A 56,607-nucleotide genomic window follows, 5' to 3' on the forward strand; every position below is an offset into this window, starting at 1 on the left:
AGGACAGGGACATGGAACCGGAGAAGTCCTCGATCGGCGAGAGCTCCTCGAGCACCTCCTCCAGCCCACCGACCGGGCTGGCGTCGCCCCGGGCGATGGCCCGCTCACGCCAATCGGGGGCACCGACCAGCCACGCGAACGATTCGGTTTGTAGATCGAGAAGGTCCGGAACCTCCAAGGGCTCACGAATCTTCGCGAAAGACACCCGCTTCGGGGCTCCGGGAATACCGGCCTTGGTCTGGGTGGAGACTGCCAAGATGCGTCCTTCCAGCACCTCACGCGCGTCGCCCGGTGCCTGTACGTACGAGACACCAAGCGACCGTCGCTTGTCTGCTACGAGTTCTGCTGGTTACAACCCGGACAAAACCCGAACAGCAAACAACGGAAGTAACACCTCAACGGTGGAACTTTCGTGATGCGATCAAGGAATGGACAGGAGGCAGCCAGCGCAAAGTCCAAACCTACACCCACGAAGAAGGGGTGTCAAAGTACCATCCGAACCGAGTTCCGGATGTTCGGCGCGCCGGACCCGCTTCCGCTGGCTGCGTTCGAGTCTCCGGCGGCGCCTCGACCTGGGTACTCGACCCTGTCACAGCTGCCGCTGTTGTGAATAGCGTGACGGTTCGGACGTAAGTCGTCAAGTGGCGAGACCACCTCGATAACCGCGAGATCCCCTGTGGCGCTGGCGAATCACACCGTCAGGCGGGCAAATATCCGCCGCTGAGCTGGGAAGATTCCGCAGGTGACGGGCTCGAACATACTTCCGAACCCGTCTGGGCCACTCAACGGTCGGCGATCTCGCTCGCCAGCCAGTGACCGTCCACCTTCTGCATGTGCAAGACGATCGGACCCGACGCGCTCTCCTGCGGAGCACCGTTCTTGGTCGCGCTCACGGTCAGATTCACCAGCAACTCCGCCCGGTCGTCAGTGAGCAAAGTCACACCGATGGGGTCGGGAGTGGCCTGCGCGGTCGACTGCGCCTGCTGGATCGCGGACACCGTGGTGTCGGCGAACTTGTCGAAATCACCGCGCATCTTGCCGGTGACGACCTTGTGCACGGCATCCTTGTAACCGCCGACGGTCTTCACGTCGTAGGAATAGACCGTTTTCAGCGCGTTGTCGGCCGCCGCGGTCACCTCCTGGGTGGCCTTGGTGTCCACGAAGGCCTTGTTGCCGTTGTCCACCCCCGGCTCGAGCGCCGCGACCACCGCGAACGCGGTCAACAGCACACTCGCCACGATCAGACCGGCGGCCAGACCCCAGCCGGCCGGCGCGGGCCGCGTCAGGCGGCCGGGACGCGGCAGCCTCCGGGACGGACGCGCTGCCACCGACGGCGCCGGACGCGTGGTCGCCGCACCCGCGCGCACGGTCCGGGTACGCGATTTGGTGTTCGTCGACTTGCCGGCGGGCTTGGCGGATTTCGCGCCGGACGCGGTGCGATCGGCGCCGCCGCGGCGGCGGATCGTGCGCTCGGCGGATTCGGACGAGCGGTCACCGGGCTTGAGCCGCGGGGAAACCTTGTTGATCGGCGGACGGGATGCCATCGGTGTACCTCTCCTACGATCCCGGCTGGGGGGCGGGCGCCTCGGACGGATTCGCGGGCGCGCTCGGCGCGGGCGCGGTGTTTCCGTTCGCGGGCGGTTGGGCCGCCCCGGCGGGACCGGGGGTGTCCAGCGACACCAGCTGGCCGAGCGAATTGGCCTGCTCGGCCTTCCAGGTGTCGCCGTCCTTCTTCATATCCAGCGTCCAGGTGGCCCGGAAGGACTGCACCGGAACGTTGGGCGCGGTCTGCGTGAGTTTCAGCACGACGATCGCCGAGGCCTTGTCGCGCTCACTGTCCAGCGAGCTCAGCGCCGCTCCCAGCACCTTGCTGTCGATCTTGGTCTTCGACTTCTCGGCGGCATCCTTGATGCGGTCGTGGTTCTCGTTGAGCTGGGTCAGCATGTCGCCGGTCATCGAGGACCGCATGGTGGTGATCGACCCCTCGACATCGCTGGGATTCATCGAGGTGAGGTTGATCGCCGCCTGCCGGGCCGCATCCAGCGCGGTATCGCGCGCATCGGCGCGCGGACCGTCGGTGAACCACATCGCGCGGACCCAGCCGGTGCCGAACAACGCCGCCAGGACCAGGGCCGCCACCAGCCACACCGCCGCGACCGAGGTCACGACCGTGCGCAGTGTCGACGAACCCGGCCGGGCGGCCGGCGACGCCTCAGCTACCGCCTTTTCGGCGTCGTCCGGCGGCTCCACCGCAGGTTGCGAGGAGGGGTTGGGCAGATCAGAACTCACAGCGACACCCTAGCGTCGTCGGTTTTCCGGACTTGCCTCCCGTACCCGCCTCACCGCTTCGGGGTCACTCCGATGAGAGTGGCCAACTGGATGGCGACGGGGCTCAGGTTGAGCTTGTCCGGATCGGTCTTGGGCTTGGAATCCCACGGCTGCGGGACATTCGGATCGGCGTACTGCGCACGCGCGCCGCCGCGGACGTCGGTCGGACTTCCGAACGGCACCGTGCATTTCGCGTCCGTGTTGAACGGGAAATCGTCGCGGGTGTCGTCGAAATTGGGATTCTGCGCCTTCATCTGGTCGAGAATGCGCTGAGTTCCCTCGTATCCGACGGTACAGGCCGGCGGATTGTTGGTTTCCAGCACCAGGCCGAAGTGGGTCGTGCCGTCGCCGGGCGCGGTCGCCGAACCACCGACCGAGAGCAGCGGCAGCATCTGCAGCAGCGGCTTCAGCGTGTAGGTCTGCGGCGACACCGCCTGCAGCAGCAGTCGCAGATTCGACAGATCCGTGGTCAGCGGCTGCCCGCTCCGGTCGAGCAGCTTGCCGATCTGCTCGCCGGCATCGGCACCGGTGCCGATCAACCGCCGGATATCGGGATCGTTGGCTCGCAACTGCACGGCGAGCCGATCCAGGCCGTCGCTGAAGGTCCGGATCGCCGGCGACTGGTCGGCCTGGGTGCCGAGCACGGTCTGGGCGTCCCGGATCAGCTGCACGGTCTGTGGCAGCGCCTCGACACCGGTCTGGGAGAACTTGTTCAGCGAATCGACGAGTATGCGCAGGTTGTCGCCCTGCCCGTCGAAGGCCTTACCGAGTTCGGTGACGGTCGTGCTCAACGCCGTCAGATCCGTCGTACTCGCGAAGTGGTTGACGCTGGCGAGCAGATCCTCGACCGGGATCGGGGTCTCGGCGCCGTCGATGACCGAACCGTCGCGCAGGTAGGGACCCTTCGACGTCTCCGGCACCAGATCCAGGTACTGCTCACCGATCGCCGAGCGGTTGGCGATCACGGCCTTGGCACTGGCGGGGACCTTCGGCTTCCCGGAATCCAGTTCCAGATAGATCATCACGCCGTCGGGGGTGACATCGAGGGAGTCCACCCGTCCGACCGGCACACCGCGATAGGTGACCTCGGCGCCCTTGGACAGGTTGGCCGTCGTCTTGGCCTTCACCTTCACCTGATACTGGCCGAAGCCGAGCATGTGGTCGAGGTGAATGTACTTCGCGCCGACGAAGACCACGCCGAGCACGGCGATCACCGCGAAGGCGATCAGCTGGTAGCGCACCAATCTACTCATCGCGGCTTCACTCCCAACTGATCGAGAATCGACCCGATCGGGTCACCCGGCTTGGCGGGGGCCGGAGCCACCACGGTCGGCGGCAGCGGCACCAGCGACACCGTCGGCCAGCCCGGCCGCGGGCCGTTGCCGTTGTAATACGGATTGGTCGGATCCACCGGCACCGGCGGCCCGTACTTCGGCGGGATGTACACCGGATCCGGTTTGCCCACACCGAGATTCGACATCAGGACACCGATCTGGGTGTCGACCGACAGCCAGGTGTTCACCGAACCACCGAAGGTCGATTTGATCGCCTCGTCCGGGAACGGATAGGTCAGGATCAGCGGGAACGCGGTCACCAGATCCGGCGCCGAACGGCCCAGCTCCTGCAGTGTCGGCCGCAGCGCCTGCAGATCGCGGATCAGGTTGTCCTTGGACTTGTCCAGCACGTCGACCCCGGCCTGGCCGACCCGGTCGAGTTGCTTCAGCAAGCCGATCAGCTGCGGCCGCTGCTCGTCGAGGATCTTGATACCGGCCGGCAGTTCGTCGAGGATCTTGCCGATCTGCTCGGACTGCTGACCGACCCGGCTGGACAACGTGCCCAGGCTGTCGAGCGCGTGCTGAATATCGGCGACCTGCTGATTGAGGCCGTCGATGAGGGTGTCGGCCTGATCCAGCAGCGACCGTACCCGGTTCTCCCGGCCGGCCAGCGCCTTGTTCAGTTCCACCACGATGGGCTGCAACTGCGCCACGCCACCGCCGTTGAGCAGCAGCGACAGCGCGCCGAGGACCTGTTCGATCTCGACCGCGTGCCGGGTCCGGTCGACGGGGATGACCGCGCCGTCCTTCAACCGATCGGGCGAGGCCTCGTCCTTCGGTGCCGAGAGCTCGACGAATTTCTCGCCGAGCAGATTCGACTGCCGCACCTCGGCGTGCGCGTTGGCGGGCAGCTTCACCGAGGAGTTGACCACCGTGTGCACGCTCGCCGTCCAGCCGTCGGGGGCGACGTCGATGGACTCCACCCGGCCGACCGGCACACCCTCGACCTTGACCGCCGACTGCGGCACCAGATCCAGGACGTCGTCGAAACGCACGTCGATATGCATCGGATGGTCACCCACATCGGCGCCACCGGGCAGCGGCACGCTGTAGATACCGTCCGAGGAACACGAACCCACCAGCATCGCGGTCACGCCGACCACCGCGACGGCCCCCAGTCCGCGGGCCGTCCTGCGGAATGCGAAGGGCGTCATCGCTGGCCACCTTCCTGCTGCGACGGCGGCTGCCGGTCCGACGGGGTGCCCGGCACACTGCCGGGAGCCGGGGTCTTCTGGATGTTGTCGCCGCTGAGGATGCCGAACGGCAACACCAGCGACGGCGTCTGCACACCGTCCTTGATCTGATCGGTGATCACCTTGCACTGATCCAGGATCGGGCGCATCTGCCGGCTGATCGCATCGAATTTCGGGTCGCCGGGCCGCAATTGGCCCAGGTCGAGCATCTTGCAGACGGTCCCGAACGGATTCTGCAGATCGGTGAAGTTGGCGCGCATGTCGAGCGTGCCGGATTCACCGTTGTGGATGTTGATCAGGTTGCTCAGCGCCACCGGCAGCACCGGCAGCGCGTTCGCCACATCCTGGCGCTGATCGGCCAGGGTCTGGGTCAGCTTGGTCAGCGCATCGGCGTTCTCGGCGACGAGGTCCCGGTTGTCGTCGATGAACCGGGCGACGTCGCCGAGCGCGATCGACAGCAGATTCAATGCCTGCCCGAGGTTCTCCCGCTCACCGGAGAGGAATCCGGCCAGATCCGCCAGCTGCGTGTTGAATTCGCGCACCTGCTGGTCGTTGACCGCCAGGGTGTGCACGAAGATCTGCAGATTCTTGATCGTGTCGAAGATGTCGCCGCGCGCGTCCGACAGATACCGGGCCGCGTGCGAGAGCTGGGTGAGGCTGTTGGCCAGCGCGTCCCCGTTCCCGGACAGATTCGCGGCACCGGTACGGACCAGCTCGTTCACCGCGCCGTCCTTGTTGGCGCCGTTGGGCCCCAGCGCATCCGACAGTTCCTGGATGCTCTTGTACAGCCGGTCGACCTCGACCGGGGTCGCCGTGCGGTCGCGCGGAATGGTGGCGTTGCGCGGCATCTTCGGCCCGCCCTTGTAGACGGGCGTGAGCTGGATGTAGCGGTCCGACACCACCGAGGGCGTGATCTGGGCGGCCTTGGCATCGGCCGGAATGTCGTACTTCCGGTCGACGTGCATGGTGACCTTCACCTGATCACCCTGCGGCGTGACCGAATCGACCTTGCCCACCGGGACGCCGAGGATGCGCACCTCGGAGCCCTCGTAGATACCGATCGACTTGTCGAAGTAGGCGGTGATCTTGGTGGTGTTGTAGCTGCTGAACAGCCACCACAGCACACCGGCGACGACCACCACGGCAACCGTGCCGAGGGCCAGGGCGATCTTGGTGCCGCGGCCGGATTCGCGGATCACCGTCAGCGGATCCCGGCGCGATCCCCTACCGAGAGCAGCCTGCATCAGTTGCCTCCCAGGGTGCGGATCGGCGGGCGGTTACCCGGAATCTCCGGCAGCGCCGGCGGGATCAGGTTGACGATCACCGCGTCGAACCAGCGCCCGTTGCCCAGCACGTTGGCGTAGAGGCCGTAGAACGGCGCCGCCAGCTTCAGCGTCTTGGAGATGTTCTGCTGATTGTCGTTGAGCATGTCGATGGACTTCTTCAGATTGGTCAGCGCCGGACCGATCTGCTGCTCGTTGTCGTGCACCAGCGCACTCAATTCGGCGGCGACGGTTTTCGCGCCGTTGAGCAGCTGCGAGATGGCCTGCTGGCGGACGTTCAACTCGGCCAGCAGCTCACCGCCGTTCGCCAGCAACCGCTCGAACTGCTCGTTGCGGTCGGCGAGCACCTTGGTGGTCTTGTTGGTCGCGTTGAACAGGTGCTTGAGCTCCTCGTCGCGCTTGGCCAGCGTCTCCGACAGCCGGGCGACGCCGTCGATCGAGCCGCGGATCTCCGGCGGGGTGCCGGAGAACGCGTCGGAGAGCACCCGGAAGCTGGTGGCCAGCTGCGCGGTATCGGTCTTCTCGATATCCGAGGCGGCATCACTGAAGGCCTCGACCACGTCGTACGGAGAAACCGTGCGCGACAACGGAATTCGCTTGTCCGGATCGGCCGGGTGGGAACCCTTGGGATCCAGCGCCAGATACTTCTGCCCGAGCAGGGTCTTGATCTGGATGGACGCCGTGGTGGCATCGCCGATCCACGCGTCCTTGGTCCGGAAGTCGACCAGCACGCGGTCGCCGTCGAGGCGCACATCGGACACATCGCCGACCTTCACGCCCGCGATGCGTACCTCGTTACCCTTCTTCAGGCCCGCGGCCTCGGAGAATTCCGCGGTGTAACTGGTGCTCGCGCCGATGATCGGCAGCTTGTCCAAGAAGAACGCCGACAACGCGATCAGCAGCACCATGAACAAGCCGAGCCCGCCCATGAACGCCGGGCTGCGCTTGCCGAGGAGAACCCGGTCTTCCATCAGCGGCCACCCTTCCCGTGACAGCGCGGCGCCGGGTTGGTGTAGACCGGCTGATTCACCGTCGGCATCTCGGCCGGCAGGTTCAATTGCGGCGCATCCTTCACTCCGGGACCAGCGACGATATCGATACCGCAGAGGTAGAACTGGAACCACGAGCCGTAACTGGCCGCGCGACCCAATTTCTCCATCTTGATCGGCAGATTCGTCAGTGCCTCGTTCACCTCGTCGGAACGATCGTTCAGGGTGCCGGTCAGCTGGTTCAGGCCGGCGATCGACCCCTGCAGGGTCGGCCGGGTGGGAACCAGCAGATCCGCGGTCGCCGAGGCGAGATTGCCCAGCGACTGCACCGCCGAGCCGATCGTGCCGCGTTCGGCGTTGAGCCCGCTCACCAGCGCTTCGGTATTGACGATCAGATCGTTGAGCTGTCCGTCGCGAGCGTTCACCGCGTCCAGCACCTGGTTGAGGTTCTTGACGATCTCGCCGATCACCGCGTCCTTGTCGGCGATCTTGTTCGTCAGGCTCGCGGTGTTGCGCACCAGATCGGTGATCGTGCCCGATTCACCCTGGAAGACCTGGATGATCTCGTAGGACAGCTTGTTCACGTCCTCGGCCGACAGCGTCTGGAACAGCGGCCGGAAACCGTTGAACAGGGTGGTGAGGTTCAGCGCGGGCTTGGTCCGCTCCAGCGGAATCGTGGCGCCCTTCGTGATCTTGCGGCCCTGCTGTCCGGCGCCCTGCTCCAGCGCGATGTAGCGCTGCCCCACCAGGTTGCGGTAGCGGATGGTCGCGGTGGTGGAGGCGGGCAGCCAGTCCCGGTCGGTGAGCTGGAAGTGCACCTCGGCCATGTTGCGATCGACGACCGACACCTTGGTCACCTTGCCGACCCGCACACCGGCGATGCGCACCTCGTCGCCCTTGTTCAGCGATGTCACATCGCTGAACCGCGCCTTGAATTCGGTGCCGCCACCGGAATAGTTGGCGATGGTGAGCGCCAGCAACGCGGTCGCGAGCACGGTCACGAGCACGAAGATGCCCAGTTTGGTCAGGGGCCCGCCCAGACCACGCAACGTGGCCTTCATCGCACACTCACCTCACTTCCACGCATCGCGGGGGCGCCGATCCGGCTCACCCAGCTGGGCACCTGATCGGGCGAAACCCCGTTCGCCGCACCGTAGATCGCACCCAGGGTGTGCTGTTCGGCGGGCGAACCCATGGTCGTGGCGCCGGCGGCGCCGTAGACCGAGAACTGTGCCGCCGGCAGCTGACCGATGTTCTGGTCACCCGGATTCCGGGTCGGCGGCTGATAGGAACCGTCGTTGGCCGATCCGGTCGGATACTGACCGGGATCCACCCCGAGCGGATATTCGGGGAAACACGCCGGCGGCCGGTTCGTATCCAGCCAGCGCGGCTCGTCCTGGTTGGGCAGATAGCGGCCACGCGGATTGGTGATCTCGATCGTGACCCGCGAACCCGGGGTATCGGTGCCCTTGCCGAAGATGTCGTCGATACGCGGCTTCAGCTGCGCGAAATTCTTCATCGTGCAGGGGAACGAGGGGGAATAGGTCGCCAGCAGTTCCAGCGCCTCACGCGAATCGGCCGCGATATCGATGATGTTGTCGTGGTTGGCCGTCAGGAAATCGGCGGTCTTCGACGACGTCGGGGTCAGGACCGAATACAGCGTGTCCAACTGCGAACGCTTCTGCACGATGGTGGCATTCAGCGTGCGCAGATTGTCGAAGGCATCGACCAACTGCGGCAGCGCGTCCGAATAGGTGTCGGCGACCGTCGCGAAGGTGTGGATGTCGTCCTGCAGCTGCGGCATCACGCCGTTGATATCGCGGAAGATGTCGTCCAGCCGATCGATGGTGTGGCCCAGTTCCTCACCCTGACCACCCAGCGCCTGCGACAGCGCGCCCAGCGTCGAGGCCAGGTACTGCGGCGGAATCGCCTGCAGCAGCGGCATGATCGAATCCAGCAGCTGGCTCACCTCGACGGCGTTGCCGCTGGCGTCCTGATACAGCGTCATTCCCGCCTGCAGATGCTTCGGGCTGGGCTGCTCGGGCCAAACCAGATCGACATAACGCTCGCCGAACAGAGTTTTCGGCAGCAGCCGGGCCGTCACATTGGACGGAATCTTCGAGGCCTTGTCCGGATCGATCGCCAGGTGCAGGGTCACCTTGCCGTTGGCGGATTCACTGGAACGCACCTCGCCGACATTGACCCCGCGAACTTTCACATCCGCATTGCGGGTCAACGCGTTTCCGACGGTATCGGTGATCAGATCGACCTTGACGACCTTGACCCACACCTTGTTGTAGGCCGCGATCGTCGTGCCGAGAAACAGCGCCATCACCACGAAGAACACGATGCCCAACGTGCGGATTCGGAGTTTCTCGGTAGAGCGCCAGAATTGCACACTGCGCGCGCTCATGCTCCCACCTTTCGGGCTGCCGCCGCGCCTGGTCCGCTCATCCCGCGACTCGCACTGTCGTCGTCGTACCCCAGATCGCCAGGCTGAGGAAGAAGTCGAGGATGTTCACCAGCACGATCGACGCACGTACCGCGCGTCCCACGGCCACACCGACGCCGGCCGGACCGCCGGTGGCGTTGAAGCCGTAATAGCAATGGATCAGGATGATCACGAAGGCGAACACCAGCACCTTCACGAACGAATACAGCACGTCCTCGGGTGGCAGGAACAGACCGAAATAATGGTCGTACGAACCCGTGGATTGCCCGTTGAACCACACGCTGATCTGCCTGGACGCGATGAACGTGCCGAGCAGGCCGACGATGTAGAGCGGAATCACCGCCACGAAACCCGCGATGACGCGCGTGGTCACCAGGAACGGCACGCCGGGTACCGCCATCACCTCGAGCGCGTCGATTTCCTCGGAAATTCGCATCGCACCCAATTGCGCGGTGAAACCACAGCCGACCGTCGCAGACAATGCCAATGCCGCGACCAGCGGCGCCAATTCGCGTGTATTGATGTAGCCGGTCAGAAAGCCGGTGAGCACCGAACTGCCCAGGGCGTCGAGAGCTTTGAAGCCCTGCAGGCCGACGACGACACCGACCGAGGCCGACATCATCACCACGACACCGATGGTGCCGCCGATGACAGCGAGTGCACCCGAACCGAAGGTCACCTCGGCCAGCAGCCGCATGACCTCCTTGCGGTAATGCACGACGGTGCGCGGAATCCACGCGATCGCCTTGGAATAGAACGACATCTGATCGCCGGCGCGATCGATGACATTCACCGGCGACTTGAGCGCAGCACCTACTCGGCGCATCCGCCTCGAAAAGATCGGAGAACGCTGGGAAACAACCATCGTCACGAACCCTTGGCCGGGACGACCTGCAGGTACACCAACGTCAGCAGCAGATTGACGAAGAAGAGCACCAGGAAGGTGATCACCACGGATTGATTCACCGCGTCACCAACACCTTTCGGTCCCCCCTTGGGATTCAAACCTTTGTATGCGGCGATCACGCCCGCGAGCAATCCGAAGATCAGAGCCTTGAATTCACCGATCCAGAGGTCCGGGAGTTGCGCCAGCGCGGAGAACGACGCCAGGTAGGCGCCGGGAGTTCCGCCCTGCAGCAACACATTGAAGAAATATCCACCGCAGATGCCGACCACCGAAACCAGGCCGTTGAGCAGCAGCGCCACCAGCATCATGCCGAGGACACGCGGCACGACGAGACGCTGCACCGGATCGATGCCGAGCACCTCCATCGCGTCGATCTCTTCGCGGATGGTGCGGGAGCCGAGGTCGGCGGCCACAGCCGAACCCGCCGCACCGGCGATGATCAGCGCGGTGACGACGGGAGCGGCCTGCTGCACAGTTGCCAGCACACTGGTTGCGCCGGTGAACGATTCAGCACCGAGCTGCTTGATAAGTGAACCGGTCTGCAATGCCACAACGGCGCCGAACGGGATTGCCACCAGTGCGGCGGGCAGGATCGAGACGCTCGCGATGAACCACGACTGCTCGATGAACTCGCGCCATTGGAAAGGCCGGCGCAGGGTGTTGCGTGCCACGGAAATGAGCAGTGCAAAAATGTTGCCGGCCTGCGCAAATCCCGACTCGACCGGAGTGCGCAGCCGTGCCAGGGGTTGATTCACGGTTGCGTATGTTACCCGTTGGTTGTGTCGTGTCGCACGGTGGTGTCGTACGTGCCGCCCTGATATTGCGGAGCGTTACCCGTATACGCCGGAAGGACTTGTGTATCGCCGTTCTCTTCCATCGACTCGCGGATCGCCACCTGCGCCGAATGCGGCAGGGTGTGCATGATCTCGAGCACGCGGCGGCGACGACGTTCCACGGCCTGGCGCACGGGCATACCCGGGGTGGCCTTCATCTGCGGGATGATGCCCTCGACGTCCTCGGTGCCGTTGTCGTAGTGGCCGGCGTCGGCGAGCGCCTGCTCGCGCGCCATCTGGGCCTCGTCCTTCTCCTCCGACATACCGATCGGGCCGACCATGCGGCCGTTGAGGAACTGCTTGACCACCGGCTCCTCCGAGGTCAGCAGGACCTCGCGGGGGCCGAACATGACCAGCTGGCGGCGGAACAGCATGCCGATGTTGTCGGGCACGCTACGAGCCAGGTTGATGTTGTGGGTAACGATCAGAATCGTCGCGTCGATCTGCGCGTTGATGTCGATCAGCAGCTGCGACAGATAGGTCGTACGCACCGGGTCCAGACCGGAGTCCGGCTCGTCGACGAGGATGATCTGCGGGTCCAGCACCAGCGCGCGGGCCAGGCCGGCACGCTTGCGCATACCACCGGAGATCTCACCGGGCAGTTTGCCTTCGGCGCCGAGCAGACCGGTCAGCTCGAGCTTCTCCATCACGATCTGCTTGATCTCGGATTCGCTCTTCTTGGTGTGCTCGCGCAGCGGGAAGGCCACGTTGTCGAACAGGTTCATCGAACCGAACAGCGCGCCGTCCTGGAACAGAACGCCGAACAACTTGCGGATCTCGTAGAGCTCCTTGTTGGAGCAGGTGGTGATGTCGGTGCCGTCGATGTAGATCGAGCCGCGCTCGGGGCGCAGCAGACCGATCAACGACTTCAGGAACACCGATTTACCGGTACCGGAGGGGCCGAGCAAGGCGCTGACTTCCCCCGTGGGCAGGGTCAGAGTGACATCCTGCCAAATCCGCTGGGACCCGAAAGATTTCGTAACACCTTCGGTCCTGACCTCGACGCCCACGTCGACCTCCATATTTCTTCTGACGAGCGCCCACGGCCGCGTCACCGAATTTCTGCGCGGTGTGACGCGTCACACTGGGGTGCGGCCACTGTATCGCATGCCGCTGGTGCAGGACACCCTACCTGACTGGTCGGTAGAAATGTCGACGGTAATGAGCCGGTCGCGACAGTTCACAACATTCACCACGAATATGTGAAAAGGGCGGCCCCGCAACGGGACCGCCCTTTTCCGGACTCGATTACCGCAATTACTTGACGGAAACCTTCGCGCCGGCCTCTTCCAGCTTGGCCTTGGCGGCGTCGGCGGCGTCCTTGGCGACCTTCTCCAGGATCGGCTTCGGGGCACCCTCGACCAGGTCCTTAGCTTCCTTCAGGCCCAGGCCGGAGACGATCTCACGCACGACCTTGATGACCTGGATCTTCTTGTCGCCGGCACCCTCGAGGATGACGTCGAACTCGTCCTGCTCCTCGGCGGCCTCGGCCGGAGCAGCGGCGCCACCGACAGCGGCGACCGCGACCGGAGCGGCGGCGGTGACCTCGAACTTCTCCTCGAACTTCTTGACGAAGTCCGAGAGCTCCAGCAGGGTCATGTTGCCGATGGTCTCGAGCAGCTCGTCCACGTTGGCCATGGTGTTTCCTTTCGGTAGTTCATCCCCGCATCGGCGGGGAGAAAAGAGTTGGTTTGTCGACTTGTTCGCGTCGGCTTATTCGGCGTCGGCGGCGGGAGCCGCCTCGGCACCGCCCGCGGCGCGCTGCTTGTCCTCGAGCGCGGCGAACAGGCGAACCACCTGGCCGGCCGGCGCGGCGAACAAGCCGGCCGCCTTGGTCAGGTTGCCCTTCATGGCGCCGGCCAGCTTGGCCAGCAGCACCTCACGCGACTCCAGGTCGGCGATGCGCTCGACCTCGGAGACCGACAGCGCGGCGCCGTCCATGTAGCCACCCTTGATGACCAGCGCCTTGTTGTCCTTGGCGAAGGTCTTGAGGGCCTTGGCGGCGTCGACCGGCTCACCGGTGATGAAGGTGATCGCGGTCGGACCGACGAACAAGTCATCCAGGCCTTCGACGCCCGCCTCGGCGGCCGCACGCTTGACCAGGGTGTTCTTGGCGACGGAGTAGGTGGCATTGCTGCCCAGCGCACGACGCAGCTGGGTGAGGTTGCCGACCGACAGACCACGGTATTCCGTGATCACAGTGGCCGTAGCGCTCTTGAACTGCTCGGTGATCTCCGCGACCGCGGTGACCTTCTCTGGTTTCGCCATACTTCGCCTCCTCTCTGGATGGTCGGTTCTGCGATGAACTACCGACTCGCGGAGGCTGGACCCGGGGAGGCTACGTCGACCCGGCGACAAAGCAAACGCCCCGGACGCAGAGTGGTCCCGGGGCGCACAAGAAACTCGACATGAGCACACGGCTCACATGTCGTCCCTCACCTCGGCTCTCCCTGCGTGGGCCGCCGGCAATATCGCCGGACCTTCGACTGCCTGACGGCAGCAACCAACGGTCTTCGGTAGAACGATTGGGGGTGATCGCCAGACTGGCTGACGACCGTAGAACAGAATAGCGGACCCGCAGCTAGAAGCCAAAACGAGGCGTACATGGCCCAGGGGGCCGAGAACCCGCCGGAGCGAAGCGGAGGCGAAAAACACAGGGCCGGTAGGAGTTTCTCCTACCGGCCCTCGTCGAAAGCTACCTACGCCTTACGCGTCCTCTTCGGTGAGGTTGCGGGTGCGGTTCGGGTCCACCGGGATGCCCGGTCCGGTGTTCGTCGAAATCGTCACCTTCTTGACGTAGCGGCCCTTGGCGGTCGACGGCTTCACACGCAGGATCTCCTCCAGCGCGGCGCCGTAGTTCTCGACCAGCTTCTTCTCGTCGAAGGAGGCCTTGCCGATCACGAAGTGCAGGTTGGCCTGCTTGTCGACGCGGAAGTTGATCTTGCCGCCCTTGATCTCGTTGACGGCCTTGGTCACATCGGTGGTGACCGTGCCCGTCTTCGGGTTCGGCATCAGGCCGCGGGGGCCCAGCACACGCGCGATGCGACCGACCTTGGCCATCTGGTCCGGGGTGGCGATCGCGGCGTCGAAGTCCAGCCAGCCGCCCTGGATGCGCTCGATCAGATCCTCGGCGCCGACGGCGTCCGCACCGGCGGCCTCGGCCTCGGCGGCCTTCTCGCCGGCCGCGAACACGATGACGCGCGCGGTCTTACCGGTGCCGTGCGGCAGGTTGACGGTGCCGCGGACCATCTGGTCGGCCTTGCGGGGGTCGACACCCAGACGAACGGCGACCTCGACGGTCGCGTCGGTCTTCGTGGTCGAGGTCTCCTTCGCCAGCCGGGTGGCCGACAGCGGGGAGTAGAGCTGAGCGCGGTCGACCTTGGCGGCCGCCTCGAGATAAGCCTTGCTTCGTTTTGCCATGATTCTCTGTCCTGTTCGTAAGTCAGAAGTGGTTGTCGGGACTGGCCGTCCCTCCCACGCACATCCCGCCGGTCACCGGCGGAGACGGGACCGTCAGTCGGCGACGGTGATACCCATCGAGCGAGCGGTACCCGCGATGATCTTGGCCGCCTGATCGATGTCGTTGGCGTTCAGATCTTCCTGCTTGGTCTTGGCGATCTCACGGACCTGATCCATGGTGACCGTGGCGACCTTGTTGCGGTGCGGCTCGGCGGAGCCCTTCTGCACACCGGCGGCCTTGAGCAGCAGCTTGGCGGCGGGCGGAGTCTTCAACTTGAAGTCGAACGAGCGGTCTTCGTAGACCGTGATCTCGACCGGGATGACGTTGCCACGCTGCGACTCGGTCGCCGCGTTGTACGCCTTGCAGAACTCCATGATGTTGACGCCGTGCTGACCCAGCGCGGGGCCGACCGGCGGAGCCGGGTTGGCCGCACCAGCCTGGATCTGGAGCTTGATGAGCCCGGCGACCTTCTTCTTCTTGGGGGGCATCTTTCTTTCCTTGGTTTAGGTTCCTTACGGACTTCCGTAAGCCTGTCCCGGGGCGCGAACCCCGGAAGTCTCAGATCTTCGCGACCTGCGTGAACGCGAGTTCCACCGGGGTCTCGCGACCGAAGATCGACACCAGCACCTTCAGCTTCTGCTGTTCGGCGTTGACCTCGGAGATGCTGGCCGGCAGCGTCGCGAACGGACCGTCCATCACGGTCACCGACTCGCCGACCTCGAAGTCGACCTCGATGGCCGGCTTGGCGGCGGTCTCGGTGACGGTCTCCGACGTGGACGCGGCGGCGCCCGCCGCGGCGGCAGCCGGCTTCTTCTGCTGCTGCTCGGCCGGGACCAGGAACTTCACCACGTCGTTGATCGTCAGCGGCGACGGACGGGAGGTGGCGCCGACGAATCCGGTGACGCCGGGGGTGTTGCGGACCGCGCCCCACGACTCGTCGTTGAGATCCATCCGGACCAGGATGTAGCCGGGCAGCACCTTGCGCTGCACGTTCTTGCGCTGGCCGTTCTTGATCTCGGTGACCTGCTCGGTCGGCACCTCGACCTGGAAGATGTAGTCCTCGAGGCCCAGGTTCTGCACGCGGGTCTCGAGATTGGTCTTCACCTTGTTCTCGTAACCGGCGTAGGAGTGGATGACGTACCAGTCGCCGGGGGCGCGACGCAGCGCGGCCTTCATCTCGGCGACGGGGTCGGCGGGTTCTTCCGGTGCCGCGGGCTCCGCGGGTGCGTCGGTCTCGGTCTCGTCGGTGTCGGTGGTGTCGCCCTCGACTTCGCCGGAGGACGCCTCGGTACCGTCCGAGACGGTCGCCTCGTCGACGGCCGTCTCCGCCGCCTCGTCGTCGACCGGGAACTCGTCGGTTGTGCCGTTCTCCGGGGTGCTCACTGGGCACTCGCTTCCTGTGTCGTCACGTACATCCACTACGCCGGAGGTGAATCCGGCGGATGGTTTCCGTCCTCGCGTGGCGGACGGCTGGCAGCGCCCATGGGTCGCTCCGTAGGCTCCGCTCCCGACGCACCGGTCAGCTAGCCGAACAGCCAGTTGACACCCTTGATGAACGCCAGGTCCAACCCGCTGATGAACGCGACCATGAAGATCACGAACACCAGGACAACGCTTGTATAGGTGACCATCTGCTTGCGGTTGGGCCAGATCACCTTGCGCAGTTCCGCGATGACTTCCCGCAGGAACTTCACCAGGCGCTTGAAGGGATTGCCCCGACCGCGTTCGGCGGTCTTCTTCTTACCCGCCGACTTGGACGCCCTGCGCGATGCCGAATCCGAGCTGTCGCCACGGTCGATCGTGGCGACGGAGCCGGTGTCCGAGGAGGATCCGGTGCGAGCCCGGCGAGTCGACCGCTTACCACTCGGCCGGCTGACCGCAGCGGTGTCTTCGTCATCGGCGGCATGCGCGCCGTGGCGAATGTCCCGCTCGTCGCTCACGTGAACCCTCTCTCGTCGCTGGCATCCAGTGCAGGGGCGACAGGACTTGAACCTGCAACCTGCGGTTTTGGAGACCGCTGCTCTGCCAATTGAGCTACGCCCCTTCGGCTGGAATCGCAATGTCATCCAGCACGGTGCTTATTCAGTTGTGCCAACCCGGGGCCACACAACACGCGCGCCGCTCCGCCGGTGTGCCGGCCCCGGCGGTCACCCGCCCGGAACCAGCCCCTCAGAGCAGCGCGCAGTGGCTGGCGACCCCAGAAATCCGAGTGTACGTTACCGCCCCGGCGGATAGCCAATCGGGCCGTCGGCCACCGCGAAGCGACTTGCCGGCCCGCCGACCATCATGCCAGCTGCACCGTCGCGGTCGCACGTCCGAAGATTTTCCGGCCGCCGGATTTGGCGACGATCGCGATCACGGCGGTGCGGTTCTCCGGGTCCACCGACTTCACCTTGCCGGTGTATTCGACCTCGGCCGGGTGGTCACCGGGCACGTAGACCGGGCTGGTGAAACGCACGTTGTATTCCTTCACCGCGCCCGGGTCACCGAGCCAGGAGGTGACGAATCCGCCGCCCAGGCCCATGGTGAGCATGCCGTGCGCGACGACGTTGTCCAGGCCGGCGAGCGCGACGACCTCGTCGCTCCAGTGGATCGGGTTCGCGTCACCGGAGACGCCCGCGTAGTTCACCAGGTCGCCGCGAGTGAGCCGGACGATGCGGGCCGGCAGTTCGTCACCGACGGCCACGCTGTCGAACGAGCGCGTGTGCTTGCTGACCGTGACCTCGGGAACCGTGGTCACCGGCACCGGGGGCGCCGTGATGGGCGGCTCGGCGGTCGGGCGGTCGGGCGCCTCCCCCATGCCGTGCATGAGGATGTTGCGGACCGCGTCGGCGATATTGGGATCGACGTCACCGCCGCTGCGGCCGACCAGGGTGGTGTACGTGGTGAGCACCAGTTCGTCGTTCTGCGCCGTGACGATGTTCTTGGTGACGATGATGTCGCCGCCGAAGGCCTGCCGGAACGAGTGCAGGTAGACGTCGCAGGTGAGCTGGTCGCCGACCCGGATCGGGCGGTGGAATTCCAGGATCTGGTCGGTCTGCATGATCTGGCTCAGGTCGTAACCCGTGACGACCTGTTCGAACAGCTTGCGCTGGGCCAGGATGCCGACCAGGGAGATGAACGTCACCGGTGCGAGCAGTCCGTCGTGGCCGTACTCGCGGGCGACGCTCTCGTCCCAGTGCGCGGGGTGGTAGTCCTGCACCGCGCGTGCGTATTCGCGCACCTTCTCGCGGCCGACCTCGTAGTAGTCGTCGACGCGGTAGTGATGTCCGACCATGGCGGCGGCGTGGGCCGACGGGTCGAACGGTTCGGTGTCGGCGTTCTGCGCGTCCACGGCATCGGTTCCGGTGTTGATTGTCACGGAGAGTTGAGTCCCTATCTGACTCCGCTACCGGGAGTCTGCGGAGCGTGAAACTACCGCAAGTACAGCAAATGCCGGAGCGGGTCGGGAAACCTGCTCCGGCATGAGGTGCTGCATGGGTCGGCGCGGTCCACGAATATCCGGGAAGGTCATCGACAGACCTCCCTGGATCCGGGCGCCGACTTCGCGCGCGGCAGCGTGCACGCGATGAGATCTAGCGAGATTCGCGGTGCGCCCGGTGGGTGCCGCAGTTCGGGCAGAACTTCTTCAGCTCCAGACGATCCGGGTCGTTGCGCCGGTTCTTCTTGGTGATGTAGTTGCGATGCTTGCACTGCTCGCAGGCCAAGGTGATCTTTGGCCGGACATCGGTGGACTTCGCGGCCACGATATGCCTTCTTTCGGGTCAACCTGACGGGGTATCAGTTTTGTAGCGATGGCCGGACTTGAACCGGCGACACAACGATTATGAGTCGTTTGCTCTACCGACTGAGCTACACCGCCATAAGGTCGGTTTGCCATGGCGCCCGGCCTCGGACATGCCGTCGGTCACCACCGGCAATCCGGCGAGCCCCCTAACGGAATCGAACCGTTGACCTTTTCCTTACCATGGAAACGCTCTGCCGACTGAGCTAAGGGGGCATGGCTTCGTTCGCTCCGAACTCGATTCCTCGAACCCGGGGCGCTGAAGCCTTGAACGAGGTTACACACTTCCCTGCGGAGATACCAAACCCGCTGGTCAGAGCGGAATTTCGAACTACTACACCAAGGTCTTCGCTCATCGGGCGAGACGGACACCCCAACCACTCCACAACCCCGGGCCCGCGCGCCGGCGGAACGCAACCGAAGCCGGAAACGCCACCGGCTGGAAGGGGCGAAGCCCTCCCGGCGTGGGGGTGTGGGGCCGGGCCCCCACGAATCACCCTCGAATACGACGAGGGCTCCTCCCGAGTAGGAGGAGCCCTGAGAGGGTGGCGGATGAAGGATTCGAACCTCCGAAGCTTGCGCGGCTGATTTACAGTCAGCTCCCTTTGGCCACTCGGGCAATCCGCCTTTCGCACTGTTGCCAGCGCGCAGAGCAGAATACAACGACCAGGGCGCTCGGATGCAAACCGGCTGGCCAGCGGGGGTGCCGTGACCGATGCGGGGCGGCCGGGGTAGAAAGTTCCCTACCGGAGTTCCGGGTGAAATGTGAGCCGTCAGACAGGAGCGCAGCGTGGCCGATTCGTCATTCGATGTCGTCAGCAAGGTCGACCGGCAGGAGGTCGACAACGCCCTCAACCAGGCGGCCAAGGAGCTCAACACCCGCTATGACTTCCGCGGCACGGGTGCGAGCATCGACTGGTCGGGTGAGGAGAAGATCGTGCTGTCGGCCGAATCCGAGGAGCGGGTGAAGGCCGCGCTGGAGGTGTTCAAGGAGAAGCTGATTCGCCGCGACATCTCGCTGAAGGCGTTCGACGCGGGCGAGCCGGCCGCCTCGGGCAAGACCTACAAGATCACCGGCACCCTGGTGCAGGGCATCTCCCCGGAGAACGCGAAGAAGATCGCCAAGAAGATCCGCGACGAGGGCCCCAAGGGCGTGAAGGCGCAGATCCAGGGCGACGAACTGCGGGTCAGCGGCAAGAAGCGCGACGACCTGCAGGCCGTCATCGCGCTGCTGAAGGGCACGGATCTCGACGTGGCCCTGCAGTTCGTCAACTACCGCTAGTAGCTGCGGGGCCCGCCCGCCATGTGCTCGAGGCGCTGGATGCGCTCGCCCATCGGCGGGTGGGTGGAGAACCAGCGCGCCATCTTGTCGCCGGCCCGGAAGGGGTTGGCGATCATCAGGTGCGACTGCGCGGTCAGCTGCGGTTCGGGCGGTAGCGGCGCGGCCTGGGTGCCGCGTTCGAGCTTGCGCAGCGCCGAGGCCAGGGCCAGCGGGTCGCCGGTGAGTTCGGCGCCGTCCTGATCGGCCTGGTATTCGCGGGAGCGGGAGACGGCGAGTTTGATCAGGGTGGCCGCGATCGGGCCGAGCAGCGAGACCAGCAGCACGCCGAGGATGTTCGGGCCTTCACCGTCGCGGCTGCCGCCGCCGAACATGCTCGCGAAGAAGGCCAGGTTGGCCAGGCCCGAGATGACCGCGGCGAGCGCGCCGGCGACCGAGGAGATCAGGATGTCGCGGTTGTAGACGTGCGACAGTTCGTGACCGACCACCGCGCGCAGCTCCCGTTCGTCGAGGATCTGCAGGATGCCGCTGGTACAGCACACCGCCGCGTGGCGCGGGTTGCGACCGGTGGCGAACGCGTTGGGGGCATTCGTCGGGCTGATGTACAGCCGCGGCATGGGCTGGCGCGCGGTGGTGGCCAGCTCACGCACGATCTTGTACATCACGGGCGCTTCGAGTTCGGATACCGGCTGCGCGTGCATGGCCCGCAGGGCCAGCTTGTCGCTGCTGAAGTAGGCGTAGGCGTTCATGCCCACGGCCAGCAGGATGGCGATGATCAGAATCGTGGGGCTGCGGAACATCGCGCCTGCGAACACGATCAGTGCCGACAGGCCGACCATCAGCCCGAAGGTCTTCAAACCGTTCGCGTAACCATGCATGTCGGATCAACGATCGGCGGGGAACTCGGGTTCCGCCCGGAGCACGGGCGCTCGGCGTTTGCGTCATCGATCACAGCGCTGCGATATCGATCACAGCGGCGCGACTACCGAACTCCGAGCCTGTCCGCCGGTGCGACGGCGGACAGGCTCAGCCGACTCGCTCGATGGTGTATCGGACCAGGCGCTCCAGCGCATCGTTGGCCGGGCCCTGCGGCAGAGCCGAGAGTTCGGCATGCGCGATATCGGCGTAGCCTTGCAACTTCTGCTTGGCCAGCACCATGCCGCGCGAGCGGGACAGCAGCTCCAGCGCCTCGGCGACCTCGTCGTCGGATTCCAGCGGCCGGGCCAGCAGCGTGCGCAGCCGGTCACCCTCGGCGCCCTCGTCGCGCAGCGCGTACAGCACCGGCAGGGTGTGCACGCCCTCGCGCAGGTCGGTGCCCGGTGTCTTACCGGACTGCTCGGACACCGAGGAGATGTCGATGATGTCGTCGGAGATCTGGAAGGCGGTGCCGACCGCGTCGCCGAGGCGAGCCAGCCGCTCCACGTCGTCCAGGCTCGCGCCGGAGAAGGTGCCGCCGAAGCGCCCCGATGCGGCGATCAGCGACCCGGTCTTCTCCCACACCACCCGCAGATAGTGTTCGACCGGATCCTGAGATTTCTTGGCGCCCAAGGTTTCCCGCATCTGACCGGTGACCAGTTCGGCGAAGGTCTCGGCGATGATGCGCACGGCGTCCGGGCCCAGGGTGGACACCAGGCGGGAGGCGTGCGCGAACAGATAGTCGCCGGAGAGGATGGCGATGCTGTTGCCCCATCGCGAGTTCACGCTGGGGGCGCCGCGGCGCATCGACGCCTCGTCCATCACGTCGTCGTGGTAGAGCGTGGCCAGATGCACCAGTTCGACCACGGTGCCGGCGGTGATCAGATCGGGGTCGGTCGGGCGCGGACCGAGCTGACCGGTGAGGATGGTGAACAGCGGCCGGAACCGCTTACCGCCTGCGCGCGCCAGGTGTAGCGCGGCTTCCAGCAGGAAGTCCTCCCCGTCGGAGAGCTCGCTGACCAGCAGCTTCTCCACCTCGTCGAGCCCGTTGCGCACGGTCGCCGCGAGCTCGGGATCGCCGAGATCGACCCCGGCAACCACGGTGCTTTCATCGCTCACAGCCGATGCACTCATGTCTTCTCCCAATGCCGCGTCCGTCCCCACACCGAAGAACCTAGCGTGTTGTCCTCCCCCCTCCCATGAACACCGTCACTCTGCCTGTGGCCTCCGCTTCGCTCCGGCGGGGTTTCGGCCCCCTGGGCCTCGATTTTTCCCTCCTCCGCTCCTCCGCTTCACTCCCCCGCTCCGTCGGTCCGAAATCGAGGCCGAAACCGCTTTCGAGCACCATCCTAGAAACCCATACCCAGAAGTGCGGCGTGACTACCGACCGAATCGTTTCGGGTAGCGCAACATCGTCGGCGTACCGAGCGGCTCGGCACACAACCCGCCCGAGCGAACCGGGAGCTGCACCTCTGCCACTATTGGGCTTATGGGTTCAGCTCAGGACGGCGGTTCGACGGCACCGGAACGTGAGGGCGGCACGATCTTGCCCGAGCACGTCGAGGTGCTGGTGGTGGGCGCGGGACCGGCCGGTTCCGCGGCGGCGGCCTGGGCGGCGCGGGCGGGGCGCGAGGTGTTGCTCACCGATGCCGCGGTGTTTCCCCGGGACAAGACCTGCGGCGACGGATTGACCCCGCGCGCCACCGCGGAACTGGAGGCGCTCGGGCTGGGCGAATGGCTGCGCGCGCATACCGTCAACCGGGGCCTGCGGATGGCCGGATTCGGCCGGGAGGCGCTGCTGCCCTGGCCGGGCGGATCCTTTCCCACCTACGGAAGTGCCGTTCCCCGAACCGAACTCGACGACAAGCTGCGTGAGACCGCGGTCAAGTGGGGCGCCCGCATGGTCGACGGGGCGCGGGTGGTCGCGGTGGCGCGCGCGGACGATCAGGTCACCGGTGTCACCGTGCAGACCGAATCGGGCTCGCAAGACATTCGCTGCGACATCCTCATCGTCGCCGACGGGGTGCGTTCGCCGGTCGGAAAGTTGCTGGGCCGCGTCTGGCATCGCCGCTTCGCCTACGGTGTGGCCGCCCGCGCCTACATCCGCTCCGCCCGCAGCGACGACGAATGGATCACCTCGCACCTGGAACTGCGCGATGCCGAGGGCGCTCTGGTGCCCGGCTACGGCTGGGTGTTCCCGCTGGGCAACGGCGAGGTCAACATCGGCGTGGGCTCCCTGGCCACCGAACGCCGGCCCTCGCATATCGCGTTGAAACCTCTTCTGCAGCATTATGTTTCGCAGCGTCGGCAGGAATGGCAGTTCGAGGGCGAGGCGCGGGCCGTCGCCTCGGCGCTGCTGCCGATGGGCGGGGCGGTGTCGAATATCGCGGGCCGCAACTGGGTGCTGGTGGGCGATGCCGCCGGATGTGTGAATCCGCTCAACGGCGAGGGCATCGACTACGGGCTCGAGGGCGGTCACCTGCTGTCCGGACTGCTGGGCGAACCGGATCTGACCACGCTATGGCCGGATCTGCTGCGGGCCCGCTACGGGCGCACCTTCTCGGTGGCCCGCCGGATCGCGGCGCTGGCCACCCATCCGCGCATGGTCCCGACCGGCGGGCCGCCGGTGATGCGTTCGGCGCTGCTGCAGCGCACGGCCGTGCGGGTGATGGGCAATCTCGTCGATGAAGAGGATGCCGACCTCACCGCCCGGGCCTGGCGGGCGGCGGGCCGGGCCTCGCTGCGTTTCGACGATCCGGCACCGTTCAGCTGAGCGATGCGCGGGGCCGTCGGGCAGGCAGGAGGCAGCGTGGGAAACCGCAGCGTGGACAACCGGCGCGCGGATGACCGCGGTGCCCGCCGCGATCGAACCCCGTCGGTGCCCGAGGATCTGCTTCCGCATCTGCGCCGGGCGCGGGATCTGGTCGATCGCGAATACGCCCGTCCGCTCGACGTGGACGAACTGGCCGCGACCGCCGGGGTCTCGAAATATCATTTCCTGCGCTGTTTCGCCGCCACCTACGGCCGCACCCCCGCGCTGTATCTGGCCGAGCGGCGCATCGAACGAGCGCAGGACCTGTTGCGCGCCACCAACATCACCGTAACCGAGGCGTGCATGCTGGTCGGGTATACGAGCCTGGGCTCGTTCAGCCGCAAGTTCACCGAACTGGTGGGGATGACACCGTCGGCCTATCAGGCGAAATTCGCGGCAGACGGAGTTCCGCGCATTCCGGGGTGTTACGTGTTCATGCACGGCCTCTCCGATCGGAAACCGCCGGAGCCGGCGCCCGGTCCCGGTGGCGCAATTTCGGAGAAGCCGGCGGGCACCGAAGGCTCATAGCCTCAGCTCATGACGACGATCACCAACGTATCGCTGGTCACGGTGTATGTGACCGATCAGTCCGCCGCCAAGCAGTGGTACATCGACAAGCTGGGTTTCATCGAAACCGCCGATATCTCGATGGGCGACAACGGTTTCCGCTGGGTCACCGTGGCGCAACCGGATCATCCGGAACTCGAGGTGACGCTGATGGTTCCGGGTCCGCCGCTCGACGAGACGATGGCCGAGGCGATCCGCCGCTCCCTCGGCAAGGGCACCATGGGCGCGCTGGGATTGCGCACGGAGGACTGCCAGAAGGCCTACGAGGAGCTCACCGCGAAGGGTGTGGAATTCGTGCAGCCGCCCGCGGAACGCCCGTACGGCGTGGAGGCGGTGATGCGCGACAACTCCGGCAATTGGCTCGTCCTGGTCGAACAGCGCGAATTCGACGGTGGCGCTTTCGGTCCGGGGGCGCAGTAGCCGAACGTGCGACGGGTGCGAGCCTGCGCCGCTCGCACCCACCACTGCCGGCTATGCCCCGGATTCGGTGGCGAAGTACTTCTCGACGAACTTGCGCTCGCTGTTGACCACCCGGTGCTGCAACTGTTCGGCGAGCGGCTCGATGGCCCCGCCGACCAGCGGGACCTTCACCTTCACACTGCCGGTGACCTCGAGTTCGGAGCCCGTGCCCGCGGCCCGCAGCAGGTACTTGCCGGTCATCTCCGAGGAGATGCCCGAGGAGGTCGCGGAGAACGTGCCCGTGGCGGAGTCACCCTCCAGCGGGCCCCAGTCGTCGGTGCGTTCGAGCACGAGTTCGGCCTTGAGTACCTTGCGGACGATGGCCGGGATCTTGTCCTGGCGCGCCGTCTCGGTCATGCGCAGATGGATGGTGCCGGGCCCGTTCGGGTGGGCCAGTTCGATGGTCGCGGTCTCGGCGCCCTCGAAGCGGGCGTGCCAGAATTCGTCGCTCGTGAGCGCCCGGTGCAGTTCCTCGACCGGGACGGTATATGACACGGTGAAGCGGAAGTTTCGGGACATGAGCGCACACGCTATCGGAACCATGCAATAGCCTGGTGCGGTGTCGGAAACCACCGAGTCTGCTGCGCGCGAGCACCGAGCCGAGGCCGGTTCACCTCGTCTTCGCCGGACCCGGATCACCATCGCGGTGATCGCTACCGCGGTGAGCGTGCTGGCCGTGCTGCTGGTGCTGGCGGCCTGGCGCGACGATCTGCTGATCAGCTCCGACAAGGGCGTGACCAGTGCAGAGGTGTTGTCGGCGGGCCGGTTGCGGTCCGCGGTCACCTATGTGACACCGGACGGTGTCACGCACAATCCGAAGGTGGGGGTGCTGTATCCCACCAAACTCACCGCCGGCGAGCGGATCAATGTCGAATACAGCCGCAGCGATCCGGAATTGGTCCGGGTCGCCGGGCGCGACGCCCGGGTCGCGGTCATTCCGGCGCTCTCGGTGATCGTGGTGGTGTGGGTGGTGGCGCTGCCGGTGCTGTGGGTGGTGCGCCGCTTCGAGCGCCGTTCGGTGCGCACCTCCGGTTAGCTGTTCGCCCGAACTTCGCACACCCGTCACGTGGGTGTGGTGTCCTGGCGTGCCGCGCATCGCACACTGCAGGTGTGCGTGTAGCGATCGTCTCCGAATCGTTTCTGCCGAATATGAACGGTGTCGTGAACTCCGTGCTGCAGGTCCTGGCCCACCTGGACCGCAACGGACACGATGCGCTCGTCATCGCCCCGGACACTCCTCGCGGCCGGGCCGCGGCGCCGCGCTCGTACGGCCGCTTTCCGGTGATCCGGGTGCCGGCGGTCATGGTGCCGCGGATCAGCTCGCTGCCGGTCGGTCTGCCGCAACCATTGCTGACCTCGGCCATCGAGGATTTCGACGCCGATGTGGTGCATCTGGCCTCGCCGTTTCTGCTCGGCGCCGGCGGGGCGGCGGCGGCATTGCGCCTGGATCTGCCCGCCGTGGCGGTGTATCAGACCGATGTGGCCGGATTCGCGGCCAGTTACGGGCTGGGGGCCGCGCAGCGGGCGGCGTGGGCCTGGACGCGGCGCATCCACAATCGCGCGGCGCGCACCCTGGCGCCCTCGTCGGCGGCGATGGCGGATCTCGAGCGCCACGGCATCACCCGGGTGCACCGCTGGGCGCGGGGCGTGGACGCGGTGCGGTTCACGCCCGGTGCGCGCGACGCCGGCCTGCACGCGCGGTGGGCGGACGGCGACCGGCTGGTGGTCGGATTCGTCGGCCGACTGGCGCCGGAGAAACACGTCGAACGTCTCGCCGCGCTGGCCGGCGATCCCGATATCCGGCTGGTCGTGGTCGGCGACGGACCGGAACGAGCGCAGCTGCGGCGCCTGCTGCCGACGGCCGTCTTCACCGGCGAACTCGGCGGCGCCGAGCTGGCGCGGGCCTATGCGAGCCTGGATCTGATGGTCCACCCGGGCGAACACGAAACCTTCTGTCAGGGCGTACAGGAGGCGCTGGCCTGCGGCACTCCGGTGATCGGCCCCGATGCCGGCGGCCCTCGCGATCTGATCGCCCACTGCCGCAACGGATATCTGCTGCCGGTCGACCGGTTCGCCGAACTGCTGCCGAGTGCGGTTGCGGCGCTGCGTGATCCGGCTCTTCGAGCCCGATTCGCCGGCGCCGCACGCAAATCGGTGCTGCACCGCACCTGGCCCGCGATCTGCACCGAGCTGATGGGGCACTATCACGAGGTGATCGGCGGCCGGGAAGTCTTGCACCGCAGCGCCTGATCCCCGCGGTGCCGCAAGCGGTCCAGCGGGTTCCGGGCCGCTGCGGTTTCGGGGCTTCTGCTGTTTCGGGAACTCGGCAGTGTCAGGGCTCGTGAGTTTTCCGCGGACTCCGGAGCAGACGGTCGACGGACCGTCGTGCCATGGCCATGCCGGCGTCGTCGCCGAGGCGCAGTGCGAGATTCAGGGCATTCAGTACGGCCGCGACCTCGAAGGCGGCGGTCTCGGGTTCCGTATCGGCGATCTCGCCGGCGTCGACCGCCCGCCGGAACTGGGTCGCCAGCAGGGCAACCCAGGCACTCTGCTGCTCGCGCAACGCATCGCGGACCGGCCCCGGCCGGCTGTCGAAGATGGGCAGATTCGCACCCCAGAAGCATCCGCCGGGAAAGACCGGACGCTCGGCGTACTCGATCCATCCGTCGACGAGGGCGCGCAGTCGCGCGACACCCGCCGGGACGTCCCGGGCCGGACGGACGACGACGTCCACGAACACGTCCCGCGCCGCCTCCACGGTCGCGAGTTGCAGCGTCTCCTTGGTTCGGAACAGGGTCTGAATGCCGGCCTTGCTGACGCCGAGATCCTCGGCCAGCCGCCCGAAGCTCAGCCCGTCGAGTCCGTCCACCGACGCGATCTCGATCGAGCGACGGGTTACCGCGCGGCGCGATCGAGCACCGCGTCGTAGCCGCTGATCGGCACTTTCCACTGCCGTCTGCTGCTCGGATACACCCATACGGTCGATCGTATGTCATTCCTGCTCGGATGACTCACTATTGCGATAAACATACGGTCGACCGTATTCTTTCGTACACATCGGCGGCGGCACCCGCCGGTGGCGACGAGAAGGGATGCCTGATGGATGGCGCTACAGCCGAACAGTCCTTGACCGCGGACGAACCCACGCCGGTTCGCGACCGGTCGACCGCGATCGTCTGGATCCTGTGCTCGGCCGCATTCGTGGCGATGCTCGACGTCTTCGTCGTCAATGTGGCCTTCACGAAGATCGGCGAGTCCTACCGGGGATCATCACCGGCCGATGTGAGCTGGGTGCTCAACGGCTACGCGATCGTCTATGCGGCCCTGTTGATTCCGGCGGGCCGATTCTCGGACCGATTCGGCCGCAAGACCGGATTCCTCGCGGGCCTCGCCCTGTTCACGGTGGCGAGCGTGGCCTGTGCCGCGGCTCCGGCGCTGTGGGCCCTGGTGGCGTTCCGGCTCGTGCAGGCGGTCGGAGCCGCGGCCCTGACGCCGGCCGGCCTGGGATTGCTGCTCACCGTGCTGCCGGCGGCCCGGGTGCCGGGCGCGGTGAAGATCTGGGCCACGACCAGTTCGTTCGCCGCGGCCTGCGGCCCGGTGGTCGGCGGAGCGCTGGTGGAAATCTCCTGGCGCTGGGTCTTCTTGATCAACCTGCCGGTCGGCGTGGTGACCGGGCTCGCGGCCGCATGGCTGGTACCGAATCCGCCGCAGCGAACCTCCGCCCGGATGCCCGACCTACTGGGGGTGACGGTGTCGATCGTGGCGATCGGCGCGCTGTCGCTGGCCCTGGTCGAAAGCGATGCGTGGCCCGGCGGCGCGACCTGGGCGGCCGCGGCCGTGGCGGCGCTCGGCATCGCCGGATTCGTCATGCGGATGCGGCGGCATCCGGATCCGGTGGTGCCGCCGGATCTGTTCCGGGTGCCCACGTTCGCCTGGGCCAACGCCACCGTGCTGGCGTTCTGCACGGCCTTCGGGGCCTGGTTTTTGAGCATCACGCTGTGGCTCGAGCACGCGGCCCACTTCAGCACGATCGAAACCGGGCTCGCCATCGTCCCGGGCCCGATCATGGTGCCGATCTTCGCCGCCGTCAGCCAGCGACTGGTCCGCCGGTTTCCGGCGGGTGTCGTTGTGGCCCTGGGCAATACGCTGTTCGCGGCCGGTGTCGCGCTCGTGCTGTTCAGCGCCGACACGCCCGTGCGGTACACCACCGCTGTGCTGCCGGGCTGGGTGATCTCCGGTATCGGCATCGGCCTCGCACTGCCCACGATGATCGCCTCGGCCGCCGTAGATCTACCGCCGGACCGCTCGGCGACCGGCAGCGCCGTGGTCAACACCGCCCGCCAGCTCGGCTATGTCGTGGGCGTCGCGGTACTCATCGCGCTCCTCGGATCCTTCGGCACCACCGACCGGATGGTGACCGCTTTCCGGCACGGCTGGTCGTTCATCGCGATCGTCGCCCTCGCCGGCGCGGCAACGGCCTTCGGCATCACACCCCGTACCCGTCGATCGAAGCGAAGCGAGTGACCATGTCGACACCCACCACACCGGCGACGGGCGAGGAGTCCGATCGGCTCTGCCTGGCCGAGACCACCGCGGCCGCATTGCTGTTCGACGCGCCGTGGCGCCGCTTCGGCGTGGCCGGCGACAGCTTGTCGGCCGGCGTCGGCGACCCTACGCCGGGCTACTCGAACGCGGGCTGGCCCGAACGGCTCATGCGAATACTGCGGCGCGTGCGCCCGGACATGCGATATCTCGCCACTGCGAAGATCGGGGCCACCACGGCGCAGACGTCGGCCCACCAACTCGACCGCATCGCGGCGTTCCGCCCGGACCTGCTGCATCTGCCGTGCGGCCCGAACGACATCACGCGGCGCGATCCCGATTTCGACGAGATCGAGACGACGATGCGGCGCATGTACGACGTCGCGGCGAGCACGGGTGCCCTGCTCACGACGTTCACCCTCGGGAGCGCCTATGTCGTACCGGCCGTGCCCGACTGGCCCGAGCGCATTCGCAGCATGAACGACATCACGCGCCGAGTCGCCGCCGACCACGGGGCGGTCGTGGTCGACATGTGGGACCACCCGGTCAACGCTCGCGACAACCTGCTCAGCGCGGATCGCATCCACTTCTCGACCTCCGGTCAGGCGGTGCTGGCGACCGAGATGGTCAAACATCTGGCCTACGCACTGTCGAGCCGGAGGAGCGAATAGCGCAGGCGCCCAATCCTCCCCGTGATCGCGCACCGGCCCGCCTCCCTGCCCCGGGCGCCGGGCGCTAGGGTCACTCCCGTGGCGAAGACAGAGTCGTTTCGGGCCTCGTTGGACAAGCAACCGCATGAGGTCGCATCCATGTTCGACGGGGTCGCGAAGCGGTACGACCTGACCAACACGGTGCTCACCGGCGGACAGGACCGCTATTGGCGCTGGGCCACCCGCCGCGCGCTGGCCCTGCGGCCCGGGGAGCGGGTGCTGGATCTGGCGGCCGGAACCGGCGTCTCCACCGCCGAATTCGCGAAGTCGGGAGCCTGGTGCCTGGCCCTGGACTTCTCCAAGGGCATGTTGGAGGCGGGGCGGTTCCGCCGGGTTCCGATGGTGAACGGTGACGCCACCGCGCTGCCGTTCGCCGACGATTCCTTCGACGCGGTCGCCATCTCCTACGGCCTGCGCAACGTCTCCGCACCGGACGCGGCGCTGCGCGAAATGCTGCGCGTCACCAAACCGGGCGGACGCCTGGTCGTGGCGGAATTCTCCACCCCGGTCTTCGGGCCGTTCCGCACGATCTACATGGAATACCTGATGAAGGTGCTGCCGAAGGTCGCCGAGGCCGTCAGCAGCAATCCGGACGCCTACGTCTACCTGGCCGAATCGATCCGGGCCTGGCCCAATCAGCGACAGCTGGCGATGCGGATCTCCGACGCCGGCTGGTCGTCGGTGCAGTGGCGGAATCTGACCGGCGGCATCGTCGCGCTGCATCGCGGTTACAAACTGGGGTGAAGTAGCTCACCGCGCCCGGCCGGACCGCCGGCGGAAACGGCGCCCGACCGGGCGCGAACCGGAAATCTCACCGCGTCCGCGCCGCTGAGGTGAGGATTTTCGTCATCTGCCGATAACGTTCGGTAAATCCGTCGCAACGGCAGCTCGCCATCATCGGGGGTGTGTCGAGCGCCGAGAACTCCACGAGCACCGTCCGGACCGCGTGCTCCTACTGCGGCGTGGGCTGCGGCATCACGGTGCGGACCGAGTGCGACGCGGCCGGCGCCCCCGTCATCGCGAAGGTGAGTGGCGACACACTGCATCCGGTCAATGCCGGACGACTGTGCACCAAGGGCGCCACCCACCTGGAATTGATGCGCGCCCCCGGACGCATGACCACGGCCCTGCACCGGCCCCGGCGCGGGCAGGAACCGGTCGAACTCGCGGTCGAGGAGGCCCTGCGGCAGGCGGCGCAGCGGTTGCGCGCCATCGTCGACGAATACGGGCCCGATGCCGTCGCGCTCTACGTCTCCGGGCAGATGACACTCGAAGCGCAGTATCTGGCGAACAAACTGGCCAAGGGCTATCTGCGCACGGTGAATATCGAATCCAATTCGCGCCTGTGCATGGCGAGCGCCGGCACCGGATACAAACAATCGCTGGGCGCCGACGGCCCGCCGGGCTCCTACGACGACCTGGACCGCGCCGACCTGTTCTTCGTGATCGGCTCGAATATGGCCGACTGCCATCCGATTCTGTTCCTGCGCATGGCCGATCGGCTCAAGGCCGGCGCCAAACTGATCGTGGTGGATCCGCGGCGCACCGACACCGCCGCCCGGGCCGACCTCTTCCTGCAGATCAGGCCCGGCACCGATCTGGCGTTGCTGAACGGATTGCTGCACCTGCTGGTCGGCAACGGTGATATCGACGCCGAATTCATCGCCGCCCACACCGAGGGCTGGGAGGCGATGCCGGAATTCCTCGCCGACTATCCACCGGCCCGCGTCGCCGAGATCACCGGACTGGCCGAGGACGATATTCGCACCGCCGCCGCGTGGATCGGCGCGGCCGGCGAATGGATGACGCTGTGGACGATGGGGCTCAATCAGTCCACCCACGGCACGTGGAACACCAATGCCATCTGCAATCTGCATCTGGCCACCGGCGCCATCAGCCGGGCCGGAAGCGGTCCGTTCTCGCTGACCGGGCAGCCGAATGCCATGGGCGGGCGCGAAATGGGTTATATGGGTCCCGGTTTGCCCGGGCAGCGCAGCGCCCTCGTCGACGCCGATCGCCGTTTCGTCGAAACCGCATGGCGGCTTCCGGCAGGCACCATTCGCGCCGAATCCGGACGCGGCACGATCGATATGTTCCGGGATTTGGCCGACGGCCGGATCAAGGCGTGCTGGATCATCTGCAGTAATCCGGTGGCGTCGGTGGCGAATCGCAAAACCGTCATCGCCGGTCTGGAGGCGGCGGAACTGGTGATCACCCAGGACGCCTATCTCGATACCGCGACCAATGCCTATGCCGATCTGCTGCTGCCGGCGGCGCTGTGGGCCGAAGCCGACGGCGTGATGGTCAATTCCGAACGCAATGTCACGTTGTTGCGGCATTCGGTGGAGCCGCTCGGCGCGGCGCTGCCGGATTGGGAGTGGATCGCGCGGATCGCGACGGCGATGGGATTCGAAGGATTCGACTACGCTTCCAGCGCCGAGATCTTCGACGAGATCCGCGGTTTCGCGAATCCGGCGACCGGATACGACCTGAGCGGAATGAGTTACGCCGCACTGCGCGAGGGCCCGATGCAGTGGCCCTGCGCCGATGCCGCGCAGCGCCGCAACCCGATTCGCTATCGCACCGGCGATGCGCGCGAGCTGGTCTTCCCCACCGCGAGCGGCCGGGCCGTGTTCTGGCCCCGGCCGCATATGGCGGCCGCCGAAATGCCCGACGACGACTATCCCTTCGTCCTGAATACCGGTCGCGTCCAACATCAATGGCACACGATGACCAAAACCGGGCGGGTCGCGAAGCTGAACAAATTGAATCCGGCGCCGTTTCTCGACGTGCATCCCGACGATGCGCGCGCGCTCGGTGTGCGACCCGGCGATCAGATCGAGATCGCTTCTCGCCGTGGGCGAGCGGTGCTGCCCGTGCGGATCACCGATCGGGTGCGACCGGGCGCGTGTTTCGCCCCGTTCCACTGGAACGACGAACAGGGGGAATATCTGACCATCAATGCCGTGACCAACGACGCCGTGGATCCTGATTCGCTGCAACCGGAATTCAAGGCGTGCGCGGTGACGCTGCGCCGCGTCGGCCCCGCTCGAGACACAGGCGACGGCACCTCGGAGGACATATCGCATCCCCTCGCCGCCATGCTGGGACTCGATTCCGCGCCCGCGCCCATGCTCAGCGAGGCGGAGCGGATCTACCTGGGCGGGTATCTGGCCGCGCTGCAATCGCTTCCGGTCCAGGGGCAGCCCGTCCTCCCGGAATCGGCGCCGCTGTCCGACCGCAGCCGCTGGTGGATCGACGGGCTGCTGGCGGGGATGTACTCGCGGGCCACGGCCTCCCCGCCCGGCGACACCGCCACAGCCCCCTCGGCGGCTCCGGCCGGCCCACAGCGACGGCCGGTGACCGTACTGTGGGCTTCCCAGACCGGTACCGCCGAAGAATTGGCGGCGGCGGTCGCGGCAGCCCTCGCCGAGCACGGGCACGCGCCCCGGCTGGTCGAGATGAACGCGTGTGAACTGCCGGAACTGACCGGTGATGTCCTGCTCGTCACCAGCACCTTCGGTGACGGCGGCCCACCGGACAACGCCGCCGACTTCTGGGATCGATTGCAGGACAGCGCCACTCGCTTCCCCGGCCTGCGGTACGGGATCTTCGCCCTGGGCGACTCCTCCTACGACGATTTCTGCGGCTACGGCCGCAAGATGGATCGGCTGCTGTCCGAACGGGGCGGTTTCCGGCTGCTGGATCGCGTCGACAGCGAACCGGATCACGAGGATGCGTCGCAGGAGTGGATCACCGCGGTCCTCGCCGCCCTGGGCGACGGTCACGCGAATGCGGCCACCGAGGACCCCCGTGCCGGCGCGCCCAGCGGTGGTGGTGCGGCGGCCACACTCAGCGCGGGTCCGGGTCCGTCCACCGATGCCGGTCGTGCCGGTGCGTCCGCGGGGCTCGGCGTCCGGGTACTCGATCGCGTCGAGGCCCGCGCCCCCGCGCCCGCGCGCACCACCCGATCGGTCCCCGCGCCCTTCACCCGCAACGCCCCGGTGCTGGCCCCGCTGATCCGCAACGAACTGCTGTCACGGCCCGGATCCGGTAAGGAGGTGCGGCAGTTCGGATTCGACCTGAGCGGTCTGGAGGCCGGCTACGAGGTCGGCGACAGCCTCGGCGTGTGGCCCGCGAACGGCGCTGCCGCCGTGCGGAATTGGCTGGCGGCGACCGGACTCGACGGTGCCCGGCCGGTCGAGGTCGACGGGCGCGACGTGCCGCTGGAATCGGCACTGCGCACACATTTCGACATCACCAAGATCAGCGGCGATCTGCTGTCCTTCGTCGCCGCCCACAATCCGAGTCAGCAGTTGGCGAAGCTGCTGCGCCGCGACAACCGCAACGAGCTGGACCGCTATCTGTGGGATCGCCATGCCGTCGACGTTCTGCGCGACTTTCCCGTGCGGGCCGATCTGGTGGAATGGCTCGCGGTGCTGAAAAAGCTGCAACCACGGCAATATTCGATTTCGTCGAGCCCGCTGGTGAGTCCGCGCGAGGTGCAGCTCACCGTCGGTGTGGTGCGCTACGGCGCCGCCGACGACCCGCGCGGCGGGGTGTGTTCCACCTTCCTCGCCGACCGTGACGAGACCGGCGGTGTGCCCGTATTCCTGCAGCGCGCACCACATTTCCGGCCGCCGCTGGATCCGAACGCGCCGATGATCATGGTCGGCCCGGGCACCGGCATCGCGCCGTTCCGCGGCTTCCTGCACGAACGCCGCGCGCTGGGATGCCGCGGGCGCAACTGGCTGTTCTTCGGCGATCAGCACGCTCAGGACCACTTCTACTACCGCACCGAACTCGAGGACATGTTCCGCTCCGGCTTCCTCACCCGGCTCGACCTCGCCTTCTCGCGGGACCAGCGCGAGCGGATCTACGTGCAGCACCGCATGATCGAACACGGCGCCGAGCTGTGGTCGTGGCTGCGCGACGGCGCTCACCTGTACGTCTGCGGTGACGCCGCGCGCATGGCCCGCGACATCGACGACGCCCTGCTGAAGATCGCCCGCATCCACGGCAATCTCGACGAGGATGCGGCGCTGGCGTTCAAGAAGCAGCTGACCGCCGAAAAACGGTATGTGCGCGATGTGTACTGAGCCGCCCGCTACGCGACTCCGATGGGCGGGTTGACCCGCGCGAAATCCGGCAGCCGGTAGTAGGGGTAGTACGGATACGGCGGAGTCACGGCGCTGACCTTGTTCAGCCGGGCCAGTTGCCCGGGCTCGAGCTGCCAGCCGACCGCACCGAGGTTCTGACGCAACTGTTCCTCGTTGCGGGCGCCGACGATGACCGTCGCGACGGTCGGACGCGAGAGCAGCCAGTTCAGCGCGATCTGCGGTACGGACTTCCCGGTTTCGGCCGCGAGCTCGTCGAGCACATCCACGACGTCGTAGAGCAGTTCGTCGTCGACCGGCGGGCCGGCCTCGGCGGTGCGATGCAGCCGGCTACCCACCGGAAGTGGTTGTCCGCGCCGGATCTTGCCGGTCAACCGGCCCCAGCCCAGCGGGCTCCACACCACCGCGCCGACGCCCTGATCGTGGCCGAGCGGCATCAGCTCCCATTCGTAGTCGCGGCCGACCAGCGAGTAGTAGACCTGATGGGCGACATACCGTGGATGACCGCCGCGGTCGGCGGCAGCGAGGGATTTCATGAGCTGCCAGCCCGCGAAGTTGGAGGCGCCCAGATAGCGGATCTTCCCGGCGCGCACCAGATCCGCGAGCGTGTCCAGCACCTCCTCGACCGGGGTCGCGGCGTCGAAGGCGTGCAGCTGGAACAGATCGATGTAGTCGGTGCCGAGCCGGCGCAGCGCGGCATCGACGGCCGTGATCAGGCGGGAACGTCCCGATCCGGCCTCGGCGGCTCCGGGCCCGGTGGGCAGGCCCGCCTTGGTGGACAACAGAACTCGATCCCGGCGGCCGCGGATCGCGCGGCCCAGAATCTCTTCCGAGGCGCCGTCGGAGTAGACGTCCGCGGTGTCGAACATCGTGACGCCGGCCTCGAGCGCCACATCGACCATCCGGCGCGCCTGCTGAGCGTCGGTATCGCCCCACGCGCCGAACAGTTCGCCCCGGCCCCCGAACGTGCCCGCTCCGAAGCTGAGAGCCGGGACGAGCAGACCCGAGGCACCCAATCGACGATAGTCCATGATCAACTCCTAACGGAACTGCAGTTTCATTAACAGGAGGGACGATACACTCGATTCGACACTAATGAAACTGGAGGACCGTTATGAGCTCGGACGCTGCCGCACCCGGTTCGGTACGCCCGGGCGGTCGCACGGCGCGCGTCCGCGAATCCGTCCTGCGTGCGGCCGGGGATCTACTGGCCGAACGCGGCTTCGCCGAACTCGACCTCGCCGAGGTCGCGGCCCGCGCGGAGGTCGGCAAGACGACCGTCTACCGCCGCTGGCGCACCCCGGCCGGGCTGGTGGCGGACATGCTCACCGATATGGCGGAAACCTCACTGCCGCACGCCGATACCGGATCGCTGCGCGGCGACCTCACCGCCAATGCCCGCCTCGTCGCGCGCACCCTGACCGATCCGCGCCAGGGTCCGCTGTTCAAAGCCCTTGTCGCCGCGGCCATCTGCGATCCGGAAACCACCGCGGCCCTGCACCGGTTCTACGATGTGCGCATCACCGAATGGGAGCCGTGCGTCACGGCCGCGGTCGAACGCGGCGAAGTCGGACCCGGAACCGATGCGCGCGCGGTCGTTTCCGCCGTTTCCGCCCCGCTCTATTACCGCTTCCTGGTCTCGGGCGACCCGATCGACGATGCCGCGGCCGTGACCGCCGCCGAAGCCGCGACGACAGCGGCCGCCGCGGGCCTGTTCATTCGATGAGACCGGCCGGGCGGACCTCGCTCGGCGCGACCGGAGGTCGAACCCGCTCGGCGGCGGGTCCGGAGTCGAACAGGGCGCTCAGACCTGCCGGTACGGGTCGCGCCCGGTCAAGCCGAGCAGCCGCTCCCACGGTGAGGCATCGGCCGGAACCTCCACCACCGGGCCGAACAGACCGGGAGTGCCTTCGCGCGGCGTATCGCGAAACTGCTCCAGCAGCACCGCGACATCCTTGTCGGCCGGCTCGAAGCGGCGGCCGGTGGCACAGGCCAGGTCCCAACTGTGCATCACCACCTCGTTCAGGGCGAATCCGGCCATCACGGGCGCCGGAGCGGTGACGCCGCCGACCTCGGTATCGCCCTCCCAGGCGGCCGGGTCGCGCCACGCCTCGGTGAGGGCTTTCAACTGCGTGGTGATCAGCTCACTCCACCCGTCCGGCAGATCGACATCCGGCGCCTGCTGCGGCGGCGCGGAGCGGCCGACGCCTTCCTTGGTGGCACCCTGGCGGAATCCTTCGGTGAATCCGAGGGTGTGGAACAGCAGATCCCGCACGCTGACCCCCGGGCTCGGGGTCGCGGCGCTCAGATCGTCCGCACCGATGCCGCTGATGATCTCGGTCATCGCGTCGGTGGCGCTCTCCAGATCGAAGTGGGGTGTCGCCATGTGGTCCTCCTCCGAATACGGCCTGTACCGGCACAGGCACTCATAGAGAGGACGAGGCGGGCCACCCGGATTCATCGGCGGCCGGACACGAGCGGGTTGCCAGCCGCACGAGGTGAGGGCATCCTCGACAGTGCCGGATCGCGATATCCGGCAAGTCGGACCCCCAGCGGAAGGGAGCAACCGATGACCGATCGCACCACCGACACCACCTCCGTCGATATGGTTCCGGAGGCCGACCAGCTGGATCAGCATCTCGAGGTGGCACCGGACGAACCCGAATTCGACGCACCGGCCGTCGACCGCGAAGCCGCCGAGGCCGACCTCATCGAGCAGTCGATTCCCGTGCCGCTCGACGACGAATACGACGAGCCCGAGGCCGGTTACTGAGCTGTCCGGTGACCGGCCTATTCGGTACCGGTCTATTCGGTACCGGTCTATTCGATGCCGGCGCGCACCGCGGCATGCAACTCGCGCAGACTGGATCGCTCGGTCGCGACCTCCAGCACGCGAATGCCGTGGGCGTGCCCGGTCATTTCCACCGCCAGTTCGGCCGGGTCGACCTGCCGATGCGGAATTCGGTAGGCGGCGCACAGCGCCGCCAGATCCATCCCGTGCGGGGTGCCGAAGATGCGCTCGAAGACGCCGGCGTACTGCGGATCACCCTGTTCGAGCAGTTCGAAGATGCCGCCGCCGTCGTCGTTGGCGACCACGATCGTCAGATCCGCCGGGCGCGGCTCCCCCGGACCGATCAGCAGGCCGGAGGCGTCGTGCAGGAAGGTCAGGTCGCCGATCAGCGCGAAGGTCCGGCCGGGATGGCTCAGGGCCGCGCCGACCGCGGTGGACACCGTGCCGTCGATACCGGCCACGCCCCGATTGGACAGCACCTTCACGCCGGGACGCGGATGCGACACCAGCGCCGCGTCCCGCACCGGATTCGAGGCGCCGAGCAGTAGCTGGTCGCCCTCGCGCAGGGCGTCCATCACCACCGAGGCCACATGCAGGCCGGTCGGCTTGGGATGACGGGCGAGTTCGGTGCGGACCGCGCGGCACGCCATCGCGTCGAGTTCGCGGCACCGCTCGAGCCATTCCGGGCGCGGCGCCCCCGAGGTGACCGCGCGAGTGCCGGTGCCGACGACATTGCCGGACACATCGGGCCAGCGCGGCCCGGTGGTCAGCGCGAAGACGGTGACATCCGGATCGGCCAGCACCTTCGACACCTGCCGATGCAGCGTCGGCCGGCCGGTGATGACGGCCTGGCGCGGCTTCAACAGGGGCAGCGCCAGCGGATGCAGGGCGGGGCCGGGCATCGCGGCGGTGGGTTCGGCGACCGTGGGCAGCTGCGCCAGCTCGGCGCGATAGCCCGCGCCGTGACCGGAGATGACGACGGTATCGAGCGTCAGGTCGATGTCCAGCGGTACGTCCAGGGTCGCGTACTGGGTTTCGGTCCACGGCGCGTCACCGGCGCGCCCGGCCGGAATCGGCTCGCCGGCAACGGCATCGGGGACCAGCGGCTCGCGCAGCGGAATGTCGAAGTGCACGGGCCCGGCATTGCCGGACCGGGTGCCGCGCGCGGCGGCCAGGACACGACAGACCGCGGCCCGCCACACACTGTTCTGACTGCGGTAATCCGGTTCCGCTTCGGCCAGGCCCAGGCTGATCGCGGCCCGCACCTGACTGCCGAACAGGCCGAACTGCTCGACGGTCTGGTTGGCGCCGCTGCCCAGCATCTCGTAGGGCCGGTTGGCGCTGAGCACGATCAGCGGCTGCCGGGCGTAGTTGGCCTCCAGCACCGCGGGCCCGAGGTTGGCCACGGCGGTTCCCGAGGTCATCACGACCGGCACCGGCGCCCCGGTGGACACCGCCATGCCGACCGCGAGGAATCCGGCGGTCCGCTCGTCGATGCGCATATGCAGTCGCAGCCGCCCCGCCGCATCGGCCGCCTGCAGCGCGAAGGCCAGCGGCGCGTTGCGCGAGCCCGGGCACAGCACGACATCGCGCACACCCCCGCGCACCAGCTCGTCCACCACGACCTGGGCCTGTGCTGTCGATGGATTCACATCCCCAGACTGTCAGACCTTCCGGCCGAAGGGCACGTCGACCCGCTCACACCCTGTTCATCGAGTTAGGTTTTGCTAACCTAATACTCATGGCCAAGCCGACCAAGTACGTCAAGCCCGCGGAGCGGCGGATCCTCACCGCCGAGGTGCTGGCGAACAAGCGGATCAGTCCGAATTTCGTGCGGGTGACACTCGGCGGCGCCGGCCTCGCCGAGTTCACCCCGATGGGATTCGACCAGTGGTTCCGGCTCTTCCTGCCGCGCGCCGGTGAACTGCGGCTGCCCTCGGCGGCGAGCAATCTCTGGTACGCGCAGTGGCTGATGATGAGCAAGGAGCACCGCCCGGTGGTGCGCAACTACACCGTGCGCGAGTTCCGGCCGGCCGGCCAGGGAGAATTCGGCGACACCGCCGAGCTGGACATCGATTTCGCCATGCACGGCGAGCACACCCCCGCCTGCGGGTGGGCGGCGAACACCACCCCGGGCACCGCGGTGGGACTGCTCGACGAGGGCATCATGTACCAACCGCCGCAACACGGTTCGTGGTCGCTGCTGGTGGGCGACGAGAGCGCCCTGCCGGCGATCGCCGGAATCCTGCGGTCGGCGCCGCGGGATCTGCGAGGTGCGGCGTATCTGGAGATCACCCACCCCGACGATGCGCAGGATCTGGGCGAACCCGAAGGGGTCGTGGTGAATTGGCTGGTCCGCGGCGATCCGGAGGCCGAGATCGGCAGTCTCGCATTGGCAGCCGCGCGGGCGGGAGACATCCCGGCGAGCGGGGTCTACGCCTTCGTGGCGGGAGAACAGAAGCTGGCCTCCGGCCTGCGGCGACATCTCGCGAACGAGCGCGGAATCGCCAAGGCGGACATCACTTTCACCGGCTACTGGCGGTTCGGGAAGTCGGCGCCAGGCTGATCGACACCGCGCGACGCGGGTGGATGCGACGCGGGTGGATGCGGACGGGACCCGCGACGCTCACCTCGTGCCGTCGCGGCCCCCGCCGTCCGGCATCCGGGGATCACACTCCATCCGGATGCCGAACGACGAGGTCGTAGAACCGCAACTCAGCCGGCGTGCCGCTGGACCAGGTCGCCGACGCGCGGGAGCGCCTCGACCACATGCTTTTTCGCCGACGAACGCAGCGACGAGTACGCCTTCTTCAGCGCCGGCCGCGACGAGGCCTCGGCACGCGCGTCGGTCACCGCGAGCAGCGACTCGGCAACCTCGTCGGAGTTGGCGACCAGCAGATCGGCAAACGAGCCGCTACCCGACGCCTGGTACTGGGCCCAGTACGGTTCCAGCCGCTCGACGAACTTGGGTGCGAACGACTCCAGCGCGTCCGAGACGATGGTCGGGCTGACCTTCTTCACCGCGGCGTAGCCGCCCTTCACGGCCAGGCCCGATGCACCCCCCTTATCGGACACCTCCGCATCCAGAACCTCCTGGGCGTCGGCCAGGAAGGCCGGGCGTTTGGCGTCATCGAGCAGGGATTCAGACAGTGCTGCAACCACTTTCAGGTTCCTCCGGATAGTTTTTCGATGAGCGAGCGCGGGTAACTATACGCATCGGACGCACCGGACACACCGTCCTCTCGCCGACTACGGCTGCCAGGGCAGCAACTGCACCATGAGCCCTTCACAATCGGCGAGCAACGTTTCGGATTCGTCGCGCAGTCGCGCGGAGACGAAAGTCTTGCGCCCGTCCACCCGATCGACGGTTCCCTCGACCGTCAGCGGCGTCTCCAGCGGCGTCACCTTGCGGTAGTTGACGTGCAGAAACGCGGTGCGGCTGATCGGCCGGCCGGCGTAGTGCACCAGCGAGCCGAACAGATCGTCGAACAGCAGCGGCAGCACGCCGCCGTGCACGGCGTTGTTGCCGCCGAGGTGATACCGGCGGAATTCGCCGCGCATCCGGACTCCCGTGGGACCGGCCTCGGTCATCACCCACGGCGGCAGCAGCAGGCTGCCACGCCCCGGCAGCGCCGGCACTCGTCCCGACGGGCCCTGCAGTTCCGGTGCGCGATAGGGCGCGAGCAGTTCGGCCAAGGCGTTCGCCTGGGCGAGGGCCTGCCCGAACACCTCGTCGGGACAGTCGACGGAGACGGTGAGGTCCTGGAGCGTGCGCATCGCCTCCAGGAACGGCGCGTAGTTCGCGCCGAGTTCGGCCTCCTCCACCTTGGGAAATCCGCCGTGCTTCTCGTACCGATCGGCATCGACCGCACTGGTGTCGATCGCCGGTTCCGCGCGCTCACTCATACCTGCACGGTAACGCCAGTTCTTACACCGTCCAACCCAACCCGTCGGTAGCTCGCCGGTTCCGCGACGTACCGGACGAACCTCACATTCGCGGCGGCCGGCCCGGCGCGGGCGAGCAGCCGGTGACGGGTGGGGTGCATGATGGCTCGGGTGACGTTCAATCCGAAACTCTGGGAGCCCGTCGCGGGTTTCGAGGACCTGACCGACATCACCTATCACCGGCACATCGAGCAGGGCACCGTCCGCGTGGCCTTCGATCGCCCGGAGGTGCGCAACGCCTTCCGGCCGCACACCGTCGACGAGCTGTACCGCGCGCTCGACCACGCGCGGATGACGCCGGACGTGGGTGCGGTCCTGCTCACCGGGAACGGCCCCAGCCCCAAGGACGGCGGATGGGCGTTCTGCTCCGGCGGCGATCAGCGCATCCGCGGGCGCAGCGGATATCAGTACGCCGACGGCGAGACCGCCGACACCGTCGACCAGGCCCGCGCCGGACGCCTGCACATCCTCGAGGTGCAGCGGCTGATCCGGTTCATGCCGAAGGTGGTCATCGCGCTGGTCAACGGCTGGGCGGCCGGTGGCGGGCACAGCCTGCACGTGGTCTGCGACCTGACCCTGGCCAGCCGCGAGCACGCCCGGTTCAAGCAGACCGACGCCGATGTGGGCAGCTTCGACGGCGGCTACGGCAGCGCCTACCTGGCGAAGATGGTCGGACAGAAATTCGCCCGGGAGATCTTCTTCCTGGGCCGCCCCTACACCGCCGAGCAGATGCACCACATGGGTGCGGTGAACGCGGTCGTCGACCACGACCGGCTCGAGGACGAGGCGCTGGAGTGGACCGCCGACATCCTCGCGAAATCGCCGCAGGCCCAGCGCATGCTCAAATACGCGTTCAACCTGACCGACGACGGCCTGGTGGGCCAGCAGCTCTTCGCCGGGGAGGCGACCCGCCTCGCCTACATGACCGACGAGGCGGTCGAGGGCCGCGACGCGTTCCTGGAGAAGCGCAAGCCGGACTGGAGTCCCTACCCGTACCACTTCTGAGCAGGGCTTCCGGCCGGACCTCGGGAAGCGGCCACTCGTCCCGAGCCCGTCCCTCTAGGCTCGATTCGTGGACATCCTCAGCAGTCGAATCATCCTGCGGCCGAGCGATTACGAACGCACGCTGGCGTTCTACCGGGACGGGCTCGAGTTGGCGATCGCGCGGGAGTATCCGGGCGGCACGGTGTTCTTCGCCGGGCAATCGCTGATCGAGGTGGCCGCACACGGACGCGACGAGACGGCCCCGGCCGGTTTCGCGGGCGCTGTCTGGTTGCAGGTACGCAACGCGCGTATCGCGGCCACGGAATTGGCGACCCGGGGAGTCCCGATCGATCGCCCGCCCGTGCGGGAACCCTGGGGTCTGATCGAGATGTGGCTGCGCGATCCGGACGGCGTTCCGATCGTGCTGGTGGAGGTGCCCGCCGACCATCCGATCCGGCGCGACACCCGCAAGCCGCCGGAATGACCCCGCCTTACCATCCCGGTTCGTCCGACATGTCGGGAACCTGGCCAACGCATTAACGGAGCGATAACGCACACTGGAGGCGTGACCGCCGAACTGTTCGTTCTGCTCATCGTCGTCGTCACGGCTCTCGTTTTCGACTTCACCAACGGCTTCCACGACACCGCCAATGCCATGGCGACCTCGATCGCCACCGGCGCCCTGCGCCCGCGCGCCGCGGTGCTGCTGTCGGGCGGGCTGAATCTGATCGGCGCCTTCCTCAGTGTCGAGGTGGCCGCCACTGTCGCCGAAGGCATCGTGCGCCTGGACGAGGTGGGTGGCGCCGATCTGCTCGCCATCGTCTTCGCCGGACTGGTCGGCGGCATTCTGTGGAATCTGCTCACCTGGCTGTTCGGGCTGCCGTCGAGTTCCTCCCACGCCCTGTTCGGCGGGCTCATCGGGGCCACCATCGCCGCGCTCGGCTGGAGCGGGGTGATCTGGTCGGCCGGGCAGAAGGGCGTGCTCACCAAGATCATCGTGCCCGCGGTGCTGGCGCCCGTGGTCGCGGCGCTGGTCGCCTCGATCGGCACCTGGCTGGTGTACCGGATCACCCGAAGCAGCGATCAGCGGGTGGTGAACCGGAGTTTCCGATGGGGCCAGATCGGTTCGGCCTCGCTGGTGTCGCTGGCCCACGGCACCAACGACGCGCAGAAGACCATGGGCATCATCTTCCTGGCGCTCATCGCCTACGGCTCGAAACAACCCAGCGACCCGTTGCCGCTGTGGGTGATCGTGGCCTGTGCGGTGGCCATCGCCGCGGGCACCTCGCTGGGCGGCTGGCGCATCATCCGGACCCTCGGCAAGGGTCTGGTCGACATCACCCCGCCGCAAGGGCTGGCGGCCGAATCCACCAGCGCCGCGATCATTCTCACCTCGGCGCATTTCGGCTTGCCGCTGTCGACCACGCAGACGGTGACGGGCGCCATCCTCGGTACGGGCATGGGCCGTCCGGGCGCCGAGGTGCGCTGGTCGGTGCTCGGCCGCATGGTGGTGGCCTGGGTCTTCACCCTGCCGCTGGCCGGGCTGGCGGGCGCGATCTGCTGGGCGCTGGCGCATCTGATCGGCGGCCTGGCCGGCGTGCTGGTGGTCTTCGCCATCCTCGTAGCGATGGCCGGCCTGATCTATCTGCGTTCCCGCCGGACCCCGGTGCACGCCGCGAACGTCAACGAGCAGTGGACGAGTCTGCCGGGGGCCGACGGCACCGGACCGGCCGACGAATCCCGGACCGGCGGCCCCCGGTCCGGTCCGCCCGCCGGCGGTGCCGCCGAATCCGGGACCGCCGGTTCGGCACCCGCCGACCCCGAGGACGCCGCCACGACCTCGGCACCGCCCGAGCCCGGAAAGCCCGCACGGACCGACGACTCACGCGCCTCTCATCGCGCCGCAAGGAATTTCTGATGCAGACCCTGATCGACGATCTGACGGAACTGTGGCGAGTCACCGCCGCCGCCTTGCTCTTCGGGGCGGGCCTGCCGGCGATCTTCGCGCTCGGGGTGCGACTGCATTCGATCGCGGGGGCTGCGCCACAACCGGATTCCACCCGCCGGCGTGCGGCTGCGGCCTGCGCGGGGTTGTGTTATTCGGTGGTAACGCTGACCGTCATCGCCGGAGTGCTGTTCGTTGCCAGAGGTTTTCTGGCCGCGCGGCTCGGCATCCATCTGTTCGGTCAAAGCTGAGCGGCCGCACGGCGCCACCCTGATCGTCGAAAGGACATTCGTGACCACCGAATCCGCATCGCCCCAGCAACCCGAATCGAACGAGACCACGCCCTCGGTCCTGCAGAAGGTGCTGGGCTGGCTGCGCGCCGGATATCCGCAGGGTGTGCCGCAATCCGACTATGTCGCGCTGCTGGCCGTCCTGCATCGCCGGCTCACCGACTACGAGGTGCATCTGGTGGTCGAGGAGCTGGTGCGCGAACGCGCCGGCGACGACGAGATCGCCCAGCACGAGATCGAGGCGGCGATCGCCCGAGTTGCCAAGGAGCTGCCGGGCGAGGACGATATCGCTCGAGTGGCATCGCACCTGGCAGCGGGTGGTTGGCCGCTGGCGACACCGACGTCGGACTGACCTTCTCCCCGATTCAGCGAAGGAAGTGCGGACCCGTTCACGGGTCATCGACCTCGACATGACACGATCGCGAACGTGAGCACCACCCTGCGGACCCTCCCCATGCCCACCGGAGCCGCGGTGGGTGACGTCTTGCCGCATCTGCGGGAAGCCTTGGAGGGCAACGGTCCGGCGTGGCTGCCGATCCCCACCGGCGATCGCCGGGAATCCCATCGACTCTCCAGCGCACTGCGCCCGGGTGAGGAGATCGAGGACGACGTATCCCTGGTGGTCACCACCTCCGGCACCACCGGCGTACCCAAGGGCGCGATGCTCACCGCGGCCGCCCTGCGCGCCAGCGGCGATGCCACCCACGAGCGGCTCGGCGGACCGGGCCAGTGGCTGCTGGCGCTGCCGACCCATCACATCGCCGGGGTGCAGGTGCTGTTGCGCAGTATTCAAGCGGGCACCGAACCGGCGGTGCTGGACGTCTCGGGCGGATTCCTGCCCGGCGGACTCGCCACGGCGGTGTCCGGTATGACCGGACCGCGACGCTACACCTCGCTGGTGCCGACGCAGCTCATCAAGGCACTCGACGATCCGGTCGGCGCGGAGGCGCTCGCGGCGCTGGACGCGGTCCTGGTCGGCGGCGCGGCGACACCGAAGCCGGTACTCGATCGAGCCCGCGCGGCCGGGATCAACGTGGTCCGCACCTACGGCATGAGCGAGACCTGCGGCGGCTGCGTCTACGAGGGGGTGCCGCTGACGGGTGCGAAGGTGCGCATCGAGGACGGGCGGGTGCTGCTGGGCGGGGCCATGCTGGCCAAGGGCTATCGCGGCATCCCCGATCATCCGGCGTTCGCCGAGCCCGGCTGGTTCCGCACCGAGGACGCCGGCACCTTCGACGACGGCGTGCTGACCATCACCGGCCGCCTGGACGAGGCCATCATGACCGGCGGCCTGCTGGTGATCCCGCAGGTCGTCGAGGCCGTGCTCGCCACCCACCCGGCGATCAACGAGGCCGTGGTGCTGGGCCTGCCCGATCCGCGCCTGGGCCAGCGGGTGGCGGTGGCGGTGGTGCCCAATCCGGGTGCGACACCCACGCTGGACGAATTGCGCGCGCACGTGGTGGCCGAGCTCGACCCGATCGCGGCCCCGCGGGAACTGGCGATCCTCGACGAGATCCCGATGCGCGGTCCCGGCAAGCCCAATCGCGTGAAGCTGCGCGAGCACCTGCTGGAGCAGGCGACGCACTGACCGCGCCGGAGTGACACCACTCACACCGCCGCGAGCCGGCCTACGCCTTCCACCTGCGACGATGCCGCCGCTTGCGTGGGTGGTGCGGCGTGCAAGCGGCCCTCGATCGCCCTTGCGCGACCGTGCAACAGCGGCGCAAGCCGGGTGCAAGAGGCCCCCCGCACAGTTGTGGCATGACTTCTTACGCACCTGCTGATGCACTCGCCATCGAGGCGGACGGGCTGGTCAAGCTCTTCGGGGAGCAGCGGGCCGTCGACGGGGTGAGCCTGGCGGTGCCGCAGGGCGCCGTCTACGGCGTGCTCGGCCCGAACGGGGCCGGCAAGACCACCACCATCCGCATGCTCGCCACCCTGCTGCGCCCCGACGGCGGCCGGGCCCGGATCTTCGGCCACGACGTCGTGGCCGAACCCACCGCGGTCCGCTCGCTGATCGGCGTCACCGGCCAGTACGCCTCGGTCGACGAAAAGCTCAGCGCCACCGAGAATCTGATCATCTTCTCCCGGCTGCTCGGGCTGAGCCGGGCCGAGTCCAAGCGCCGCGCGGCCGAACTGCTCGAGGAATTCGGGCTCACCGAGGCGGCGACCAAGGCCCTGGAGAACTTCTCCGGCGGTATGCGCCGGCGCCTGGATCTGGCCGCCAGCCTGATCGCGACGCCGCCGCTGCTGTTCCTCGACGAGCCGACCACCGGCCTGGATCCGCGCACTCGCGCGCAGATGTGGGAGACCATCCGCCGGCTCGTGCGCGAGGGCGCCACGGTACTGCTCACCACGCAGTACCTGGACGAGGCCGACCAACTCGCCGACCGCATCGCGGTGATCGACCACGGCAAGGTGATCGCCGACGGTACCTCCGACGAACTCAAGGGTTCGGTCGGACAGTCGGCGCTGCAGATCACCGTCGCCGACCGCGACACCATCGAACGGGCCCGCACGCTGATCGGCGAATTCCTCTCCCGCGCCGACGGCAAGCTGGTCGAGGCGAGCATCTCCCCCGAGGCCGGCCGTGTCACCGCCCCGCTCAGCGATCCGAGCGTGACCGCGGATCTGCTGATCCGGTTGCGCGACAACGATATCCGCGTCGACGAGATCACCGTCAGCAAGCCGAGCCTGGACGAGGTGTTCTTCGCCCTCACCGGCCACGCCGCCGAATCCGAGGACGCCGGTACCGATTCCGAGGGCACCGCGGCATGAGCCCGGCCCCCGCCACGTTCCCCACTCCCCCGAAGGACATATCGTGACCACCACGCTTCCCGCTCCCGCAACCGGCCGGCACGCCGCGCGCGCCGCGATTCCCGTTGCCAGCAACCGCATTTCACTGCGCCAGACCGTCGCGAATTCGCTCACCATGGCGTATCGCGGCATCCTCAAGATCAAGCACAATCCGGAGCAGCTGTTCGACGTCACCGTGCAGCCGATCCTGTTCACCGCCCTGTTCGCCTACATCTTCGGCGGCGCGATCGGCGGCAGCGTGCAGGCCTACCTACCGGTGCTGATTCCGGGCATCCTGGTCCAGACGGTCGTGCTCACCTCGGTCGTCACCGGCACCCAGTTGCGTGAGGATATGGACAAGGGCGTCTTCGACCGCTTCAAATCCCTTCCCATCGCACGGGTTTCGGCCCTGGCCGGCGCGCTGATCGCCGATATGGTGCGCTACGGCATCGCGACGGTACTCACCATCGTGGTCGGCCTGATCCTGGGCTACCGGCCCGAGGGTGGCGTCCTCGGCGTGGTCGTCGCCGGTCTGGTCGTGGTGTTCTGCTCGTTCGCGGTCAGCTGGATCTGGGCTCTGGTCGGTGTCACCGGTAAGAGCGCCGCCTCGGTGCAGGGCATCTCCATGATGATCATGTTCCCGCTGACCTTCATGTCCGGTGCGTTCGCTCTCGTCAGCACCATGCCCGGCTGGATGCAGGGCATCAACAAGGCCAATCCCGTGTACTACATGGTGAATTCGTGCCGCGAGCTGATGAACGGCAACATCTACAGCAGCAACCTGGCGTGGTGCCTGATCGGCTCGGCGGTCGTGATCGCGATCTTCGCCCCGCTGGCCATCCGGGCCTACATGCGCCGGGCGTGATCCCCTTCCCCGCGGTGTCCTCCGGTCGTGACAGCGACCGCAGGACACCGCTTTTCGCTGTGCCCGGCCCGTCGCGGGCGCGCCCGGCCGGCCGCTCGACTGCCGCCTCAGGCGCCGAGCAGGGTCTCGAGTTCCGGCAGCATCGCGAGGACGCGCTGCGCGGCCGAACGACGGTTGACACTCGAGACCGCGTCCTGCCCGGCGGCGATCAGCTCCGTCCCGACGGTGGCCCGAGCCAGCGCCAGGTGCCGATTCCAGCGCATCGAGGAATAGTCTTGGCGGCCCACCACTTTCATTGCCAGCGCCAGCAGCGTCGCGCCGGTTTCCGGATCGACTCCGGACCGCACGAGATACGAGCCCAGCGCGCAGGCGGCACCACCGATCTGCGGGAGATCGACGAACTGGGTGAGCCGTTCCCGCGCGACCCGGGCCACCTGACCGGGCAACTCCGGCACCTCGTGCACGGCATCATGCAGAACATGGGCGTCGAGCACGGCGGCGGCGACGATCACATCGCCCGGTCCGGGCCCGGGACCGCCATTCGGCCAATCGAACAGTTGCAGGCTGCGCCGGAACGTGCGCAGACCACGCTCGATCTCGCCCTCCGCCAGTTCGAGTTCCGCCATTCCGGCGACGACCGCACCCTTGCGGTGGTTCGGCTGCGTCACCGGTTCGTCCAATCCGACGCCGTCGTCGATGACACCCAGCGCGTACTCGAGTTCCCGCCGCGCATCGACCAACTGGCCGGCGCCGACCATGGAGACGGCGAGGAAGCTACGCACTTCCACACTTTCCTCGAAGCAGCGCAACTCCTGCATCAGCTCGGCCGCGCGTTGGTAGTAGCCGACCGCCTCCTCGTATCGCGCCGCCTGCGAGGCCATCTGCCCGAGATGCTGGGAGCACATCGCGGTAGCCCACACATCGCGGCCCTCGACCAATGCGAGAGCGGCTCGCGCATCGCGGATCGACCCGGCGGTATAGCTGGCGTTCTCGCGCATATTGGCGCGCAGCAGCAGGGCGAGCGACCGGACGAGCTCGTCGTCGGCACGGGTGCCCGCCGCCATCAAACGCACTCCGTGGGCGACATTCACTCGCGTGCAGAGCATTTCGCCGAGGTACCGGATTCCGGGCGTGAGGTCGGCCGTGGCGAGCACGCGACGAGCACGGGCCCGGATCACCGCGAGGGGCCGCAGTCCGGGCTCGCCGAAGGCCAGATGCATGGCCAGGAAGACATAGCTCTGCAGTTCCAGATCCGACTCGATCCGGGTGCGCGGGCCCTCGGGCGGCGGCACCGGCACGACCCGGGGCGCCCAGCTCATCAGCTCCATATGCGCGCCACGCATGACCCACAGCATGGCGACGGGCGCGAAGACCGAGAACACCGTGCGGGAATCGGCGATCTCCACGGCATGGCGCAGCACCGCCAGCAGATTGTCGAGTTCGGCGGCGAGCGACAGCACCGTGCGGACCTGATCCGGTCCGGGATAGCGCAGTGCCGTCTCGCGCGCGAATTCCCTTGCCCAGCCGCACATCCGGTCCATCACCAGATCGGCCTCACCGGACGCGGTCAGCTGTTCCTCACCGAATTCGCGCACCGTCTCGAGCATGCGGTAGCGGGTGGCGACCATCTCGTCGTCGGCCAGTACGGTCAGCAGCGACTGGCTCACCAATCCGTCCACCGCGGCCACCGCGTCGATCGAATCCGTCCCCGCCACCACGGATTCCGCTGCGTCCAAGGAGAATCCGGCGGGGAACCGGCACAGCCGCCGCAGGGCCACCCGCTGTTCGGGTTCGAGCAGATTCCAGCTCCACTCGATCACCGCGTGCAGGGTGCGGTGGCGTTCGGGTGAGCTGCGGTCGCCCGAACGCAACAGCGCGAAGCGATGTTCGAGCCGGCTTTCGATCTCCTCCACGCTCATGGTCCGCACGCGGGCCGCGGCGAGCTCGATGGCCAGCGGCAGCCCGTCGAGGGTGCGGCACAGCCGGGCGACGACCGCCGGATCCAGCCGGGCCGAGGGCCGCACCGCCCGCGCCCGGCTGACGAACAACTCCGTGGCGGGTGAGCCCTGTGCGTCGATCGCCAAGGGCGGCAACGGATACACCGTTTCCGCCGTGATGGCCAGCGGCGCCCGGCTGGTGGTCACCACCGTGAGATGTTCACAACTGCCGACCAGGTCGGCGACCACCTCGGCCGCCGCGTCGATGAGATGTTCGCAGTTGTCCAGGATCAGCAGGATGGGGCGCAACGACAGCGCCTCGCGCAACCGGCGCCGGCCGTCGATGGTCTGGTTGCGGCGCAACACATTCGCTTCGCGGGAGTATTCGTTGACGCCGAGGACCGCACCGATGGCCGCCTCGATCTCCGCGCACGTTGCGGCGTGGCGCTCACCGGCGTCGCCGTCGGAAACGGCTCGCAGCGAGGCCAATTCGACCAGCGCCACCGCCTGTCTGCCCGCCATCCGCGCACCCAGCTCGTTGGCGACGCGGGTCTTGCCGGTACCGCCCGGACCGAGCACGGTCGTCACCCGGAATTCCTGGACGAGTTTCTCCAGCGCCACCAGATCGCCGTCGCGGCCGAGCAGCGGATTGGGGGCCGCGCGCAGGCCGAGGGCCGTATTGGGCGGCGCGGCAGCGGTTTCCGGGTGGCCGAACGGCGCTTCCGAGGCCAGCGCGTGCTGGGCGGTGGACACCCGCTGTGTCGCGGAGGTGACCGGCACGGGGTGCGACGGCACCGGGCCCACCGCCGGATGGTCGCCACGCAGAATCGCGGTGTTCAACGCGACCAGCGCCGGGCCGGGGTCCGCGCCCAATTCCTCACCGAGCCGCGTCCGCAGGCCGGCGAAGACCTCCAGGGCCTCGTTCGCCCGCCCGTCGCCGGCGAGCAAGCGCATCAGGGTGGCGTGCGCGGGCTCGTCGAGCGGCTCGGCCGCGGCCGCCCGCCGCGCCACTCGCAGCGCACCACCGAGATCCCCGGCGGCCTCCCGCGCCGCCAGTTCCAAAGTGTCCAGGGCCGACCAGCGCGCGGCCGCGAATTCGTGCAGCTCGTCGGCGACGGGGCCGGGCGGCAGATCCGCACCGGGTTCGCCGCGCCACAGCGCGCGCGCCCGCTCCACCAGGCCGAGGCATCCGGCGGTGTCACCGCGCTCGAACCGCAGCTGCGCCTCCCGTTCCAGGGCGCGGGCCAGGCTCAGGTCGACCTGCTCCTCGGTCAGCAGCAGCCGGTACCCCGCCGGGCCGATTTCCAGCGCACCCTCCGGCAAGGCCGACCGCAGTCTCGAGACCTGCGTATGCAGGGCGTTCATCGGCGCGCGCGGCGGCTGCTCACCCCAGATGTCGTCGATCAGCGCCTGGGCACTGCGGCTGCGCCCGGGATGAACCGCGAGCGCGGCGACCAGCAACCGCGCCCGGGCGCCGGGCACCGCGAGGAGATCCGCGTCGCGGCGCAGCGCGACCTCCCCCAGAAGCGCCACGCGAACATCCATCTCGGGCAGCCTTTCGTCCCGGCCGCTGCTGTCCGGCCGGGTATGCGTCGTCCCGGCATTCGCACGGGCGGAACGCGATGCCGGCCCGGAGCCGCTGTGATCAGGAAACATGCCGTCGCAATCGTATGTGACCGGTCGAATGAATATCGGGCGCTGCACCGGGGCCGACCGCTCCCCGGGCCACGCATCTCGTAGAGTTTACTCCGATATATCGTAATAATGTTGTCGACAGGGGTGTCCGGTGACGCTGTACTGCCGCCCCCGGTGACGCTGCGCTGCCGCCTTCGGGCCACCACCATTAGGCTGCCGGATATGGCTAGTGCAGCACAATGGCTCGAAGGCGCCCGTCCGCGGACGCTGCCCAATGCGATCGCCCCGGTCCTCGTCGGCACCGGCGCGGCCGCGTCGCTGGATGCCGCGGTGTGGTGGAAGGCCCTGCTGAGCCTGCTGGTTTCGCTGGCTCTCATCATCGGCGTCAACTACGCCAACGACTACTCCGACGGCATACGCGGCACCGACGACGAGCGCGTCGGCCCACTGCGACTGGTCGGTTCGGGTCTGGCGAGTCCGGCCGCGGTGCGCGGCGCGGCCATCGCCTGCCTGAGCGTGGGCGCGATCTTCGGGTTGATCCTGGTGATCACCACCGCCTGGTGGCTGCTGCTGATCGGCGCGGCCTGCCTGGCCGGCGCCTGGTTCTACACCGGCGGCAGTAAACCCTACGGCTACAGCGGTTTCGGTGAGATCGCCGTCTTCGTCTTCTTCGGCCTGGTCGCGGTGCTGGGCACCGAATTCGTGCAGGCCGAACGGCTCGACTGGGCCGGACTGGTCGGCGCGATCGCGGTCGGCGCGTTCTCCAGCGCGGTGCTGGTCACCAACAATTTGCGCGACATCCCCACCGATTCGGTGACCGGGAAGACCACCCTCGCCGTCAAACTGGGCGACACCCGCACCCGCACACTGCATCTGGTGCTGATGGTGGTGCCGTTCGTCGCCTCGCTGCTGCTGGTGATGCGCACACCGTGGGCCCTGGTGGGCCTGCTGGCGATACCGCTCGCCGTGCGATCCAACGCTCCCGTGCGCGGTGGGCAGCAGGGACCGGGATTGATTCCCTCGCTGCGCGATACCGGTTTGGCGATGCTGGGCTGGTCCCTGCTCACCGCACTGGCGCTCGGCCTCGGCTGACGAACGGCGACGCGACAGCGTCAGTCCCGGCCGCCCTCCGGGACCACGACGCCGAGCACCCAATTGACGAGGGTCACGATGACCGCACCGAGGATCGCCGCCCAGAACCCGTCGACCCGCAGGCCGTAATCGGTGGTTTCGGTGATCTTCGCCGTCAGCCACAGCATGAGGGCATTGATCACCAGCAGGAACAGCCCCAGCGTGACGATCACCAGCGGGAGCGACAGCAATTTCACGATCGGCTTGATCAGCGCGTTGACCAGCCCGAAGACGATCGCGACGCAGACCACGACGAGAATCTTGCCGCCGGTGCCCGCATCGGGCGGATCCTTCAATTCGATACCGCCGACCCAGGCCGCCGCGAGCCAGATCGCGAGGGCGTTGATCGCCAAACGGAGCAGAAGTGCCATGCGGCAATGCTAACGGCGGACGGGCCCGGTCACCGGTCGTGTGAATCCCCACGAGTCGCGGTCCTGCCGGGCCCGGCCGTTCATGCCGCGCGATCGAGCATTTCGTGAACCGCGGAGCGTAGATGCTGCATACCGTCGTCGCCGCCCAGCAGTTCCTTGGTCGTGGGGTTGGCCGTGCGCAGGATACCCAGCAGCACATGGCCACCCTCGATGCGATCGTCACCGCGCGAAACCGCCTCACGCAGCGAGAGTTCCAAGGTCTTCTTGGCGGCGCGGGAGAACGGGATGTGCCCGAAGGTCATGCTCCCACCGAGCCGGAACCTGCCGCGCCCCTTGCCCTCGGCGGGAGTGGGGTCGTCGAAGACATCCTGCCCGAAGGTCGCCTGCACGCTGTCGCGGACGGCATCCAGGTCGATGCCGATCGCTTTCAGCGCGGCGGCGTCCTCGTCGCCGAGCGGCTTCTCCGGAACCTCGCGCGACAACTTCTCACGCACCTGTTCGGCGGTGATGTCGTTGTCGCTGAGCAACTTTCGCAATCCTCGATCCGGGCACATCGCGAGCCCCAGCAGCAGGTGCTCGACATCGATGAGGGGCGAGCGCAATTCGCGCGCCTCCTCTTGGGCGACCACGATCGCGGCCCGCGGCGCTTTGGCAAATCGTTCGAACATCAGCGAATTCCGCCTCTCCGGTTGTACTTCTGGTGGACCGCCTGCCGGCTGACTTCGAGCGCGTCGGCGATCGCCTGCCACGACCAGCCCTGTTGGCGGGCGTTGGTCACCTGGATCGCCTCGAGTCGCTCGGCCAGCCGTCGCAGAGCCAGTACGGCACGCAGTCCGACCTGCGGGTCCGGACTGCCGGCCGCCGCCGCCAGCGTCGTTGCTTCACTCATATCGTCAATTTACGTTGACACTGCGGGCGCGTCAACAAAAATTGACATTTCATGCGTTCGCTTGCGGTGAACCCGAACGGGAGGCCCGGATCAGGCCGTGCGGCGGCGGCCGATCAGGCGGTCCAGATCCCGGAGGAAGTGAATTCGGTCAGGACGTGGTGGGCGCCGGCCAGGTCCAGCCCCTGCCCCGCGACCCACTCGTCGTTGAAATACGTTCCGGCATAACGATCCCCGCCGTCACACAGCAGCGTCACCACACTGCCCTCGCGGCCCGCGGCGATCATCTCGGCGATGAGGGCGAACGCACCCCACAGATTGGTTCCGGTGGATCCGCCCACCCGGCGGCCGAGCACCGCACTGGCATGGCGGCACGCGGCGATGGAGGCGGCATCGGGCACCTCGATCATCCGGTCGACCACATCGCCGATGAAGGAAGGCTCCACCCGCGGCCGGCCGATGCCTTCGATCCGCGACGGCATACCGGTCTGATATCCCGGGTCCCCGACCTCGTACCCGCCGTAGAACGCCGAATTCTCCGGATCGACCACGGCCAAGCGGGTCGCGTGGCGGCGATAGCGGATGTACCGGCCGATGGTCGCGCTCGTTCCGCCGGTACCGGCGCCGACCACCACCCAGTCCGGAACCGGATGGGTCTCCAAAATCATTTGCTGATAAATGGATTCGGCGATGTTGTTGTTACCGCGCCAGTCGGTGGCCCGCTCGGCGTAGGTGAACTGATCCATGTAGTGGCCGTCGCATTCGGCGGCCAGCCGCACGGCCTCGGCATAGATATCGGGCGCGCGGTCGACGAAGTGGCATCGGCCGCCCTGCGCCTCGATCAGCGCGATCTTCTCGGGCGAGGTCTTCGCCGGCACCACCGAGACGAAGTCCAGGCCGAGCAGTTTTGCGAAATAGGCCTCACTGATCGCGGTCGACCCCGAGGACGCCTCGACGATGGTCGTCCCCTCACAGACCCAGCCGTTGCAGATCGCGTAGAGGAATAGCGAACGCGCCAGCCGATGTTTCAAGCTGCCGGTCGGATGCGTGGACTCGTCCTTGAGATACAGCCGCACACCCCATTCGGGCGGCAGCGGGTACCGCAGCAGATGGGTGTCGGCGCTGCGCTGCGCATCGGCCTCGATCAGCCGCACCGCATTGTCGACCCACTCCCGCGAAGCACTGCGATCGCAGTACTTCACCGCAGCTCCCGCCCGCTCACTGCGCTCACTGCGTTCACTGCGCCTCTTCGCCGCGCAGGCGAGCTCGCAGGTTCGCTTTGTCGTTGCGGCGCTTCTCGTCGACCGCCGCGATGTCCTCGTTCACGCGCGCCCGCAGCCGCTTGAACAGCACGAGCGACAGCGGCATCGCCACGATCAGCGCGAACAGCAGCGCGACGATCAGCGGGATGTCGACGTTCACCACGTGTGCCACCACCAGGATGATCGCGGCGATCACGGCGACCAGGGCCAGCCGGGCCAGGGTGTACAGCGCCAGGTTGCGCGCGAGCCGCCGACCCGCCGAGGCCGGGGCCCGATCGCTCGCGGCGTCGTCGGATCGGGATGCTTCACTCACACGACCAGGGTAGGCGACGCCGCCGCACCCGTTCCGACCTGCCCGGGTCCCGCCGGATTCGATCGCCGGATGTTCGCCGGCGCGACGTACTCAGCCGTACGTATATCCGTTTTGTCTATTACTTCCCCTTTACCAACGTTAGATCGTTCGAACACCTGGGGGTCCGGGTGCAACGATGTCGCTATCTGATGAGGGATCTGTCGATTACGGAAAGGTTTGCGAATGACTGCGATCACCGCGGCGAGCCGCACGTTGGGTTCCGTCAACGGCCAGGAGGCCCTCCTGACCCCGGGCCAGGTGGCGGCGCTGTTCCACGTCGATCCGAAAACGGTCACTCGGTGGGCGCATGCCGGACGGCTGGGCTCGCTACGCACCCCTGGCGGACATCGCCGCTTCCGTGAGTCGGAGGTAATGCAGCTGCTGAAGTCGCTGACCACCGAGGCGACCCGCCCCTGAGTTCGAGAGTTCATTCTCGCGGTCACAGTGCGACAG

Annotated in this window: 58 protein-coding genes and 4 tRNA genes; 23 read left to right on the top strand and 39 right to left on the bottom strand. The window is 67.5% G+C overall.

Annotated elements, in window-relative coordinates; all coding sequences use genetic code 11:
* The 24 genes from NK1_RS24990 to NK1_RS25105 form a co-directional block, all read right to left on the bottom strand.
* Positions 1-274, bottom strand: a 274-nt coding sequence (locus tag NK1_RS24990; protein ID WP_157104429.1) for a hypothetical protein, incomplete at its 3' end; no start/stop codon positions are given.
* Positions 275-782: 508 nt separating this feature from the next.
* Positions 783-1,544 (bottom strand): hypothetical protein, encoded by a 762-nt coding sequence (locus NK1_RS24995; protein WP_063012505.1) that lies wholly within the window; start codon positions 1,542-1,544, stop codon positions 783-785.
* A gap of 13 nt (positions 1,545-1,557) precedes the next feature.
* The gene (locus tag NK1_RS25000; RefSeq protein ID WP_157104430.1) at positions 1,558-2,289 is read right to left on the bottom strand and encodes a hypothetical protein; all 732 of its coding nucleotides are present in this window, start codon (positions 2,287-2,289) and stop codon (positions 1,558-1,560) included.
* A 50-nt stretch (positions 2,290-2,339) separates the two neighbouring features.
* On the bottom strand, positions 2,340-3,581 hold the full coding sequence (locus NK1_RS25005) for an MCE family protein (protein WP_063012509.1): 1,242 nt from the start codon (positions 3,579-3,581) through the stop codon (positions 2,340-2,342).
* Positions 3,578-4,816 carry an MCE family protein gene (locus NK1_RS25010; protein ID WP_084461528.1) on the bottom strand — a complete coding sequence of 413 codons (1,239 nt, stop codon included), beginning with the start codon at positions 4,814-4,816 and terminating at the stop codon, positions 3,578-3,580. Before NK1_RS25010 ends, NK1_RS25005 begins: the two co-directional genes overlap by 4 nt.
* On the bottom strand, positions 4,813-6,099 hold the full coding sequence (locus NK1_RS25015; protein WP_084461530.1) for an MCE family protein: 1,287 nt from the start codon (positions 6,097-6,099) through the stop codon (positions 4,813-4,815). The genes NK1_RS25010 and NK1_RS25015 overlap by 4 nt, the downstream gene beginning before the upstream one ends.
* On the bottom strand, positions 6,099-7,109 hold the full coding sequence (locus NK1_RS25020) for an MCE family protein (RefSeq protein ID WP_063012511.1): 1,011 nt from the start codon (positions 7,107-7,109) through the stop codon (positions 6,099-6,101). Before NK1_RS25020 ends, NK1_RS25015 begins: the two co-directional genes overlap by 1 nt.
* Positions 7,109-8,188: an MCE family protein gene (locus NK1_RS25025; RefSeq protein ID WP_174552749.1), complete on the bottom strand. Its 1,080-nt coding sequence runs from the start codon at positions 8,186-8,188 to the stop codon at positions 7,109-7,111. The genes NK1_RS25020 and NK1_RS25025 overlap by 1 nt, the downstream gene beginning before the upstream one ends.
* Positions 8,185-9,540, bottom strand: a complete 1,356-nt coding sequence (locus NK1_RS25030) for an MCE family protein (RefSeq protein ID WP_063012513.1) — start codon at positions 9,538-9,540, stop codon at positions 8,185-8,187. Before NK1_RS25030 ends, NK1_RS25025 begins: the two co-directional genes overlap by 4 nt.
* A 37-nt stretch (positions 9,541-9,577) precedes the next feature.
* Positions 9,578-10,405, bottom strand: coding sequence for an MlaE family ABC transporter permease (locus tag NK1_RS25035; protein WP_086006975.1), 828 nt, complete (start codon positions 10,403-10,405; stop codon positions 9,578-9,580).
* Positions 10,406-10,446: 41 nt separating this feature from the next.
* Positions 10,447-11,241 carry an MlaE family ABC transporter permease gene (locus NK1_RS25040; protein WP_051025193.1) on the bottom strand — a complete coding sequence of 265 codons (795 nt, stop codon included), beginning with the start codon at positions 11,239-11,241 and terminating at the stop codon, positions 10,447-10,449.
* 11 nt (positions 11,242-11,252) lie between these two features.
* Positions 11,253-12,341, bottom strand: a complete 1,089-nt coding sequence (locus NK1_RS25045; protein ID WP_051043278.1) for an ABC transporter ATP-binding protein — start codon at positions 12,339-12,341, stop codon at positions 11,253-11,255.
* A gap of 235 nt (positions 12,342-12,576) precedes the next feature.
* Positions 12,577-12,957 (bottom strand): 50S ribosomal protein L7/L12, encoded by a 381-nt coding sequence (gene rplL / locus NK1_RS25050; protein ID WP_036505922.1) that lies wholly within the window; start codon positions 12,955-12,957, stop codon positions 12,577-12,579.
* A 75-nt stretch (positions 12,958-13,032) separates the two neighbouring features.
* On the bottom strand, positions 13,033-13,587 hold the full coding sequence (gene rplJ / locus NK1_RS25055) for a 50S ribosomal protein L10 (protein ID WP_063002261.1): 555 nt from the start codon (positions 13,585-13,587) through the stop codon (positions 13,033-13,035).
* Positions 13,588-14,025: 438 nt separating this feature from the next.
* A complete protein-coding gene (gene rplA, locus NK1_RS25060; RefSeq protein WP_039781108.1) occupies positions 14,026-14,739 on the bottom strand; it encodes a 50S ribosomal protein L1 in 714 nt (237 codons plus the stop codon).
* Between the two features lie 93 nt (positions 14,740-14,832).
* Complete coding sequence (rplK, locus tag NK1_RS25065) at positions 14,833-15,267, bottom strand: 50S ribosomal protein L11 (protein WP_030516276.1); 435 nt, start codon at positions 15,265-15,267, stop codon at positions 14,833-14,835.
* 70 nt (positions 15,268-15,337) lie between these two features.
* Positions 15,338-16,162, bottom strand: coding sequence for a transcription termination/antitermination protein NusG (nusG, locus tag NK1_RS25070; RefSeq protein ID WP_063012515.1), 825 nt, complete (start codon positions 16,160-16,162; stop codon positions 15,338-15,340).
* Between the two features lie 140 nt (positions 16,163-16,302).
* Positions 16,303-16,719 carry a preprotein translocase subunit SecE gene (gene secE / locus NK1_RS25075; RefSeq protein ID WP_063012517.1) on the bottom strand — a complete coding sequence of 139 codons (417 nt, stop codon included), beginning with the start codon at positions 16,717-16,719 and terminating at the stop codon, positions 16,303-16,305.
* A 31-nt stretch (positions 16,720-16,750) separates the two neighbouring features.
* Positions 16,751-16,823: transfer RNA gene (locus NK1_RS25080), tRNA-Trp, on the bottom strand.
* A gap of 240 nt (positions 16,824-17,063) precedes the next feature.
* Positions 17,064-18,134, bottom strand: coding sequence for a fused (3R)-hydroxyacyl-ACP dehydratase subunits HadA/HadB (locus NK1_RS25085; RefSeq protein WP_084461541.1), 1,071 nt, complete (start codon positions 18,132-18,134; stop codon positions 17,064-17,066).
* A 220-nt stretch (positions 18,135-18,354) separates the two neighbouring features.
* Entirely contained in the window at positions 18,355-18,525 is a 171-nt protein-coding gene (gene rpmG / locus NK1_RS25090) for a 50S ribosomal protein L33 (protein WP_011211653.1), read from the bottom strand.
* 43 nt (positions 18,526-18,568) lie between these two features.
* Positions 18,569-18,641 (bottom strand) — tRNA-Met (locus NK1_RS25095).
* 65 nt (positions 18,642-18,706) lie between these two features.
* Positions 18,707-18,779, bottom strand: a tRNA-Thr gene (locus tag NK1_RS25100).
* 330 nt (positions 18,780-19,109) lie between these two features.
* Positions 19,110-19,190: transfer RNA gene (locus tag NK1_RS25105), tRNA-Tyr, on the bottom strand.
* 163 nt (positions 19,191-19,353) lie between these two features.
* Here NK1_RS25105 and NK1_RS25110 point away from each other — a divergent pair.
* Positions 19,354-19,845 carry a YajQ family cyclic di-GMP-binding protein gene (locus tag NK1_RS25110; RefSeq protein ID WP_036505887.1) on the top strand — a complete coding sequence of 164 codons (492 nt, stop codon included), beginning with the start codon at positions 19,354-19,356 and terminating at the stop codon, positions 19,843-19,845.
* Here the strand turns inward: NK1_RS25110 and htpX are convergent.
* Complete coding sequence (gene htpX, locus NK1_RS25115) at positions 19,842-20,720, bottom strand: zinc metalloprotease HtpX (protein ID WP_063012521.1); 879 nt, start codon at positions 20,718-20,720, stop codon at positions 19,842-19,844. The two genes, NK1_RS25110 and htpX, sit on opposite strands and share 4 nt — an antisense overlap.
* A gap of 148 nt (positions 20,721-20,868) precedes the next feature.
* Positions 20,869-21,891 (bottom strand): polyprenyl synthetase family protein, encoded by a 1,023-nt coding sequence (locus NK1_RS25120; protein WP_030516270.1) that lies wholly within the window; start codon positions 21,889-21,891, stop codon positions 20,869-20,871.
* Positions 21,892-22,246: 355 nt separating this feature from the next.
* Between NK1_RS25120 and NK1_RS25125 the strand changes: the two genes are divergently transcribed.
* From NK1_RS25125 to NK1_RS25135, 3 genes are all read left to right on the top strand, one after another.
* Positions 22,247-23,530: a geranylgeranyl reductase family protein gene (locus NK1_RS25125; RefSeq protein WP_063012523.1), complete on the top strand. Its 1,284-nt coding sequence runs from the start codon at positions 22,247-22,249 to the stop codon at positions 23,528-23,530.
* A 105-nt stretch (positions 23,531-23,635) separates the two neighbouring features.
* Entirely contained in the window at positions 23,636-24,097 is a 462-nt protein-coding gene (locus NK1_RS25130; protein ID WP_063012618.1) for a helix-turn-helix transcriptional regulator, read from the top strand.
* Between the two features lie 9 nt (positions 24,098-24,106).
* Entirely contained in the window at positions 24,107-24,556 is a 450-nt protein-coding gene (locus NK1_RS25135; protein ID WP_063012526.1) for a VOC family protein, read from the top strand.
* A 51-nt stretch (positions 24,557-24,607) separates the two neighbouring features.
* Here the strand turns inward: NK1_RS25135 and NK1_RS25140 are convergent, their stop codons facing one another.
* Positions 24,608-25,114, bottom strand: a complete 507-nt coding sequence (locus NK1_RS25140; protein WP_063012528.1) for a DUF2505 domain-containing protein — start codon at positions 25,112-25,114, stop codon at positions 24,608-24,610.
* 40 nt (positions 25,115-25,154) lie between these two features.
* Here NK1_RS25140 and NK1_RS25145 point away from each other — a divergent pair, with 40 nt between their 5' ends.
* Together NK1_RS25145 and NK1_RS25150 are read left to right on the top strand one after the other, a co-directional pair.
* Positions 25,155-25,631 carry a DUF3592 domain-containing protein gene (locus tag NK1_RS25145; RefSeq protein WP_245660798.1) on the top strand — a complete coding sequence of 159 codons (477 nt, stop codon included), beginning with the start codon at positions 25,155-25,157 and terminating at the stop codon, positions 25,629-25,631.
* A 74-nt stretch (positions 25,632-25,705) separates the two neighbouring features.
* A complete protein-coding gene (locus NK1_RS25150; RefSeq protein ID WP_063012530.1) occupies positions 25,706-26,845 on the top strand; it encodes a glycosyltransferase family 4 protein in 1,140 nt (379 codons plus the stop codon).
* 82 nt (positions 26,846-26,927) lie between these two features.
* Here NK1_RS25150 and NK1_RS25155 read toward each other — a convergent pair whose 3' ends face one another.
* The gene (locus NK1_RS25155; protein ID WP_063012532.1) at positions 26,928-27,572 is read right to left on the bottom strand and encodes a TetR/AcrR family transcriptional regulator; all 645 of its coding nucleotides are present in this window, start codon (positions 27,570-27,572) and stop codon (positions 26,928-26,930) included.
* 122 nt (positions 27,573-27,694) lie between these two features.
* Between NK1_RS25155 and NK1_RS25160 the strand changes: the two genes are divergently transcribed.
* The 4 genes from NK1_RS25160 to NK1_RS25175 all read left to right on the top strand — a co-directional run bounded on the left by NK1_RS25160 (position 27,695) and on the right by NK1_RS25175 (position 34,946).
* Complete coding sequence (locus tag NK1_RS25160; protein WP_063012621.1) at positions 27,695-29,119, top strand: MFS transporter; 1,425 nt, start codon at positions 27,695-27,697, stop codon at positions 29,117-29,119.
* Positions 29,120-29,121: 2 nt separating this feature from the next.
* Positions 29,122-29,808 (top strand): SGNH/GDSL hydrolase family protein, encoded by a 687-nt coding sequence (locus NK1_RS25165; protein WP_063012534.1) that lies wholly within the window; start codon positions 29,122-29,124, stop codon positions 29,806-29,808.
* A 78-nt stretch (positions 29,809-29,886) separates the two neighbouring features.
* Positions 29,887-30,591 carry a demethylmenaquinone methyltransferase gene (locus NK1_RS25170; protein WP_063012536.1) on the top strand — a complete coding sequence of 235 codons (705 nt, stop codon included), beginning with the start codon at positions 29,887-29,889 and terminating at the stop codon, positions 30,589-30,591.
* 161 nt (positions 30,592-30,752) lie between these two features.
* Positions 30,753-34,946, top strand: a complete 4,194-nt coding sequence (locus NK1_RS25175) for a bifunctional nitrate reductase/sulfite reductase flavoprotein subunit alpha (protein ID WP_063012538.1) — start codon at positions 30,753-30,755, stop codon at positions 34,944-34,946.
* Between the two features lie 8 nt (positions 34,947-34,954).
* On the opposite strand, the gene NK1_RS25180 is transcribed toward NK1_RS25175, so the two are convergent.
* Positions 34,955-35,995 (bottom strand): aldo/keto reductase, encoded by a 1,041-nt coding sequence (locus NK1_RS25180; RefSeq protein WP_063012540.1) that lies wholly within the window; start codon positions 35,993-35,995, stop codon positions 34,955-34,957.
* A gap of 83 nt (positions 35,996-36,078) precedes the next feature.
* Between NK1_RS25180 and NK1_RS25185 the strand changes: the two genes are divergently transcribed.
* Positions 36,079-36,690, top strand: a complete 612-nt coding sequence (locus tag NK1_RS25185) for a TetR/AcrR family transcriptional regulator (RefSeq protein ID WP_063012542.1) — start codon at positions 36,079-36,081, stop codon at positions 36,688-36,690.
* A gap of 78 nt (positions 36,691-36,768) precedes the next feature.
* Here the strand turns inward: NK1_RS25185 and NK1_RS25190 are convergent, their stop codons facing one another.
* The gene (locus NK1_RS25190) at positions 36,769-37,350 is read right to left on the bottom strand and encodes a TIGR03086 family metal-binding protein (protein WP_063012544.1); all 582 of its coding nucleotides are present in this window, start codon (positions 37,348-37,350) and stop codon (positions 36,769-36,771) included.
* A gap of 183 nt (positions 37,351-37,533) precedes the next feature.
* Between NK1_RS25190 and NK1_RS25195 the strand changes: the two genes are divergently transcribed.
* Entirely contained in the window at positions 37,534-37,737 is a 204-nt protein-coding gene (locus NK1_RS25195; protein WP_063002244.1) for an Rv3202a family protein, read from the top strand.
* A 47-nt stretch (positions 37,738-37,784) separates the two neighbouring features.
* On the opposite strand, the gene menD is transcribed toward NK1_RS25195, so the two are convergent.
* Entirely contained in the window at positions 37,785-39,407 is a 1,623-nt protein-coding gene (menD, locus tag NK1_RS25200) for a 2-succinyl-5-enolpyruvyl-6-hydroxy-3-cyclohexene-1-carboxylic-acid synthase (protein ID WP_063012547.1), read from the bottom strand.
* Positions 39,408-39,496: 89 nt separating this feature from the next.
* Here menD and NK1_RS25205 point away from each other — a divergent pair, with 89 nt between their 5' ends.
* Complete coding sequence (locus tag NK1_RS25205) at positions 39,497-40,321, top strand: siderophore-interacting protein (protein ID WP_063012550.1); 825 nt, start codon at positions 39,497-39,499, stop codon at positions 40,319-40,321.
* Positions 40,322-40,470: 149 nt separating this feature from the next.
* Here the strand turns inward: NK1_RS25205 and NK1_RS25210 are convergent, their stop codons facing one another.
* Positions 40,471-40,917: a DUF6918 family protein gene (locus tag NK1_RS25210; RefSeq protein ID WP_036505933.1), complete on the bottom strand. Its 447-nt coding sequence runs from the start codon at positions 40,915-40,917 to the stop codon at positions 40,471-40,473.
* A gap of 87 nt (positions 40,918-41,004) precedes the next feature.
* Entirely contained in the window at positions 41,005-41,661 is a 657-nt protein-coding gene (locus tag NK1_RS25215) for a PaaI family thioesterase (RefSeq protein ID WP_063012552.1), read from the bottom strand.
* Between the two features lie 141 nt (positions 41,662-41,802).
* Between NK1_RS25215 and NK1_RS25220 the strand changes: the two genes are divergently transcribed.
* The 8 genes from NK1_RS25220 to NK1_RS25255 all read left to right on the top strand — a co-directional run bounded on the left by NK1_RS25220 (position 41,803) and on the right by NK1_RS25255 (position 48,580).
* The gene (locus tag NK1_RS25220; protein ID WP_063012623.1) at positions 41,803-42,705 is read left to right on the top strand and encodes a 1,4-dihydroxy-2-naphthoyl-CoA synthase; all 903 of its coding nucleotides are present in this window, start codon (positions 41,803-41,805) and stop codon (positions 42,703-42,705) included.
* A gap of 67 nt (positions 42,706-42,772) precedes the next feature.
* Positions 42,773-43,168: a VOC family protein gene (locus NK1_RS25225; RefSeq protein WP_063012554.1), complete on the top strand. Its 396-nt coding sequence runs from the start codon at positions 42,773-42,775 to the stop codon at positions 43,166-43,168.
* An 81-nt stretch (positions 43,169-43,249) separates the two neighbouring features.
* Positions 43,250-44,602 (top strand): inorganic phosphate transporter, encoded by a 1,353-nt coding sequence (locus tag NK1_RS25230; protein ID WP_084461532.1) that lies wholly within the window; start codon positions 43,250-43,252, stop codon positions 44,600-44,602.
* The gene (locus NK1_RS25235; RefSeq protein ID WP_063012556.1) at positions 44,602-44,880 is read left to right on the top strand and encodes a hypothetical protein; all 279 of its coding nucleotides are present in this window, start codon (positions 44,602-44,604) and stop codon (positions 44,878-44,880) included. The genes NK1_RS25230 and NK1_RS25235 overlap by 1 nt, the downstream gene beginning before the upstream one ends.
* 40 nt (positions 44,881-44,920) lie before the next feature.
* Positions 44,921-45,271 carry a DUF3349 domain-containing protein gene (locus NK1_RS25240; RefSeq protein ID WP_083871302.1) on the top strand — a complete coding sequence of 117 codons (351 nt, stop codon included), beginning with the start codon at positions 44,921-44,923 and terminating at the stop codon, positions 45,269-45,271.
* Positions 45,272-45,373: 102 nt separating this feature from the next.
* Entirely contained in the window at positions 45,374-46,507 is a 1,134-nt protein-coding gene (menE, locus tag NK1_RS25245) for an o-succinylbenzoate--CoA ligase (protein ID WP_063012625.1), read from the top strand.
* 173 nt (positions 46,508-46,680) lie between these two features.
* On the top strand, positions 46,681-47,697 hold the full coding sequence (locus NK1_RS25250; protein WP_063012558.1) for an ATP-binding cassette domain-containing protein: 1,017 nt from the start codon (positions 46,681-46,683) through the stop codon (positions 47,695-47,697).
* A 43-nt stretch (positions 47,698-47,740) separates the two neighbouring features.
* Positions 47,741-48,580 carry an ABC transporter permease gene (locus NK1_RS25255; protein WP_063012560.1) on the top strand — a complete coding sequence of 280 codons (840 nt, stop codon included), beginning with the start codon at positions 47,741-47,743 and terminating at the stop codon, positions 48,578-48,580.
* 107 nt (positions 48,581-48,687) lie between these two features.
* Here NK1_RS25255 and NK1_RS25260 read toward each other — a convergent pair whose 3' ends face one another.
* A complete protein-coding gene (locus NK1_RS25260; protein WP_245660800.1) occupies positions 48,688-52,050 on the bottom strand; it encodes an AfsR/SARP family transcriptional regulator in 3,363 nt (1,120 codons plus the stop codon).
* 324 nt (positions 52,051-52,374) lie between these two features.
* On the opposite strand from NK1_RS25260, the gene NK1_RS25265 reads away from it, so the two are divergent.
* Entirely contained in the window at positions 52,375-53,244 is an 870-nt protein-coding gene (locus tag NK1_RS25265; protein WP_063012565.1) for a 1,4-dihydroxy-2-naphthoate polyprenyltransferase, read from the top strand.
* Between the two features lie 20 nt (positions 53,245-53,264).
* Here the strand turns inward: NK1_RS25265 and NK1_RS25270 are convergent, their stop codons facing one another.
* The 5 genes from NK1_RS25270 to NK1_RS25290 form a co-directional block, all read right to left on the bottom strand.
* Positions 53,265-53,654 (bottom strand): phage holin family protein, encoded by a 390-nt coding sequence (locus NK1_RS25270; RefSeq protein WP_063012567.1) that lies wholly within the window; start codon positions 53,652-53,654, stop codon positions 53,265-53,267.
* A gap of 80 nt (positions 53,655-53,734) precedes the next feature.
* Entirely contained in the window at positions 53,735-54,322 is a 588-nt protein-coding gene (locus NK1_RS25275; protein ID WP_063012569.1) for a Clp protease N-terminal domain-containing protein, read from the bottom strand.
* Positions 54,322-54,543 (bottom strand): hypothetical protein, encoded by a 222-nt coding sequence (locus NK1_RS25280; protein ID WP_063012571.1) that lies wholly within the window; start codon positions 54,541-54,543, stop codon positions 54,322-54,324. The genes NK1_RS25275 and NK1_RS25280 overlap by 1 nt, the downstream gene beginning before the upstream one ends.
* A 113-nt stretch (positions 54,544-54,656) precedes the next feature.
* Positions 54,657-55,742 (bottom strand): L-cysteine desulfhydrase Cds1, encoded by a 1,086-nt coding sequence (gene cds1 / locus NK1_RS25285; protein WP_063012573.1) that lies wholly within the window; start codon positions 55,740-55,742, stop codon positions 54,657-54,659.
* 34 nt (positions 55,743-55,776) lie between these two features.
* Positions 55,777-56,115 (bottom strand): DUF4229 domain-containing protein, encoded by a 339-nt coding sequence (locus NK1_RS25290; protein WP_039781158.1) that lies wholly within the window; start codon positions 56,113-56,115, stop codon positions 55,777-55,779.
* 222 nt (positions 56,116-56,337) lie between these two features.
* Between NK1_RS25290 and NK1_RS25295 the strand changes: the two genes are divergently transcribed.
* Complete coding sequence (locus NK1_RS25295) at positions 56,338-56,571, top strand: BldC family transcriptional regulator (protein ID WP_051025198.1); 234 nt, start codon at positions 56,338-56,340, stop codon at positions 56,569-56,571.
* Positions 56,572-56,607: the final 36 nt, after the last annotated feature.

The sequence above is a fragment of the Nocardia kruczakiae NBRC 101016 genome, from assembly GCF_001612965.1.
GTDB classification, from domain to species: Bacteria; Actinomycetota; Actinomycetes; order Mycobacteriales; family Mycobacteriaceae; genus Nocardia; species Nocardia kruczakiae.

Excerpts from the sequence above, each read along its gene's own strand:
- NK1_RS24995 (WP_063012505.1), bottom strand. The coding sequence starts at position 1,544 with ATGGCATCCCGTCCGCCGATCAACAAGGTTTCCCCGCGGCTCAAGCCC.
- NK1_RS25005 (WP_063012509.1), bottom strand. The coding sequence starts at position 3,581 with ATGAGTAGATTGGTGCGCTACCAGCTGATCGCCTTCGCGGTGATCGCC.
- NK1_RS25010 (WP_084461528.1), bottom strand. The coding sequence starts at position 4,816 with ATGACGCCCTTCGCATTCCGCAGGACGGCCCGCGGACTGGGGGCCGTC.
- NK1_RS25015 (WP_084461530.1), bottom strand. The coding sequence starts at position 6,099 with ATGCAGGCTGCTCTCGGTAGGGGATCGCGCCGGGATCCGCTGACGGTG.
- NK1_RS25020 (WP_063012511.1), bottom strand. The coding sequence starts at position 7,109 with ATGGAAGACCGGGTTCTCCTCGGCAAGCGCAGCCCGGCGTTCATGGGC.
- NK1_RS25025 (WP_174552749.1), bottom strand. The coding sequence starts at position 8,188 with ATGAAGGCCACGTTGCGTGGTCTGGGCGGGCCCCTGACCAAACTGGGC.
- NK1_RS25030 (WP_063012513.1), bottom strand. The coding sequence starts at position 9,540 with ATGAGCGCGCGCAGTGTGCAATTCTGGCGCTCTACCGAGAAACTCCGA.
- NK1_RS25035 (WP_086006975.1), bottom strand. The coding sequence starts at position 10,405 with ATGCGCCGAGTAGGTGCTGCGCTCAAGTCGCCGGTGAATGTCATCGAT.
- NK1_RS25045 (WP_051043278.1), bottom strand. The coding sequence starts at position 12,341 with ATGGAGGTCGACGTGGGCGTCGAGGTCAGGACCGAAGGTGTTACGAAA.
- rplL (WP_036505922.1), bottom strand. The coding sequence starts at position 12,957 with ATGGCCAACGTGGACGAGCTGCTCGAGACCATCGGCAACATGACCCTG.
- rplJ (WP_063002261.1), bottom strand. The coding sequence starts at position 13,587 with ATGGCGAAACCAGAGAAGGTCACCGCGGTCGCGGAGATCACCGAGCAG.
- rplA (WP_039781108.1), bottom strand. The coding sequence starts at position 14,739 with ATGGCAAAACGAAGCAAGGCTTATCTCGAGGCGGCCGCCAAGGTCGAC.
- rplK (WP_030516276.1), bottom strand. The coding sequence starts at position 15,267 with ATGCCCCCCAAGAAGAAGAAGGTCGCCGGGCTCATCAAGCTCCAGATC.
- htpX (WP_063012521.1), bottom strand. The coding sequence starts at position 20,720 with ATGCATGGTTACGCGAACGGTTTGAAGACCTTCGGGCTGATGGTCGGC.
- NK1_RS25120 (WP_030516270.1), bottom strand. The coding sequence starts at position 21,891 with ATGAGTGCATCGGCTGTGAGCGATGAAAGCACCGTGGTTGCCGGGGTC.
- NK1_RS25125 (WP_063012523.1), top strand. The coding sequence starts at position 22,247 with ATGGGTTCAGCTCAGGACGGCGGTTCGACGGCACCGGAACGTGAGGGC.
- NK1_RS25135 (WP_063012526.1), top strand. The coding sequence starts at position 24,107 with ATGACGACGATCACCAACGTATCGCTGGTCACGGTGTATGTGACCGAT.
- NK1_RS25140 (WP_063012528.1), bottom strand. The coding sequence starts at position 25,114 with ATGTCCCGAAACTTCCGCTTCACCGTGTCATATACCGTCCCGGTCGAG.
- NK1_RS25155 (WP_063012532.1), bottom strand. The coding sequence starts at position 27,572 with ATGGGTGTATCCGAGCAGCAGACGGCAGTGGAAAGTGCCGATCAGCGG.
- NK1_RS25160 (WP_063012621.1), top strand. The coding sequence starts at position 27,695 with ATGGATGGCGCTACAGCCGAACAGTCCTTGACCGCGGACGAACCCACG.
- NK1_RS25165 (WP_063012534.1), top strand. The coding sequence starts at position 29,122 with ATGTCGACACCCACCACACCGGCGACGGGCGAGGAGTCCGATCGGCTC.
- NK1_RS25180 (WP_063012540.1), bottom strand. The coding sequence starts at position 35,995 with ATGGACTATCGTCGATTGGGTGCCTCGGGTCTGCTCGTCCCGGCTCTC.
- NK1_RS25185 (WP_063012542.1), top strand. The coding sequence starts at position 36,079 with ATGAGCTCGGACGCTGCCGCACCCGGTTCGGTACGCCCGGGCGGTCGC.
- NK1_RS25190 (WP_063012544.1), bottom strand. The coding sequence starts at position 37,350 with ATGGCGACACCCCACTTCGATCTGGAGAGCGCCACCGACGCGATGACC.
- NK1_RS25195 (WP_063002244.1), top strand. The coding sequence starts at position 37,534 with ATGACCGATCGCACCACCGACACCACCTCCGTCGATATGGTTCCGGAG.
- NK1_RS25205 (WP_063012550.1), top strand. The coding sequence starts at position 39,497 with ATGGCCAAGCCGACCAAGTACGTCAAGCCCGCGGAGCGGCGGATCCTC.
- NK1_RS25215 (WP_063012552.1), bottom strand. The coding sequence starts at position 41,661 with ATGAGTGAGCGCGCGGAACCGGCGATCGACACCAGTGCGGTCGATGCC.
- NK1_RS25220 (WP_063012623.1), top strand. The coding sequence starts at position 41,803 with ATGGCTCGGGTGACGTTCAATCCGAAACTCTGGGAGCCCGTCGCGGGT.
- NK1_RS25235 (WP_063012556.1), top strand. The coding sequence starts at position 44,602 with ATGCAGACCCTGATCGACGATCTGACGGAACTGTGGCGAGTCACCGCC.
- menE (WP_063012625.1), top strand. The coding sequence starts at position 45,374 with ATGCCCACCGGAGCCGCGGTGGGTGACGTCTTGCCGCATCTGCGGGAA.
- NK1_RS25250 (WP_063012558.1), top strand. The coding sequence starts at position 46,681 with ATGACTTCTTACGCACCTGCTGATGCACTCGCCATCGAGGCGGACGGG.
- NK1_RS25265 (WP_063012565.1), top strand. The coding sequence starts at position 52,375 with ATGGCTAGTGCAGCACAATGGCTCGAAGGCGCCCGTCCGCGGACGCTG.
- NK1_RS25270 (WP_063012567.1), bottom strand. The coding sequence starts at position 53,654 with ATGGCACTTCTGCTCCGTTTGGCGATCAACGCCCTCGCGATCTGGCTC.
- NK1_RS25275 (WP_063012569.1), bottom strand. The coding sequence starts at position 54,322 with ATGTTCGAACGATTTGCCAAAGCGCCGCGGGCCGCGATCGTGGTCGCC.
- NK1_RS25280 (WP_063012571.1), bottom strand. The coding sequence starts at position 54,543 with ATGAGTGAAGCAACGACGCTGGCGGCGGCGGCCGGCAGTCCGGACCCG.
- NK1_RS25295 (WP_051025198.1), top strand. The coding sequence starts at position 56,338 with ATGACTGCGATCACCGCGGCGAGCCGCACGTTGGGTTCCGTCAACGGC.